The sequence below is a fragment of the Liquorilactobacillus sp. genome, from assembly GCF_047719775.1.
Lineage (GTDB): Bacteria > Bacillota > Bacilli > Lactobacillales > Lactobacillaceae > Liquorilactobacillus.
Map to the genome: position 1 here is coordinate 117942 of NZ_JBDNTS010000002.1, position 57671 is coordinate 175612.

The following is a 57671-nucleotide window of genomic DNA, read 5'->3' on the forward strand; positions in this document are numbered from 1 at the left end:
TTCATCATCTACTTACACCGTTAAGTCAGGTGATTCCTTGTCCAAGATTGCAAAAACTTATGGTACAACTGTTAGCAAGCTCGCTTCTTTAAACAGTATCTCTAACACAAGTCTGATTTACATTGGACAAGTCTTGAAGCTCAGTAGCAGTTCGTCATCATCGACGACATCATCTAGCTCATCAACTAGTTCGAGTTCGTCGTCTTCTAGTTCAAGTTCATCATCTACTTACACCGTTAAGTCAGGTGATTCCTTGTCCAAGATTGCAAAAGCTTATGGTACAACTGTTAGCAAGCTTGCTTCTTTAAACAGTATTTCTAACACAAGTCTGATTTACGTTGGACAAGTCTTGAAGCTCAGTAGCAGTTCGACGACATCGTCAAGCTCAAGTTCGTCTACTAGTTCAAGTTCATCGTCCACCTATACTGTCAAATCAGGGGACACTTTATCTGCACTCGCAAAAGCTTACGGTACAACTGTTAGCAAGCTTGCTTCTTTAAATAGTATCTCTAACACAAGTCTGATTTACGTTGGACAGACATTAAAGGTCTAAGTATTGCCTGTTTGAATTTCTAAAGAGTCCCAATATTCTAAACAAACTAAAACTAGTTCTGACATTAATTGATGAAAATCAGCCAATGTCAGAACTTTTTGTTTAATATGTTAAATTTATTTCATCCTATCTGTTCTAAAAGAAGGAAAGGGTAGATGAAATACAAGATATAAAAAACGCTTATTTTACATGAAAATCAACAAGTTTACGTATCATTCAAACACCAGATACCAACTATGAATAATGTTTACTTCCGTATATATCTACTATTTTTTAAAAAACACAGTCATAAAATTAATTTTTATTCATCTTTATGCTATAATAACAACATCATATGAATATAAAGGATAATTTGGTAATTAAAAATGGATAAAAAAACAAAAATCGAAATTTTAAAAAATATTTTGGCAATTGAATCAGTTAATGATAATGAAGCGGCGGTCGCTGACTATATCGCTTCCTTATTCACTGATTACCCAGACATAAAAATCGAAAAAGTTCCTTATGCTCCCAACCGTGATAACTTAGTGATTACTGTCGGTAATTCGGGACCCATCTTGGGATATTCTGGTCACATGGATGTTGTTGCTCCTGGCAATCTAGCTGACTGGTCAACTCCACCTTTTGAACCAACTATTATAGATAACCGAATTTTCGGTCGTGGTGCAACTGACATGAAAGGCGGTTTGTCAGCCTTAGTTATTGCACTGCTAGAGCTACTCGAAAAAAAAGCCGAGCTTCCGGGTCGAGTTCGACTTCTAGCAACAGTCGGTGAAGAAACAGGTGAATATGGGGCCGCTCAGCTAACCAAGCTAGGTTATGCAGACAACTTGGCTGGCTTGTTAATTGCAGAACCAACAGACAACATGCAACGAATTGTTTATACGGCTCGGGGCGTGATTGACTACAAAGTAACCTCTAAAGGAAAATCTGCTCATAGTGCTCGTCCGCAATATGGCATCAATGCGATTGATAATTTAATTGAATTCTACAAACTTGCAAAGACTCGGCTAGCAAAATTCACTGCAACTGATGAAGTTCTTGGCGGTGTTACGCATAATATTACAGTTATCAACGGTGGCGAACAAGTCAATAATATTCCTTCATATGCAGAACTTTTAGGAAACATACGGACAATTCCGCAATACCCAAATAAATTGTTTTACGCAGAACTTGAAAAAATTATTGCTGAATTAAATGAACAAACAAATTTCAATCTAGCAATCACATATAGTTTCCCAGAAGAAGCTATTCCCGGTAGCCCAGATTCCCCAATAATTAAAATAGCAACGCAGGTTCATTCCAAATATTGGAGTCAACCAGCAGCCATTACCGGAAGTCTGGGTGCTAATGACGGTGCCGAATTCTTGCAAGCAAAGGGATCCTTCAACAGTATCGTTATCGGACCAGGTTCCAATACTTCGCACCAAAGTAACGAGTACGTTGATGTTGATTCTTACTTAAAAGCAATTGATTTTTACCAAGATTTTGCACTAACTTTTTTAAGTAAACAAACAGCAAATAACTAGGCATTTATTTTGTTTAAGATCTCGCACTGCGATATGGTTATATTAACTGGTAATCATTCGTTTAAAATGAGGAGGTCTTTTTATGTCCACAAATTCTTATGACTATGATGTCTTATATCTTGGCAGTGGTCATGGTACATTCGACGGTGCAATTCCACTTGCTGCACAAGGTGTCAAAGTTGCCGTTGTTGAAAGCGGACTCGTTGGTGGCACCTGTCCTAATAGGGGATGCAATGCAAAAATTACACTTGAAGCTCCTGTTGCCCTTGCCAATCAAGTAAGTGATATGCAGGGACTTGTTAGTCCGATTCTAGATTTGAATTGGCAAAACACGATTGCACACAAACATGAAGTAATTGATGCTCTACCTGAATTTATCGCTAATTTAATGCAAGATAATGGGATTACCTTGATTAAAGGTCGGGGACATTTTATCGATTCGCACACTATTATAGTAAATGGGAAGAAAATCTCAGCAGAAAAATTCGTTATTGCAACGGGAATGCATCCTCACCAATTAGACTTACCTGGACGCCAAATTGTAAATGACAGTAGTGCTTTTATGAATTTAAAAAAATTGCCTAAGCGAATCGCGATCATTGGTGCGGGATACATCGGAATGGAGTTTGCCTCAATCGCATCTGCGTTTGGCTCTCAAGTCACAGTCATTTTGCGTGCAGATAAAGCATTAAGAAAATTCCATCAGCCTTTTGTAGAAAAAATAATTGCTAAGCTTAGTCAAGCTGGTGTAATTTTTATCAAAAACGCAACTGTTAACTCATTTTCAGATGATTTTGACAGTAAGACTATCCATTACAATGATACTGAAAAAGTTAAAGCTGATTGGATTTTGGACGCAACTGGACGAACTCCCAACACAACAAGTCTTGGGCTAGAAGGCATCGGAGTAGATTATGACAAGGATGGAGTTATTGTAAATGACTACTTGCAGACGACTGTCCCCCATATTTATGCAAGTGGGGATGTTTTAAAGAAAACCCAGCCCAAGCTCACTCCCACTGCCATTTTTGAATCAATTTATCTGATGAAAACCTTCACTGGTGCAACGAGTCAACCAATTGATTATCCAGCAATTCCTTCAACTGTCTTCACTATTCCTCGAATTGCAAAAGTCGGTGTGACACCGGAAGAAGCAGCAAAAAATGACAGTCTAACCGTTTCCACAAATAATATTTTGGATAATTGGTACCGCCATGTTGAAAAAGAAACATTCGGAGAAAACAAATTAGTCTACACTAAATCACATCAACTCGTGGGTGCAACAGAGATAAGTAATCATGCGGAAGATGTTATTAATACATTATTACCAGCAATCGAACTCAAATTGACACCCGAACAGATTAGTAGAATTGTACACATTTTCCCGACAATCGGTTCGGCGGCTTGGGAGAATCTGTAATATATCTGCTAAGTTTTTCTGATTCGTAAAACTAGAATATACAAAGAAATAAGGGAGTATAAAGTTGAGAAAATTTGAATACTAATTCGAAATTAGGCGAAGAATTAGTACTTATAAAACACTTTTATACACAACAAATAGAGAGGTTAAACCAAACTTTTGGCCCAACCTCTTATTTTATTATCTAGAAAAAAATTGATCCTCAAATTATGTCTTTACTAACTTTTAAATTAAAGGTATAATAATGAAATAAATCACATAGGAGGAGTATATATGGACAACAGCCAAAAACTAACATTCGATTGGAAATATGCACTCCATGCCAATCTAATCCTTGCATTTTTTGTTTTTGTACTGAATTTTTCAACAAATAATACAGCACTCTTATTATCATTGATTCCGATAGTTTTCCTACTCTTCCTACGTCACTTATTCGAGAAAAAACATGATACCTATAAATTAAAAAATCGGATTTTCTATAAGCCTATCTCCATTACTTGCCTCTTTTTCTTCATCATTGGTGAATTAATACTCGCCTTTAACTATCAGACTTCCCAGAATTTGGTGTTGTTATTTTCGTATGCCTTTTCCTGCTCTTTTATTAGGGATGGATTCTCCTCTGAAAAATTATAAGCCATTATTAGAAACCATACTTATTTGAATTTAACTGAATTATATGTTTTAGTTGATTAAAATCATCCTTGATGTTGTATTCATGAATCTCAACTTGTTTAAGCTCATTGATTTGCCGTTGAAGCAGCTCAACATCATCTTCATCCGTATAACTGACCCAGTTAATATGCTCTAACCAATCAAAATAGGCGTGCTTTCCTTTACCATAGCTATTTCCAAATAGCAGACATGGAGTTCCTGTCAGTACAGAAAACACCATCGCATGCCATCTATCAGTCACGATAATCTCTTGTTTTGCAAAAAGCTCCAATTCTTCTCTGAATAATTTTTCGCGGTTAACTGGAGTAATACGATTGACAGTATCGAGAACCGTATCTGTTTCATCAACACTGCTATTCTTACTAAGAAGAGCTCTTAGAGCATCAACAGTTGTTTGCTTAACAACTTTCTCACTATCATGTCGTAGCACAATCAGTGCGCTTGATCTCTTTACCTCATGTTTTACAGATTTCATGTACAGAACCATATCGGGAGTAAACAAGACCTTATTTTCAAAAGTTGTCTGCATTCGATGATAGCTTTGTGCATCCCTTGCAATTAAAAAAAGATGCGGATTCTTTGCATATGCCTCTTGGCTTAGCTTTTCTTCAGCCTTACCATGTTCATTATCTTCAAAATGTATTGATTGCGGAAACGAAATCGTCAGATTATCAACAAATGTGGCAAACACTTTGCGCCGAGCTTCCTCATGATCAGTGTACAAGCTGCCCATATTGCCTCCACCAACAAACGAAACAATATCTCCTGGTCTAATAGCCTTTTTAACTACTTCAATCCCCTCATCATTATCATCTTCTAAAATTTCAATAAATTGATATTCTGGAAATTCACGTTCGATATACTTTTTCTGTGCTAAAGATACCGCTTGGTCGCCTAAATTAGTGTAGGTAGGTACACCAAAAGAATAGAATTTTGGTAACCTATTAACGGGTAATTCATTAATTACTTCAGTTCCAATGTAGAATTCAACCATATTATCTCCTACTTTCTTTAACTGACAGTTATTTTATTTCTTTACCTGCATCGTATGCTTTTTGTAATTTATTATGCTTTAACACAAGTGTTGAAAACATAATGCTTACGCCATTTGAGACTGCAAATATAAAGAAGACGACTGCAATCCCGACTACAGATATAAGAACTGGAAAAATTAGGCTAATCACAAAGTTAGAAAGCCAGACTGTTGCAGTTGAAACAGACATTAATCGTGACTTAATCCTGTTTGGAAAAATCTCAGTCAGGATTAACCAAGTAACCGGACTAACTATTCCTTGATGACATGCAAGAAAGAGCGCTAAAAATAATAGAATCAAAATATTAGTAATTAATTGTGAAAATAACGCAGTTTTCATCGTTATCCCAAGTAAAAGCAAGAACAAAACATTGCCTGCTAAGCCAACTACAAGCATCTTTTTGTGGTTATACTTGTCAATCATTCTTGTACCTATGATACTTGCGATAAGCGAAACAAAACCAATCAAAATATTTGCATACAATGAATCACCTTGCCCCATTCCTACTTTCTCCATCAATATAGTGCCATAATACATCACTGCATTAACACCCGAGATTTGCTGAATCAACGCAACCAACATTCCACAAATCAATAAATAGCACAAACTCTTGTTCTTAAAAATATCCTTCCAAGAAACCCTAGGTTCATCTTCTTCTGCGGAATCCTCCTTCAATTTATTATAAGCTAATTTGTTGAAACCCAATTTTTTAAAAATACCTTTGGCTTTCTTATATTGTTTCTCAGCCATAATCCAGATTGGACTATTAGCAATCTTGAATGATCCAATCCAGAGAATTACCGCAGGAATGCTTGCAGAAAAGACCATCACTCGCCAGATTGGCGACCAGTCACCCCAAACATTGCCTAAAATTGCGTTAACGATAAAAGCTGTCAACTGACCTAAAACAATTGCAATTGCATTTTTATTAACATTTACCGTTCTGACAGCCTTAGGGGAAATCTCTGCCAAGTACATCGGAGAAATTCCTGATGCTGCACCAACAGCAACACCCAAAACAAATCTAAAAGAAGTCATCAGCCAAAAATTTGGTGCAAACGCACATAAAATTGTAGAAATCGTGAATATAACAGCAATAAGTCTTAATGTCCGCCGTCGCCCAATATGGTCCGCAACCTGTCCACATCCCAGTGCCCCAATGCAGGCTCCCAGAATTAGCGAACTTGAAACTATTCCTTGTAACGTTGGACTTAAATCAAGTTCAGCCTTTTTACTCATAAATGCTAGTGCTCCATTGATAACTCCTGTATCATACCCAAATAAAAAACCACCTAGTGAAATAATATAAACACAGTATCTTAAAAAACTAGTCTGACTTTTATCCTGACTACCACTATCCATCAATACTCGCCTCTCTATTATAAAAGCCCTACTTAATACAACACTAAAATATAAAGCTTACTATCTTAATTCTAGAGCAAATAATTTTCGTTGTACATAATTATGGAATTTCTCAAATTTATATATAAAATAAAAAGACCTATGCTTTCCACTCGCACAGACCTCTTTCTTCGTTATTGTTCTATATTATTAATCAATAATACATTCTACAGATCAGCGGCTAAGTATCCCACTCATTCAACTTGAATCTGAATCTTTATTTCATTTGAATCCATCAACCATAGATTACCTGTGCTATCCTTATCAAAGGCATATTCAATCACATTCAGATGTTCCTCAATTCGTGAAACTTCCTCTTTATCGGGTGCAAAAAAAGTATAGTAATCAAGTCCTAAATCATTTTCTGCCATTCCAGGGATATTATGACCATTCCAAATATTTGACCCAATATGATGATGATAATCACCTGTTGCAAAGAACTTCGCTTGTTGACCGAAATCCGTCTTCAATGATAATCCCAAAACATCGATATAGAAGTCTTGCGTTTTGTCTAGGTCAGCAACCTTCAAGTGTACATGGCCTACGGTCGTTCCGCTTGGAAAGCCTTGCCAGTTCCGATCAGCTGCACCGACTACACCTTCAGCATCCATTTCGATAGTGATTGCTGGAATTTCACCATCTGGCTGAACATCCCAAACATCACGTGGCTTATCATGATAGACTTCAATTCCATTGCCTTCTGGATCAGTAAGATAGATTGCTTCGCTATAGCCATGATCACTAGCCCCAATAACGGGTGCTTTGCTAGTCATATACTTGATAAGTGCATTGCCTAAATCTTTACGTGTTGGTAAATGAAATGCAACGTGATACAATCCGGTTTTACGTGTCAAAGGTAATGGATTCTCAATCTCTCTCAGTATCAACAATGGTTTTTTATCATTGTTTGCACCTAAAACACTTTTCATATGACCTTGAGACAACACATTTAACCCAACGACCCGAGAATAAAATTCTGTTTGTTTCACAAGGTTTGCGACCTTCAATGCAACGGTTCCAGTATGCGTCTTCTCCGATAACTGAAATTGCGGAATAATAGCTGCCATAATTACTTCCTCCTAATTCTTACTCTAGATAACAAATATCATTAAATCAATAAGTTATCTTCATTATACGTACTTATTAAAAGTAAGCAACATTTTATTCTTTTCTGCCACACAGCTTTCATTATCAAATCAGCAAATTTTACTTCGTTATCTAGTCAAACAATGGCAATTCTTCTAAATATAAAATATCCTTGCGTTCACTAGCCTTGCCTTCTGCCAAAATAGCAGCTTGTAATATTACCTGTCCACCTGCATTCTCAACTAGCTTCTTCGCAGTAATCATTGAGCCCCCACTGCTAATCACATCATCTAGGAGCAATATTCTCTTGCCAGCAATTATTTGCGCATCTGTACCATCTAATACCAGAACCTGTTCCTGACTAGATGTAATCGCATTGACCGCTAAAACACGCGGATTTTTCATATAATCCTTAACTTTTTTCCTAAGTACAATATACCGCTTTTTCCCCATACACTGGCTTAATTCTTGTGCTAATGGGACTCCCTTACTCTCCATCGTTACTACGTAATCAAACGGTTCGTTAATCCTTTTGCTCAGCTCTTGAGCAGCATAATGAGTTAATTCTGCATCCCCCAGTAATACAAAAGAAGCAATTGTAAGAGTTGGATTTAACCTAATCAACGGCAATTTGCGTGTGAGTTTTCCTAACTCTAGTTCGTAATATTTTGGCATCTGCTAGACCCCCAATCCAATCAGTGGCAATAAGAATTTCAAAAAGGCTCCGGTCGTTATTCCAACAAATGGATCAAAAATTGCAGTTACAACTAACGTAATTCCAGCTACAAGACTATTCGCACCATTCAACGCAGCTGCAGCATTCTCCGGGAAAATAACAACTGCGCCTAAAATAAATAAGAAACCTGCAATTGATGAACTTGGAACAAACTTCCCAATTTTTGGCAACCATCCAGCAAATAAAATAATCGCCATGATGAGCATCATCATTATTCCTGCAATTACGGGTTCAGGCGCACTCGCTGTCGCTGAAATAATTGTTTCTACTGGTGCTCCTCCTAAAAGACTAGTTCCCATATCTGCAAGTGACTGTGTAATTGTCAGTAGATTCAAGTCTACCGGGTTCGGTTTAATGCCAGTCATCTGTCCTGTGATCAATCCATAAGAAAGATTTGCTCCAATATTAAGGCATGCTAAGCCAAGCGCCCCACGAACAATCCTTACATTGAAGATTGGTTTCAAAAATCTAAATCTGCGTTCCGTCACACTAGTTGGTAGTTCCTTGCGATAATGTTCTACAAAAACTGCAAAAACACTTGAGACAATTACTGATAAAACAATTGTCCATACTAAGTCCTTTGAAATTATGTATGTGATGGCTGCAATCATAATCGAAATCCAGCCCGTCTTGCTCTTACTTCCTTTATTCATATCGACAGCTATCTTAGCAAGCATTAGCCCTACACCTGCCATCATTCCATCAATGATATTATTACCTAGCACTGACACAATTTTAGGCAACAATCCCGTGAAACCAATAACAGCCATAATTATTGAACCGCCAAAAATAATAGATGTCCGTTCGCGCAAGTCCTTCCCCAGATTTCCAGTTAAAGCTAGCGACTCAGCCTGAAATGAGATTGGTGCAACTGAACCAAAGACCCCATTAACTGCTGAAGCAAAAACAAATGAAAAAGTTGTGGGAAAAACAGCAAATCCAAGACCCATTGCCATAATACCTTGTGGAATACCATTCAATACTACTCCGATTGCCGCTATTAAATCTGATAACAAGTGCATAAGCATCCTCCAATAAACATATATTATTCATCTTACACCTAAATATAATTCGTATACCATGAAAATATTATAATAAAAAACAATGTTTTTCAATATATTTTTCAAAAAAAGAAACTTTAAGACTAAAATCAAAATAAAGCTTCCTTTTAATTAGTCAACACGATATCATTATGATTGTGTCATTATATTCTTAGAAGAGGAGCGCTACCATGAGGAGTTTTAAATTCAGGGCAACTGTCCTTATTTTGATTGCCTTTGTTTTAGGATGCAGTGAATTCATTGTTGTTGGAATCTTGAATGACCTTGCACATCAATTTGATAAATCAGTAACCACCGTTGGTTATTTAGTAACAATCTTTGCTTTTGTTTATGCCTTCTCAACTCCTATATTAACTGCACTAATTGCAAAGTTCCGTTATTTTTGGTCATTATTTTGGTTTATGATTATTTTTATTTTAAGCAATCTGATGAGCTTTATTGCACCTAATTATAATTTCCTAATAGTTTCGCGGATTATGACTGCGCTTGTTTCAGGCATCATTATTTCGCTTGCCTTAATATTCGCTAATCTGATTGCTCCACTTGAAAAACGTGCATGGCTGGTTTCGTGGGTCTTCTCTGGATTTAGTATTGCGTCAGTTTTTGGTGTACCGTTAAGTACGTGGATCAGCACCACTTTTAATTGGCGGATTGCCTTTGCTGTGATTACGATTGCCAGCATTATGACACTGATACTCTTTACTTTTAGTATGCCTAAAACACCTGTTGCAAAGAGCAGCAAGTTGCTTGAACAGCTCACTCTTGTACGTGATTCTCGCATCTGGTTGGGTTCTTTACTGGTAATGCTCAGTGCCAGCGGTATTTATGTATTCTATACTTACTTGCGCCCAATCCTAACAACCGAGCTGGGTTTCTCAACCGACAGTCTAAGTATCCTATTGTTTGTCTTTGGTTTAATGTCCATCATCAGTAATCAAGCAAGTGGATATCTTGCAGAAAATGATGGACTTTTGCGGATGCCGCTTGTATATTCTTGTCAGGTAATCCTATTTATTTTGATGATATTCCTACCTTATGTAAAGTGGTTAGGGCTCTTGTTAATTCTTCTTTTGGGAATCACGATGTATCTATTGAATGCACCCGTTCAAGTGCACTTCTTTAGTGTTGCAGAAAAGGAGTATCCGCAGTCATTAGTTCTTTCGTCTTCTTTAAATTCTATCTTCTTTAACTTTGGAATTTCTCTTGGCTCTGCAACCGGTGGAATACTAGTTACAAATCATGGATTAGCCGTAATTGGGCCTGGAGCAAGTGGCTTTGCACTTCTAGCAATCATAACTGCAATTCTTTTAAATAGGGAAATTAAACGGCATAATAGGATAAAGCCCGGCATAACAGTGGAAGTTGATGAAGGGTATGACATAAATCAGGGAAATATGAGTGATTCGAAGTTAAATGGCAAAGTTTGACTTACGAAACACGTTTATTTACAAAGAGTGGGGTTGGGTCAAAAGATATCATTTGACCCAATCCTTTTTGGTATCCCACTAAAGATGTTTCAAAAGTCAGATTATTTTAAATTTCTTGAAACTTTTCATATCATTAAAACGTCTAATATATTAAGAACCACGAAAGTCGGTGAACGTTATCTTTAATAGACTGCAAAGAAGAAAAAAGCTAAAGACCAGTGTCAATGAGCTTGAACAACTTGTTTCCCATGAATACGAAAAAATGTATCGTATTGCATTCAGCTACACACATCATCATGATGATGCACTTGATCTTATTCAAACGAGCTTCAACAAAGTCTTATTGTCATTACAAAAAAACAATAACATTCAAAATATCCAAGGATGGTATTATCGAATATTAATTAATACTTGTAAAGATGCCTGGCGAAAGAAACAACATGAACCAACTAGTGTTGATATTTCGGTAGAAAAAGTTACTCAAAGTAACTCTATAATGACTAGAATGGAGCTTAATGAAATTATTTCGAAATTAGATTCTCCTGAAAAAGAAATTATTGTATTAAAATTTTTTGAAGGATTTACATTAGAAGAAACTGCAATTATTTTAGATATGAATGTAAATACCGTTAAAACAAAAATGTATCGCGCGTTAAATCACCTACGTGAAATTCTCGAAAATAAGGAGGGAACTCTTTGAAAACAACAAAAGATATACTTAGTTCATTTAGAAAGACATATGTTTCAATCTCTGTCTCTGAAGATACTAAGAAACAAATTATTAATACTTTTGCTTCCGAGGAAAAAAAGTTTTTCCATAAATTACGTTTAATATTTTGGGAACGTTTTGCAGCTGGGACAATTAGTTTTTTTGCAATTTGTTTACTCCTGACAATCGTAGTTCCACCTGTTCGAAGCTTTGCAGCTGAATTACCAATCATTGGCAAGTTTGTCAAAATTTTAACTGGCTCTAGCTATCATGATAATACAAACAATCATAACGTTAATATCAAAACTCCCTATATTGATTCAAAGAATAAGGCAATCGCATCCTTAAATAAAAAATATCTTGCAAATTCGAAGAAAAAATATCAGGCAATTGAAAAAGACTTTAGGATTAATAAAAATAAAAGAATTAGTGTCACAAGTAACTATAAAAAACTCGTGGATGATCGTCGCTTTTTAGTACTTGAGCGCCAGTCGACCAAAACAATGGCAGACTCAGAAACAACATTACTGTACGATACAGTTGATAAACAGGCAGGAACAGTTGTAACTCTGCCGTTGCTCTTCAAATCCAAGCATTATATCACAGCAATTAGCAATCAAATTGAAAAACAAATTAAGGAGCAGGTCAAATCATCAGACAGTAAATACTATTGGACAAAAAAGGACTTAGCTGAAGGAATAGGTTCAAAAGGTGCTATCCTAAATGCTGAGCACAGCTTTTATATCAATAAAAATCATCAATTAGTTATTGTCTTCCAACAATTCGAAATTGCTCCTGGTTATATGGGAACACCAAAGTTCACGATACCTACTAGTTCTATCAAGAATTTGCTAGTAAATCCTAATTATTTGAATAAATAAAAAGCTTTCACTAAATCAAGAATTGGTAATTAACCAAATAATTGATAAGTGGAAGCTTTTTAGTGTGTAACCGAGACAAACTAATAATCCTTTTAAAATGGTGTACTCTTAATGTCATACTTCTTCTTTAAGAAATAACGTAAACCAAACACTAAGGCTGCCAAAACGACATAAACAACAGGTTCAAGCGTCTGATTAATTATACCGGGAACATTCACAACAAGTGTGTAGGCTGATACCCAAATGACAACCAATGCAAGTGATAATAACATTGTTTTCCAAAAGGGCAATTTCTTGCCACTAGTTCTGCGGTCGCCTGCAACACGGTAGAAATATGCCATCGCGACACCAGCAATAACGGATGTGACAATCAATGTCAGAAAACCGCCATTAATCTGGGACGAATTTGGCGAGAATTGTTGCAAAATCGCATACATGATACAGAACATCATAAACATCATCAATCCATTATCCAGAGCAATCTTCCAAAATGGCGTTGCTGTAGGAGCTTTCTTTGGTCCCTTGACAATCTCATCAACTTTTTCATTCACAGTTCCGTAAAGCTTTGTTGCAGTAATACCTTGACGCTGTTTTTCTTTAAGTTCTTCAGTCATTGACTGCAGAGCGTCTTCAATCTTTTGGCTTGCAACATCCTTTTCTTCAAGAACTTTTTTAATTTTGAACAAATACTCTGCATTGCGCTTCGTTAGTTCAGCAGTATCCTTCTTCTCAACTTTTCCTGTTACCTTCTCTGTCTCGGGAAGAGTTTGTTTGCTTCCAGTTTCTTTATTATTTTCTGCCAAGATAATCCCCATCCTTTTACATAATTACTATACGTTAAATCTAAATTCAATAATATCGCCATCTTGGACCACATATTCTTTTCCTTCAGAGCGGAGACGCCCGGCTTCACGTACAGCGGCAACACTGCCTTGTTGGTCTAAATCTGTAAATGAAAATGTTTCGGCGCGAATAAAGCCGCGTTCAAAGTCCGAATGAATTATTCCTGCAACTTGAGGTGCCTTCATTCCCTGCCTAAATGTCCAAGCACGTGTTTCTTTGCCGCCAGCAGTGAAGAATGTAGCTAGACCCAACAGTTTATACGCTGCCTTAATCAACCGATCTAGGCCGGATTCCTCAACCCCTTCTGCTTCCAGAAAGTCTTTCTTATCTGCATCATCTAATTGAGCAATCTCTTCTTCTGTTTTTGCACTAACTGCCAGCATCTGTGAACCTTCTGCTTCGGCAAATTGCTGAATCTGCTGCACATAACCGTTAGAGCTAGGGTCTGCCATATCTTCTTCAGCAATATTAGCAACATACAGAACTGGTTTAGACGTTAAGAGGAACAAGCCCTTAACAATTTTTTTCTCTTCTTCGTCAAATTCAAGTGAACGAACAGACTTTCCTGCTTCTAGAACCGGTTTGATTTTTTGTAACACACTGAATTCAGCAACTGCCTCTTTATCCTTCGTCCGTGCGACCTTCTCGACCCTGGCATAACGCTTGTTAACACTTTCTAAATCTGCCAAAATCAATTCTAGGTTAATCGTGTCAATATCATCTAAGGGATCAATCTTATTGCTGACATGCGTAATGTTGTCATCGTCAAAAGCACGAACAACATGTACAATTGCATCAACTTGACGAATGTTCTCTAGGAATTTATTACCCAGACCTTCACCTTTACTTGCCCCTTTAACAATTCCTGCAATATCAGTAAATTCAAAGGTTGTTCGAATAATTTTCTTTGCTGGGATAAGTTCATCAATTCTTGCTAAACGCTGATCGGGCACTTCAACCATCCCTACATTAGGATCGATTGTAGCAAAAGGGTAATTAGCCATCTCCGCTCCTGCGTTAGTAATCGCATTGAATAATGTTGATTTCCCAACATTAGGTAATCCCACAATTCCAGCTGTTAATGCCATAATTTATTTCACTCTTTCTTATTCTTCAATATTTGCTTTTTTCAGTATCTTCTTTAACTTACGATTGAATTCTCGGCGAGGCAGCATTACCAAATGGCCGCAGCCCGTACATTTAATCTTAATATCCATTCCTAACCTAATGATTTCCCAACTATTAGTACCACAAGGATGCGGCTTTTTCATCTCAACAATATCACGCAATTCATATTCAGCTTGCATTCTCATACCTCCATCTATTCTAATAGTTAATCGAGACTTATTCCAAGTATATCCATAATTCGATTGAAATCAGATGTCGATAAGTAATCAATCTCAATCTTGCCTTTACCTTGCCTAGAACTCGTTTTAACTGCAACTTTTGTGCCAAACTTCTCACGCAATGCATTCTCACTTTGTTCATAATAAACTGCATTTGGGTCTTTTTTTACTTTTTTAGTAGTTTTTTTCTCGTTACCGTTCATCTTAGCAACCAATTGTTCAAGCTGGCGCACGGTTAGATTCTCTTCAACCGTCTGCTTCGCAACAGGTATCACCTGCTTTTTGTCTTTTAAGGCTAGTAAGGTTCGGGCTTGCCCCATTGATAACTCTTCGCGTTGCAGCATATCCTTAACTTCCTTTGGTAATCCAAGCAATCTTAGATAATTAGCAATATAAGGTCTGCTCTTTCCAAGACGCTCAGAAACTTGTTCCTGTGTAAGCTGCAGCTTGTTCATCAAGGTATTGTAGGCCTGTGCTTCTTCAAGCGGTGTCAAATCTTCGCGCTGCAGATTTTCAAGAATTGCAATCTCCATCATACTTGCCTCATCAATCTCACGAATAATTGCAGGAATATTCTTCTTTTCTGCCAACTTAGAAGCTCGGAAGCGCCGTTCACCAGAGATGATCTCATACCCCTTGACACTTGACTTACGCACAATGATTGGCTGAAAAACACCAGATTTTTTAATTGAGACAGAGAGTTCAGATAACGCATCCTCATCAAATATCTTGCGAGGCTGATAGGGATTTGGACGAATATCGCCCAAGGCTAATTCTGTAACAACTTCTTTGCCATCATCGACTTGTTCTAAATCTTGGAAGAGCGCTTCGATTCCTCTACCAAGTCCCTTATTATTTTTATTCACCATGATTAGCTAATACCTCCTTCGCTAATGCCATATATTCCTTGGCACCTCGTGATGCGGGGTCATAATCAACAATTGCAAGCCCATAACTTGGTGCTTCCGACAAGCGGACATTTCTTGGGATCACGGTTTGGTAGACCTTGTCTTTGAAGAACTTCTGCACTTCCTCAACAACCTGCGAGCCAAGATTGGTTCGTGCATCCAGCATTGTCATCAAAACACCCTCGATAGCAAGTTGTGGATTAAAATGTTTCTGCACAAGCTTGATAGTGTTCATCAGTTGACTCAAGCCTTCCAGCGCATAGTACTCACTTTGGACTGGAATCAAGATTGAATCACTAGCACTAAATGCGTTAATTGTTAGCAGGCCAAGAGAAGGGGGACAGTCAATCAAAATATAATCATAGTCCGCTCGAATCTGCTTAATAGCATCTAGGAGTCGCGATTCACGTGCCATCTGTGATGTTAATTCAATCTCCGCACCCGATAATTGAATCGTTGCAGGAACAATATCAAGTCCCGCATGACTTGTAGCAATAATCGTATCAGCAATTGGATACTCGTTGACTAACACATCATAAATATCTTTTTCAATCTCTGCCTTTTTAATTCCAACACCGCTTGTTGCATTTCCCTGTGCATCTGAATCGATCAATAAAACTTTCTTGCCGAGATCTGCGAGGCAAGCCCCCAAGTTGACACTTGTTGTTGTCTTGCCTACACCGCCCTTTTGGTTGGCAAGTGCTATTACAATCCCCATGTTTTCTGACCCTCCTATGATTTTATTTATCATACTGTTATTTTTTATCAACTGGAATGTCAATTACAATCCGATGAAAACCGGGAACATCTTCTTCGTGTGTCTTAACCCTCATTCCGTTTTCTTTAATCAGCTTAACTGACTTTTTAATCGTGTTTACTGCAATTCGCGTATCATGAAGTGCCTGATTGCGCTGCGGCTTCTTCTTAGTTGACTTAACCGGCTCCTTCTTCTCCAATTCCTTAAGAACAAGTGCTTCCGTCTCCTTGACTGTTAACTGCTTGTCAATAACCTGCTTGATTACCTCAATCTGCTGCTCATCTTCCAAGCTTAACACGCTGCGTCCATGACGCTCCAAAATCTTGCGTTGCATAATTACACGCTGCACATAAGGCGCCAGCTTAAGTAATCTCAGCTTATTAGCAACAAACGATTGGCTCTTACCAAGTGCCTTTGCCAATTCTGTTTGCGTCAACTTATTTAACTCCATCAGTTCGTGATATGCTTTGGCCTCTTCAATCGCAGTCAGGCTTTCACGCTGCAGGTTCTCAATCACAGCGAGGGATGCAGCTTCAGTATCTGTCATTTCCTTAACGATTGCAGAGATTTTTTCCCATTGTAATAACGATACCGCTCTGAAGCGCCGTTCGCCAGCAATGATCTCAAACTTATTTTCCTGATACTCTCTTACGATAATTGGTTGCAGCAAACCGTGATCACGAATCGTATTGGCCAATTCAACAATCTTTTCTTCTTCAAAAACCTTCCGTGGTTGAAATCTATTGGGTACAATCCGTGAAAGTTCGATTTCTCTTACCATTTGTGTTTGGACTTCTGGTTTTTTATCTTTATTCCAAAATGAAAATGCCACTCTCAATCCCTCCTCGAATCTCCATCTATTCTACCCTACTAGAGGCTTCTTTCCAGGTGTTCCTGCTTTTCTTGGATATTTTGCTGGTGTTTTTTTGATTTTATCAATCTTAATAAGATGTCGTTCATCACCTGTGATGGGCAGTGTCAATTTATCGTCTTTGATGAACTTACCGCCTAATGTCTTAATTGCAAATTGTGCTTCATCAAGTTCCGTCCCTGCTTTTTGAGCTTTGAGTGCAACAAAGCTTCCACCCACTTTCACTAGAGGCAGACATAACTCGGTCAAAACATTGAGACGTGCAACGGCTCGGGCAGTCACAATGTCGAAACTTTCGCGGAATTGACTCTTCTTACCGGCAAACTCTTCAGCCCGAGCATGGAAGAAAGACACGCCGGTCAATCCAAGATTATCGGCTAACTTCTCCAAGAACAAGATTCGTTTGTTCAACGAATCCACAATTGTGATCTCAAGATTCGGAAAAGCTATTCTCAAGGGAATCGATGGAAAACCAGCCCCAGCGCCGACATCACATAGAGTTAATGATTCTACTTGTAACTGTGGAATCGCTACACCCGTCAAGAGTGAATCGAAGAAGTGTTTTAGATACACTTCATTTTTTTCAGTGATTGCTGTTAGATTCGTATGTGCATTAAAATCTACCAGTAACTGGAAGTATTGTTCATACTGTTCCATTTGATGGTCATCTAATTTTATTCCTAGGTCCAAAAGAGCCTGTTTAAATTCTGTTGGATTCATATTGCTCCTCTTGATATCTGCTTGTATTTTGTGAAACACAATTGTTTCACGAACTACTATTAGTTTATGATACTTTTACGCTTATTTCAAGGTCTCCTGCACAACAATCTTGGTGATTTTTTGTTTGCAAAATAAAAAACCTGCCAAAATTGGCAAGTTGATTTACCTTTACTTCACAAATTGTTTTTTCTTATAATAATCTCTCATACAACTCATTAAGACGGTCAACATCCCTGTCCTCTGGCAGTAACTCTTTCAACTGATTAATCATCGACAATACACCTTGTGTTTTTCCTTGGCGAATCATATCCAAGATTTGTGCCTTAACTTGATTGCCCAGTCGCTGCATCTCGGCAGCAATCTGCTTTTGTTTTATTTCAAGTCCTTGATACTTCTTGACAAGATGATCGACAATTGTTTTTGCTTCTTCATAGCAATTCAAGCCCCATCTAAGGTTAGCAAAATATAATGAATAATTACCATCATTTTGTTCTTCCAAAGCTCGTGCAAGAAAGACCGCAAATCTTGTTTCTGCAGGTAATAAATTAGAAGGTTCACCCGCCAAAAGCTCCGCATGATAGAGATACTGTGCACAACTCACAACACTTCGAGCATAAAATGGTAATTGCTCTTCAATACTTTCTGGCAGAACTTCTGCACTGAAGACAAACTCATGGTACAACAACTGCAATAACGATTCTCTGCGCTGTGATTTTGGCCAAACACTCATAATCTTTCGTGCAAATTCAGGAATCTCATCTTTTTTCGAACTCATTTGATGAACTACTGCAAGTGAAGCCTGATACCAGTCCTCTTGACTTATCTTATCAATTGCAAAAACTGGATCAATTCTCTTATTAATCAATTCAGCGAATAATTCTTCCTTAGGCAATGCACATGTTACTTTCTTTTTTCTGAGCGTTCTTAAAAGCACTTCAAATTCTCCGTTATTGCGTGCAATCAATAGTCGCTGCAGCAAAACAAAGTCATCATCTGAGTTCAACTTGGCAACAAAAGCCGCAAGCTGCTGTGCTTCAATACTGTCTTTTTGTTTTAAGATTACAATATCGCGTCCAAAAATATCTGGCAGTCGCCCATCATCGTTCAGCAACATATCATGCAATTGCTGTAATCCCTTTGAATCATTCTCCAAAAACAATGCTTCTAGTACGGTTCCAAGCAAGCGCGCAGTACTATCAAAATCGTCCTTCCACGGAATATATCTAGCAAAATGAATAATTGTCCGATAGTTCTTCTCAACCATTGATTTGATAAAGATCTTTACCATCATCTTTATTCCCATCTCAACACTGACGAGTGTTCTAAAATAAGCAGACGATTGATTGACAAATATACTTGGATGCGCAACAAGCCAGCGCACATTTCCCATGTAGTCTTCTAAGCGGCTACTTGCTTGTACAAATTTTTCCAAGCTCAATAAGGTAACAAAGATTAATTGATCAAGGACACATTTTTGATATTGATTCAGCTTAAACCTGTCGGCATACTCATCTTTGATATCAAGCGCTTCTTGCCAACAATCATTAAGCAAGCGTGCTTGAATCATATAACACATGAGTGAGAATGCATCATTTTTGTTTGTCGGATTCTTATTATCCACTGCAAAGAAATTCATTAACCCCTCCTCAGCAGTCTCAAAAACAACATCCCGTTCTTCTTTCGTATCCTTCTTCATGCCTGCAACCAACTGCGCCCACAGATGCATATCGTAAGGATTGCTTTCAAGCCCCTTGTGCATGATACTCTCATTACGCTCAAGCTTACCCGTAAGGCTCTTGCCCACATATCCAAAATGATGCATGAATACCTTTGTAGCCTTGGTTGGAATGTAGGTGGGGGACAAATATTCATGAATTGGACTCTTGAATTCCGTTTTTTCAGTCAAACGAACGCAACGTGTTTCAATATTCTTAGAATAATTTGTACCTTCTAAGTCTAAATAATTTCTGCGGATATACGAAAGTGAACCATACTTCGAATATTCCTTTTCATTATTGAAAAATGCGATTAACTCTGAAACATCATCGAACCATTCATCATCATCTAGAAACAAAAACCATTTGCCCCGTCCACGCTTCAAACCAGCATTGCGTGCCGCAGCAAAGTCGTTATTCCATTCATAGGGGACTACCAAATCAGCATACTCTGTTGCAACTTGTAGTGACCCGTCACTTTCTTCAGCCCCAACAGTATCGACAACAATCAGTTCACTAGGGACTTGATTCAATATTGGCAACAATGAATCCATGCACTTCTGGACACTCTCCAAGTGATTGGAAACAAGCAAAGAGATTGTTAAGACCGGCTGACTCCATTTAATTCGCTCCATCGGTTCATTCCTCTTATCAAATATTATTTTGCTGTGCCAGCACTTCTTGCCATGACTCAAGCAATTCACTCAGCATCTCAATAATCGGTCCAATTGGTTCCTTTGTCTTACCTAAATTTGCCTTAATAAGTTCACTATTCATAAAGTCGTATAAGTTAACCAAACTCTTTGGTAGTTCTCCAGCAACTTCTTGGTTAACACTTTGCTTTAATTCACTGATGATATCCTGCGCCTTAATCAGTTCATGATGAGCACCATTATTGTCAGATTTATCCAGTGCGAATTCCGCACGCTTTAGGCTCTTAATTGCACCTTCATACAAGAAAATAACCAGTTTTTCAGGTGAGGCTCCTAAAATCTGACTGCTTAGATAAACATCTTTGGCCTTACGTTTGTCTGTGTACATATTTTTTATACTCCTTTAGTACTTTATAAGTCCATATCAATTAACGCTGGACCTTCTTCTTGTTGCAAATAGGTCATTACAGTACTTTTTCGTGATTGATTTAACTTCTGAATATGATTCAATGTCGCTTGCTTTTTATCCTTAATCTGTGAGATAAGCTGTTCATAATTATGCTGCAGTTGCTTATACTCAGGCATACCAGCTAATCCATTCGGCCTAGCAGCACTCTGCAGTGTATCTAACAAGGTATTGGCTTTAGTAAGTGCTTCTTCATACACATCGGTCTCTTGCTGTAACAAACTATCTGCAAGCAACGAATTTATCTGCATTATTGTCTTCTTATAATTATTCACTTGCTTTCTCCTTAACTGCTACTGCTGCTTGACGATGTTAGACTCGTTACATAACTAAGCTGTGTCTCAGCTTTCATCATTGCAGTATCAAGCCGAGTATAGATGTCAACATAATGGTCCTTTTTAGCCTCAAGTGTTGTTGTGAGCGTTTTAATTTGGTCATTTAATTCAGAAGTTGAAGTTGTATATCCAGCCAGCTTAACTGCAATAGTACCCTTGTTCGTCGAAGTGTCTGACAAATAATTGTTTGCTAAGCTCCCGAGACTCGCAGCGTATCCTGATTCTGACTTTGTTGTACCAGTAATGCTCTTAGTTGACTGATAAAAGAAATTCTTGACTGCATCAGGATCGCTAGCTAATTGCGCATTGAACTTGTCTGTGTCAAAGCCAACTGTCCCATCATTATCAGTAATTGAAATCCCCAACTTGCTGGCATTCAAAGCTGTGCCATTCGTGGCTGAAGAAGTCATCAAGCTGCTCAATTGATTCTGAAGTCGCGTTAACTCGCTATCGCCAACAAGTGTTCCCTGGGTGTTATCCGAACTGCTTGGATCACCAACATCCAAGTCATCACTTATGAGGCTCATTAAACTATTATATTGACTGACCAATGTGCTAACAGCCGAAGTAGCTTTGGAGGTATCGTTCGTTAGAGACAGTGTCACTGCATCACTGCTGACTTTGGAGAGATTGATTGTGACTCCCTTGACTGCATCAGAGACTGAATTAGTATTACGTTCAATAGAAACACCGTCCAATTCGAATTTAGCTGTCTTTCCGGTTGTCGTTGTTGTCGCATCACTGCTCATCCCTAGTGAACTCAGAACACTATCACTGTCGGCCGAAACCGCGAGTGTCTTTGCTCCTGCAGTCTGTGCCGTTAGCACCAAGTGATTATCTACCAAGCTGGCCTTGACACCTGATTTATTGGTTTGTGCATTTATCTTATCAACTACATTACTTAATGAATCAGTAGCACTGATAGCTACATCAACCGAAGTTGCCGTTGTCGTACTGCTATCACTGCTGTTCAGGGTCAGCGTACCGCTAATACCAAGTGCTGTATCCTTATCTGTAGAGACTTGACTACCAATGACTTTAGTATTCGTTGCCAGCTGGCTGACGCTAAGCGAATATGTTCCTTCATCGGCCGCAGAGGTTCCTGAGATTGAAGCCACACTAGAATCAGAGGTTGTTGCAACTTTTGTATTGAAAGCATCGTCAGATTCTAGTGCTTGAACATCAGTCAAAAAATTGGTTAGCCGGCTTTTAATATCTCCCCATGCTGTCTGTTGTGAACTATTTGTCGTGATTTGAGTCTGTGCTTTTGTCCTGGCTACATAAGAAGAATCAGCCTGCAATAAAGACTCAATGGTACTTGCAGTGATACCTGAATATTGTCCCAATGTAGTACTAATTCCATCAGTAGTCGTCACACTAGTCATAATATCAATCCTTTCACTTTATAATATTTAAGTTAGCAAATTATGTGTTTATAAGCAATCCTTATGTATACGACAAAAGTCGAACCTGCATTCGACTTTTGAGCGCTATTGTATAACGATAAATCAGCGTGCTTAAGCTTAAGCTTAACCTTGAAGTAATGTAAGTACCGTATTAGGCATTGAGTTAGCTTGTGAAAGCATTGATGTCGCTGCCTGTGTCAAGATATTTTGCTTTGTAAATGTTGTCATTTCTGAAGCCATATCAACATCACGAATTTGTGAATTAGCATCTGATAAGTTCTCAGAAGTTGTTCCCAAGTTGTTGATTGTATGTGTCAAACGGTTTTGTGCGGCACCAAGGTCGGCACGTTGACCAGAAACAGTACTTACAGCCTTTTTAAGTGCTGTAATTGCTTGAGATGCTTTGCTAATATCAGCTGTTTCTTGTGCTGCGGTTGCATCAGTTGCTAAAGTTGTAGCACTAGCAACTATATCTGACAAACCAGAAACAGCACTTCCTGAAGCACCTACAGTTAATCCTGTAGTATCAATACCAAGTAGTCCTAAGTTTGTAATATCAGCAGCGGCCAATGTCGATGCTGAAGTTAAAGTTGTAACTGCTGCTGCTGCTGCCTGTACAGATGCAACTTCAGTAGAAGATGCAACTAATGACAATGAATCAATACTTAATGCACTTGCACTCATGTCACTAATTGAAACTGAAAGTGTTTGCCCAGCATTTGCACCAATCTGGAAACTAAATGTGTTATTACCACTCAAGAGATTCTTGTTATTGAATTCTGTATCCTTGCTGACACGTGTGATCTCACTTTGAAGAGCACCGAATTCCTTTTGGATATCCGTACGGTCACTATCTGATAGAGTACTGTTGGCACTTTGAACAGACAGATCACGCATACGTTCAATCATTGTTTGGCTTTCGCTAAGTGCACCTTCAGCTGTTTGAATCAACGAAACACCATCTTGGGCATTACGTGTTGCTTGAGTCATTCCACTGATTTGTGACTTCATGTTTTCTGAAATAGCTAATCCAGCAGCATCGTCACCGGCTTTATTGATACGTGACCCAGATGAAAGCTTTGACAAAGAATCACTTTTAGCTGCAGTTGCAGCATTCAAATTACGAAGTGTATCCATAGCAGAAATATTAGTATTTATACGCATATTTAATTCCTCCATTTTTTACGAGTTTATTTTGAGGCTTCCCCCTCATGTTTATAGATATCGGTCGAGTAATAAATTATTTAATACTCTTGTTAAGAAATATTCATAAAATTTGCTTTGAAGTGTAAATCAAAGTTATCCGGTGACTCCCTTTAATGAAGTTTTATTAAAATTTTTACTCTACCATGGTTTAATTCTTTCATTGATTACATACTATGAGACTTGATTTACATCACATCTACCAAAAATCACACAAACAAAGAAACTATCGTGACCAAGAAAAAAATAGCGATTGCGAGAAAGAGAAGTGCAAAAATCAACTTGCCGATTTTGTGATATGGGTTAATTGCAATCCCATAGCCAAAAACTTTTGGTACGAACAGTGGTGTATTAGGCTCGTCCGCATACTTTTGATAGACTTGCTTCAGGAAATTATAAGAAACGTAAAGCGATGCAAGAATTAACAGTGACATAACCAATGTCAACGATTTGACCACACCTGTTTGATTTTCAAAGAATGACATTGCAAAAGCCGCTATAATGACCAATGTTAGCAATATCAAGAGTGACCAAGAATATTTCTTATTAGCCTTTTTGATATTAATTAATTCGTAATCCGTTTCAACTTTCTTCATCAGTTGCTTATCTCCCTTCATAATATCAAGTGAAAAATTGTAATAATTGCTGAGCTTAATTAATGTTGGCACATCAGGAAAGTTCTTCCCATTTTCCCAATTAGAAAGCGTCTGTCGCGAAATAAATAAATCATCCGCAACTTCTTGCTGTGTTTTCCCCAAGTGTTTTCTTTCTTGAATCAGAATCTTGGCTAATTCCATAATTATCACCCCTCTCTTACAACAACTACGCTATTAAATAATGAAGAAAATGTCTAGCAAATCTTTTTTGCAACCGCATGATTACTAGAAAAAAAATTATGCGGATTGGAACTTTGCACACCTAAAATACATTTTGACCAAAGTGTAATCATTAGCCGTAAAATAATCAAAAATGCTAGAATATAACTGATAATTATATTAAAGAGGTGCGGAAATGAAAATATTTATTGTTGGAGCCACAGGACGTGTCGCTACTAAATTAATTGAACAATTAGCGTTGGAAGACCATGAGATTTTGGCTGGTGCCAGATCTCCAGAAAGAGTCTTGCAGAATCCACATGTTACACCATTAAAGTTGGACCTGCACGATGAACTTGAAACCTTGTCAAAAATTATCAAGGACGCAGATGCAATTTATTTCGTCGCTGGATCACGCGGCAAAGACTTACTACAGACCGATGCCTTCGGTGCTGTTAAAATAATGCAAGTTGCAAAGAAAAATCATATTAATCGGTTTATTATGCTTAGTTCCGCCTTTTCTTTAGAACCAGAACAATGGAAGAAGAGAGGTATGGAAGATCTTTTGAATTATAATATTGCTAAGTTCTTCGCCGATAATTACCTTGTCCATCAGAGCAAGTTGAACTACACCATCTTACAAGCTGCCGCATTGATTGAAGAAAAGGGTTCTCACAGAATTGCTCTTAATGAGAATAGTGGAACAAAGAATACAATTCAAAATGTTGCTGAGACACTGGCTGCCATTATCAAGTTCGACAATACCAGCAAAAAGATTATTAAAATGAGCGATGGAAAAACACCTATTGATGAAGCTTTAACGCAAATATAGATTCAGGTTGCTTGATTTTAACCGTAAGCACCCAATAACCGACCGTCATAAAGCTTAACATTCAATGATTCTATGAGTGAACTGTAGGGTTTATAACTATCAAATGAACCCCAAAAAATTAGACAAAAAATCTAACTTTTGGGGTTCATTTTATTATTAGTCAACTCTTTTTACCTAGTGGATGTATATCGTAACCACTGTGAATAATCCAAAAAAAATGCCCGGAACATTGGCGATTATTACAGGCCAATCTTTATATGTTTTGTTCCAGCCATAGCCAGTCCATAACGAAGCATTCACCATTGCTACAAACGGTTGTAGAAACCCGACTGGATGCCCTGAAAAATTACTAATAATTTGAGGAATATATGAAATATACATCGCAATGCACATAACGGTTGCCAGTTTGCTTAATAATTTGAGACGCCTAATCCTATCAGCGGATACAGCAGTTTCTCCTTCTGGGTATTTTGATGTGTCAATTCTCATATGTTTTTCTCCTTATTGGTTAAAGTATACATTACAGCTTAACATTGTTTTTTGGAAACGTAAAAATTAATGGGGAGAAAAGACAATTGAGTAACATCCATACATTATATCTTACTGTAAATTATAATCCATTTTTTCGTTGCTCCGATGGCAATTCTTTATAAAATTCAAAGTATTTTTTGTAAAAAAAACTATAGTTTGAAATTCCGACAGCCTGCGCAATTTGGTTAATCGGGAGTGTTGTTGAGGTAATTAGGACGTTTGCCTGTGTTAACCTTTTTTTTAATACCGTTTCTGAAAATGACCTTCCAACTTCCTTCTTAAAGAGGTTGCTGAAATAGTTTTTATTGTAATTATATTTTTCAGCTACTTGTTTTAGGTTAATATCAGTGTAGTTTTTGTCGATTTCGTCTAGTACCTCAATCATTATTTTCCTTGTTTTACTTTGCGGTTCATTTTCTAAAATACGATAATTTCTGACCAGATTTGTGATTAAAATTTGTAAACACGCCTTGATAACTGTATCTGAAAATTCCCTCTTCAAAAAATATTCTTCAATAATTTCATCCATTATCTGTGAAATCTTGTAATTTTTTGCCGTTCTAAAAATCAAAAAATCTTTTTTTTGATTTGACTTCATTGAGCTTTTCAATAAAAAATCATATAAAACGCTGCGACTTCGCCTTAGGTCTTTCAATAAATCAATGTTGATATTGCTATTTCTAAATAAAATATTAATCAACAAGTCACTCTCACTAAGTGCCCCAATCGAATGTGTTGCTCCAACATCTAATAATAATAAATCTCCTTTATTCAACACAATCTTTTCTCCATCTACTGATTGAGCAGATTTCCCCTCGAGCATGTAATTGATTTCTAAAAAGGAATGTGAATGAGTTGGATAAGGTGCAAATCTGTTGTGCTTACTTATATAAATATCCTTGTTCTTAAAAAAATAGTTATTTAGAACCTTGAAACTGTTCGTTTGACCTATTCGTTCAATTGTATTTGCTGGTATTTCTTTTAGATAACACTCATCTTGCTTTTGTTTAGTTTCAATTGGATTTAAAGTTCTTAACATGGTCATAACTCTTCGATTTAACATTTTTTCATCCCCCTAGAATTACTCAAAAGGTCAATAGAAGTATATAATTTTAACGACTCTTTGAACATTACTTTTAAAGAATGGGTACCAAAAAAGCGCATTCATTTATAGCTTAACAAATCTTAAAAGAAAGTCAAAGTCTCATTGCGATACTCCTTATCTTAAATCTTGTCTCATGTTAAAGTCGTTTTATCGCTTATAAGACACTCTCTAAATCATCCAATTTAAAATCATTGTAATTGTCACAACAGAGAAGATGGTACTGACTAAAGTACAGATAGAAACATATTGTGGTTTTTTGTCAAACTCAATTGCATATAGTGTAGTGTTTGCCGCACTAGGCATCGCTGACATTAGTACAAGTACAACCATCATACTGTAACTAAGCATTAGCATAGTTGCTATAAAGTAAGCTATCAGTGGAGATATTACCAATCTAAATAAGCATGCCCACCCTGCTGTACGCCAATCTACTTTTTGAAAGTGAATCTCTGCCAATTGCATCCCTAAGACTAACATGATGATTGGTATTGTTGCATTCCCTATTAAGTTGACACTTTTCATAAGAAAATTGGGTACCACAACATTACACTTATTTAATAAAATTGCTGGTAATATAACATAGTTCATCGGTTGCTTAAAAATATTTGTCAAGGGCTTCCTTATCCCTGAACTCTTATCAGATGCCACATATATTCCTACTGTTCCCATCAATATATTATGAAAAATCATAATTGCCATTCCATATTGTAATTCCTTGCTACCAAAGGCAAACATTATTATAGGTATCCCGAAATTCCCACTATTCGGAAAACAAATTGATAACAAAAATGCATCCCTCTCATCCTGATCTAACCCCCAAAAACGGCTAAACACTACTCCTATGATAATTAACAGTATCAATATTATACTTGTCACAATGATAATGGTTACGAATTTACTATTGATGGAGTATTTATAAAATGTTTGAAATACCAAAAAAGGAAGAAGCAAATATATAGCTATATTTGAGAGTGGCTTAATAGCCATCTGTGTTTTTATTTTGAAAATAAATCCACTAGCAAAAATTAATATCACCGGCAGCATCACATTCTCAAAAATATTCATCATTTCATCCCCACCATATAATCTACATTAAAAAAATAAAGCCACTGTAACTTTTCTTAGTTACTTGACTTTATTCTTATTATTTTCCTTAAATAAATGCTGGATTTGCAACAACATTAAATGCCGCAGCTAATTCCTTCAATTGTTCATCAGAGATAGACTGTCTAATCTCTCCGCCTTGTGCCCCAATTTGTGAATAGATCGTTGCAGCTTTTTCAACCGTTTCGATCAAGCCAAATGTCTCATCTAAGTCTGAACCTACTCCAAACAACCCATGATGTGGCCACATTACTACACGAAAATCTTGCATTTTACTTGCCGTTGCCTTGCCAATAGCTGTCGTGCCCGGTGTCATATATGGGATCAAACCTACACCTTCTGGAAAGACTACCAAAGATTCTGCTTGCATCTTCCACAAAAGTCGTGAGATATGTCCCTCGTTTAAATCTTGTGTGAATGACAATGCAATCACATTTGTTGGATGACAATGCATTACAACTCTATGAGTCTTATCAAATTTTAATCTTTCAATATGTGTCATCAAATGACTTGGAAATTCTGATGTTGGCTTACCGCCATCTTCAAAGCCCCACAATAAATCTGCCTTTTGACCATCAGATGTAATCTGAACCAAGCCTAAGTCAAGTGTTGGTTGATTAACTACATTTCGGAAATACCGTCCTGTTCCAGTAACCAAGAAATATTCCTTTGCTAATGGAGATGCATCAAAGCCAAGCACAAAAGTTTTTTTAACTTCTTTAACATCAGCAAAATCAGCTAAATCGGTGCTATCGATTCTCAATGAAACATTGCCACCATTGCGTTCGTCCCAGCCATGTACGTAGGACTCATGGGTAACTTCGCATATTTTCTTTACAAATTTTGAATTTACAAATTTAGTCATTATACTTTTCTCCCTAGTTTATGTCTGTTGTTTGCATTTAATTGCGTTTAAATAAAACATCTTTTTCATACTGATGGATATCTTCCAACCAATCAGTCCCAACTGGTGTCTCGTTTTCTAAACAGAATTCATCCCAAACTGCACCAAATGGATACGCCTTGAGCTCTTCTGTAACAGCTAAACGTGTTGTAAAGTCATAACTTAACTCAGCTTTTTTCAGTTGATCAATTGGTGCCAACATTGCCTGCAATAAGGCCTTTTGCGTTGCACGTGCTCCAATTACCCAAGCAGCCACGCGGTCAATCGTCGCATCAAAGAAATCAAGCCCAATATTTGTTCGTTCTAATTGGTTGTCTCGTACCAATGAACGTGCAATTCGTATCAATGCATCGTCCATAATCACAACATGATCACTATCCCACCGAACCGGTCGTGACACATGCAACATCAACCCCTTACCAAATGGTAAGAATGCTGAAAACTTATCTGAAACATCTTCTGTTGGGTGCCAGTGACCTGCATCAATCGTCCATAACTTATCACGGCTAATTGCGTAATTGTTATAGAAGAGATGTGAACCAACTGTATATGATTCAATTCCAGTCCCAAAGAGTTTCCCTTCAACTGCCTCAATAGTATTTTTCTCTTCGTACTTTTTCGCAAAAACTTCATCGAGTGATGCAATTAAACGTTCTCTTGGGCCTTGCTTGTCGATTGGATTATCTTTGAAACCATCTGGAATCCAAAAATTATTAACTGATTGTTGCCCTAATTCTTTACCAAAATAATTTGCAATTTCTCGCGACTTCTTACCAACTTCAATCCAGTAATCACGAATTTGTTTTTCAGGACTAGCAAGTGTGAAATTATGCTTTACTTTTGGATGAGAGAAGAAGGTTGGGTTCATATCAAGACCAACACCTTCTTTTTTAGCCCAGTCTACCCAATACTTAAAATCCGCTGGCCCAATTTCATTGAAATCCTTCTTCTGATCAGTTACTGCATATAATGTATGCAACTGGACTTTATGTTTACCAGGAATCAAGGTAAGTGCCTTATGCAAATCGGCTGTCAATTCATCTGGTGTCCGTGCAATTCCTGGGAAATCTCCACTGACTCCAATTCCACCTGTTAATTCTTGATCAGGGTTTAAGAATCCGTGAATATCATCGCCTTGCCAGCAATGCATTGAGAGCTTAACCTTCTTTAGTTGTGCAATCACTTTATCTGTATCAACGCCAATTTCTGCATATCTTTCTTTAGCTGTTTTGTATGCCCTTTCAATATTCTCTGCTTTAACCATTTAAAACTCCTCCTTTAATCTAAGTGAAATACTTCGTGTAAGTCTAAAGTTACCGGACTTTTGTCTTCATTAGTATCCATGATTGGTTCCATATATGCCCACCATTTTTTACAATCATCAGACTGTGCGATAGCGTTATATTTCTCGACATCGTCAACTTCTAGATAAGCAAATAAATTTCCAGTTTCTTTATCAAGGAATATTGAATAATTATGTGCCCCAGCATCTTTCAAAGCTTCTCGCATTTTTGGAAAAAGATTATTATGTCGTTTTTCATACTCTTCATACATATCACGATAAACATGCATTAACTGTCCCATTCTAACTGTCAACCAAATTACCCCCTTTATATTTTTCATTCTTCAAAAACTTTTTGTAATCATCTAGGATATTAGAATATTTTTCTCTCTCAGGAACAAACTTGTCTATCTTAAATGAATCACTAATTATTTGACGAGCAAGATAAATATTCAAAATATCACCTTTCGTAATCATTTGAACCATAATGTTTCCAATCGCTGTCGCTTCACTCGGACCTGCATATACGTCAACGCCACTCACCGTTGCTGTCAGTTGATTCATTAAATCTACATTTGAACCACCACCAACGATGTTCAAACTATCAATGTGATAGCCCAAAATATCATCAAGAATAGATAATTCATTTGCATAATATAGTGACAGATTTGAATAGACAGCCATTGCGAGTTCTCCCGGTGATTCAGGAACCTTCTGTTTAGTTTCACGACAATATGCTTGAAGTTCTGCTATCATATTCTCTGGATTCTGAAAACGAGCAGCATTTATATCTATGAATTGTTGGAATGGTGGCTCTCTTTTTGCTAAAGCTGCTAAAGCTGCAAAGCTGTACTGATTATTCAACTCTTTTTTTATATTTTGAATGACCCACAATCCCATAATGTTTTTCAAAAAACGGTAAGTTCCGTACGCTCCCCATTCATTTGTATAGTTTTGTTCAAAAGCCTTTTCTCCATTTTCTGGAGTATTAAGTTCTGCACCAATCAGCGACCATGTCCCAGAACTTAAATACGCCCACCGCTGGCCCAGAGCAGGTGTACCAATAACAGCCGAAGCAGTATCATGTGTTGCTACTGTAACTACCTCGGTTTGAGGCAAACTATACTTTTTGACTAATTGCTGACTAATATCACCTAGAATCGTTCCAGCTTCTACTAATTTTGGAAATTGAGATTGTTTTACATTAACACTTTTCAATAAGTTATTATCAAATAGGCCTTCGCGCAGACTTAGCATCTGTGTTGTTGACGCATTTGTAACTTCAGTAACTGCTTTCCCAGTTAAAATAAAGCCAATGTAGTCTGGAATCATCATTATCTTATCTGTTTTGGCTAACAATTCTTTGTCCTCTTCAAATAATTGATAAAGTGTATTAAAGTCAAGAAACTGAATTCCTGTTTTTTGATAAATATACTTTTTTGATAATGATGTCGTTAACCTTTCTATGCTTCCATGAGTTCTATTATCACGATAAGAAATCGAATCCTGTAATTTGTTTCCCTTTTGGTCAACCAAAACATAATCAACCGCCCAAGTATCAATCCCTAGAACAACTGAATCATATCCAGCTTTTTTAATTTTTTCTAAGCCAATTAGAATTTCTTCTATTAATTTGTCAATATCCCAACAATCATGTCCTTTATTGTGAACAAAACCGTTTTTAAACCGATGAATTTCTCTCAAGCTTAATTTGTTGTCGACTAGTTTTGAAAGCATTAATCGACCACTTGAAGCCCCTATATCAACAGCAACATAAGTTTTACTCATAAGTCATGTCACCCTTATCCCTTCAATTGAAAATTTTATTCTTGTTTGTCACCATAACGTTCTTTTGTAATTTGTGATAAAGTTTTACCACGTGTTTTAGGTGTCCATAAGATTCCAACAATTAACGATACCAGAAGCAAAATAATCATTGCAGTTCCTGCAATTTTAAAACCTAAAGAAGATAAAATAATTGGAAATACAATTGACCATATCCCTGCTGTCCCACGAACAATGAAGAACATAAATCCTTGCGAACCAGCCCGATACTTAGTAGGGAACAATTCAACAGCCCATAGTGCATACCATGCTTGAGCTCCAATTCCAGCTGAAATTCCCCAAATGATAACAAACGCCAACAATGCTAACCAACCAAAACCAATATATGTTAGAATTACCCATGAAATCACTGCCATGCTTGCACCTATGAAGAAGAATGAGCGATGATTAACTTTATCTCCTAAAAGGGCAAAGCCGAAGTATCCAGCAAGGGCTGTGAAAATCCATAATACTGCTTGTAACATATTTGCTTGCGTATTATTCAATCCACCCACTGTTTCATATACGAATGGCATGAAGAATCCCATCGCACCTGCAACTAAGTTCCAGAATACGTAAACCCCACATAAGAATAGAATACTTTTAACTGATATCATATTGGCAAAAAGATCACGGTAGGGATGATTCTCAACTGGCGATCCCAATTCTTTTTTCTTTTGATTGATCCAATCCTGTGATTCTGGTAACTTTTTTTGTAAATTCCATGCAATAAAAGCTACTACTGTCAAGAAAGCAAAAAGTAATCTACTCCCCAATAGGCCTAGTGGAGCCAATAAGGTACCTGATATAAAAATAATTACTGGTCCCATTGACCATGCAAATTGTGAGATACCAATATTATGAGCCCGATTAGTGTCACCTGAGGTTTCCCCAATGTATGTCCACGAAGCAGGAACTCCCGCACCAACTGCGATACCTGTTACTAAAAAGCCTAGTAAAAGCATTGGGAAATTAACTGAAAAAACGACTATTAATGTTCCTAACATATAAATCAACATGTCATAGGTATAAATCATCTTTCGTCCATACTTATCTGAAAGTCTTCCACCAATAATTGCACCTAACGCTGACCCAAATGCATTTGCACTTAGAGCCCCCAACAATCCAACATCAAAATCAGATAATCCAAAAGATTTTTGCCATAGTGTTAAACCCGATGCACCCGCTACAATTGATCCAGAATCCAGAAAATTGGTTAACGATACAGCCCAAGTTGACCCATTTGAACTTTCTTTTGCCATGCTGCCACCCCTTGTCATTTTTCGGATATCCATTTTGTATACAAATAGATTACACCATTGAATGTATCCGTTTACAATATCAAAAAGACAGTCTTTTTATGTCATATATACATAATTAAAGACTGGAAAAATAATCTAAGATAATCACTCTTAGCAAGGTAAATTTTCCCGTAGCTATATTCCATCAGAATTTTCCCCTCAAAAAAACTGGATCAAAATTTAAATTTTGATTCAGTTCCTCTATTTATTCCGTATAAATATGTTCTTATTGTATAGGTTTTCTTAAATCATGAGTAACTTAACCTCATTAATTATTCTGGTTGATACTCCTCATCAATAACCAAAACGGGTTTAATTGTCTTTCCCATAACTGAGTCATTGTTTGCTTGATTAATATCAGTAAATTTGTAGAACTTTTCGGTCTTGTCAAAGTCAAACATCCCTAATTTATAAAATTCAATCAACCGTGGAACATCAATTTGCGGAATCGAATCACCCATATTGACACCGACAACTTTACGATCAGAAGTACACAAGTCATTCCAAGAACTCATTGTAATGTTATTTGCAGTTACTGCAATCAAAGCAGTTGTTCCACCTTGTGCTAGCGCATTAATTGCTTGTAACATAACAGATTCAATTCCTGTTGTATCAACAGTAAAGTCCACCCCGTAACCATTCGTTAACTTTTGAATGGCTGCGACTGGGTCTTCCTCCTTACTATTGATTGCCTGAGTTGCACCAAGTTCTTTGGCTAACTTAAGCCTTTCTGGTACAACATCTACCGCAATCACTTTTGTGCACCCAGAAATTTTTCCTGCCATCATCGCTGCCAACCCAACTGCGCCAGTGCCAAAAACGGCAATTGTTTGCCCTGGTCTTGGCTTCAAAGTATTAAAAACAGTACCACTACCAGTTACATAACCACAACCTAAAGGTCCAAGTTTACGCAAATCAAGCTTTTTATCAACCTTAACTGCATTGCGTTGATTCACAACCGTATGTGTTGTAAAAGATGACTGGTTAAACATATCACTAATATGCTTGCCATCTTTAAGGAAGTGATCAGTCCCATTTGCGCGTACTCCACTCAAATTATACTTGGCATAGCTGCGACATTGCGTGGGTATTCCTTTCAAACAATTGTCACATGTACCATCAGAATAAAATGATAACACTACATGGTCACCAATTGTAAAATCTTGTACTTGTGAACCAATCTTTTCAACAATTCCGGCACCTTCATGCCCTAAAATTACAGGATAGCCTAAGGAAGCATCCCCCTTACGTATTGCCTCATCTGAATGACAAATTCCACTTGCTATCACCTTGATTTGTAAATCTGTCGGCCCCATATCTGCTAGTTCAATATTATTCTTGATTACAAACGGGTCACCAACCTTATTAACTACTGCTGCACTGATTTTCATGATACTTATCCCTCCTTGAATTAGTGAATTATTTAACTATCCAGCTTTATTATATCCATAGAACAAGCGCTTTCAATGACAAATCTACATCTGTTAAATAACAAATTTACATATTGTAAATCACTAAACTTCAAATTAATGCTGAAAATACAATGCATAATCTAGCTACTAACTTAATATAAATAATTATTAAAAATTAGTTATTTGTATCACAAATAATCTAACACACTTTATCTTTTTCTCTTAACAAATATCAAGATAACTAACTGTATTATTGCTACAACTATAAAAAAGACTGCTAAAACAATCAAAGAAACTACTCTTGTCTTTGGCGTTTGAACTGCGCCCGAACCATCAATCCTTCTCGTCATCAAAATAAAACTCAGCACGCCAAAAATTAGTAACCAAATTAAGTTACTCAACCACCACATTTTTAATTTCATATCGCTAACTACTCCTTTTTTGGTAGTAGTATGTACTAAACAATTGCCATAATAGAATTAGGCTGTTTATAAAAGTTGTAGTTTGAAAACTAAAATTATTTAAAATATCATTAATAAATGTACAACTTAAAAATACGGTTAGACTAAATATCCGCATTAAAATTTGTATTTTACTATCTGCGAACTTAGTTAAAAAAACTAGCATGATGCTTAACAAGATCAATCCGTCCATTACTAACAATGCCCGTGAATTTGAAGCTATAGTCAATCTGCTGGTGATTAATGTTACTAACAACAGCAACGGATAAAGCAAAGTTGCAGTAGAATTACTTTTTTCAACCTTTTCTTTATCTCCTCCACTAATTAGTTCATCCGTTGTAATTCCGTAAATATTCGCCAATTTTTTTATCAGTATAACATCTGGTAAGTGTCTCCCAGTTTCCCAATTAGAGACTGCTTGACGTGAAACATGCAATTTTTTGGCAACAGCAGCTTGAGTGAGTCCATTTTCTTGTCGCTTATACTTTAAGAGTTCTGATATCTTGGCTACAACCATACATACTCCTCCTCAAAATTAACGTGTCTCTATTCTAATAGCAAGACAGACATCCTGTCATCGCTGTTATACTCTTATTTCTTGTCTATAATTAAAACTTCCTTTTTATCAACAATCTTACTACTCTCATCGAAGCTTATTTTCAACACATACGGAGTAAAACACTGTAGTCTGATAAAATCTGAATATCCAAATCCATTATCAAAATGATTAAGCATAGCACTTAAGGCAGCTCCATGAGTTGAAAATAATATAGTTTCTCCTTGATGCTGTTCAAGAATCTTACTAAGTACCTTCATATTTCTTTGCTGTAAACTATTCATTGATTCGCCGTTTTTTTCATGGAAATCAAAGTTTTCCCATCTTTTTTTAAGTAGCATATCCCCATTTTCGCCAATATCACCGCGAACCCTTTCTTTTAAGCATTCGTCTGTGTGTACTTTAAGCTTTTTTTCAGAAACTAGTGGTTCAATTGTCTGTAAAGTTCTCTTGTAGGGGCTTGAGATACAAAAGTCAAAAGAGATATTCTTAAGCGAATCAAGTACCGCTAAAGAATCATCTCTTCCTACTTGAGTTAATGACATCGTTGCATCATCTGCCCAAGAATAATCTGGCAATGCATGACGAACAAAATATATATTTGTTAGCATATAATTCTCCTTTGTAAAAACTAATATTTAAAAAATTATATTCTGAATACCAGATATACACAACAATCAACAAGAAAATGTACCATAAGTAGATAAATTTTGACTTATAGAACACGTTTATCTGGAATAAAAAAACCAGATCAAAATTTAACTTTTGATCCAGCTCTATAATTTACTATCCAGGATATCTAATCTAAAATTATCTTGCAAATCTTGTTCTACCAAACGCCAGACAGCCTTTAATTCCTGCATCATTACCGAGTTTTGCCGGAATTATATATTTGTCTACATCTATAATATCGACATAATTATTCATGTCTCTTAAAAAATATTTCCTAACTTTAGGATACAGTTGTTGCTGACTAGAGACACTTCCACCAAAAATCAAAATATCGGGTGATAATGTTAACGTATAGTTCACACAGGCTTTAGCAATATATCTTGCTAATAAATCCCAAACTGGATTATCCTTCTTAATTTCAAAGCCTTCCTTACCAAGGCGTGCTTCAATTGATGGCCCTGAAGCAAGCCCTTCAAAGCAGCCATCATGATATGGACAAACACCCTTAAAATCAAGATCCTCGCTTTCTTTAGGCAAAAGGATATGCCCTGATTCTAAGTGCGAATCTCCTGAAAAAATATTTCCATTCTGAATGAACCCTCCGCCGATCCCAGTTCCAATTGTGGAATAGAAAATATTTTTATACCCTTTACCATTACCAAACACATATTCTCTGTAGGCCGCAATGTTAACATCCGTTGTCAAAATGATTTCAACCTTCAGATATTTTTTGATATACAATACAAGATTGAAATTCTTCCATAATAATTTAGGAGTGTCTTTAATGCAACCATAGTCATTCTTAAATTTATTAATGACTACTGGTCCAAAAGAACCGATTACTAATCCATCAATTTCTTTATTTTTGAAGAAGTCTATTACATCATTGAGTGTCTCTTGGGGTCCTCTAGTTGAAAATTTGACACTCTCACGAATTTCTCCTACCGTGTTACCTACAGCGCAAACAAATTTTGTTCCCCCTGCCTCAATTGCTCCTATCATAATTTTCCTTTCTCTAGATAGAATTTATCTAAGTTGGTCACACAGACTATAGATACTCTGCTCGCCACGGATCGAGGTCTTTATATAGTTCTGCTTTCCCAATTGCATTAAACAACGCATTTTTATGGTGAACAACCTTTTTAGCTTCAACAATACATACTGGGAATAAATTATTTGGATCCCAGCCTTCATCACTACTCAATACTTCACGTGCCTTCTTAAAGAATGCATATTTATAATCCGAAGAAATATTGACTTTAGAAATACCAGTCTTAACAGCTTCAGCAATTTGCTCATCTGGATTTGACGAACCACCATGCAATACTAACGGATTATTAACAACTGCCATTATATCTTTTAAGATATCAATCCGAATTTTCGGAGTCACATCTGAAGGATAAATTCCATGCGCTGTCCCAATTCCAATTGCTAATGTATCCACACCTGTTTCTTCAACAAATTTTTTAGCATCTTCAGGTTGCGTATAAATACCATTTTGTAAATGATTTTCTATATGATTACCTGTTTGGCCAATCGTTCCTAACTCTCCTTCAACTGATACTCCAACCAAATGACACATATCAACCGTTTTTCTAGTAATAGCTACATTTTCTTCCCAAGTGGCTAGTGAACCGTCAATCATTACTGAACTAAAGCCATTATGAATCGCACGAGCAACATTATTGATAGTATCACCATGGTCTAGGTGTAAAACAAACGGAACCTTGCTGTTCTTGATTCGTTGTAATACATAAGCGAAAAAGTCATCCTTTGCATATGCCATTTCAGTGGGGTGAACGGCAATAATTGCAGGAGCATTATCAGCTTCACATTGTTCAACTGCTGATTTTAATAATTCAGCGTTTGAGACATTATAAGCACCGACTGCAAAGTGATTTTTTTTAGCAACAGCGAGCATCTGATTCATATTTAATAGCATAGTTTATATCTCCTTAGTTTTTATAGTTTATTATTTTATTGCGGCTTGGTTAGTTGATCCAGAAATTTCGATATAGCTTTGCACCATCTCCTTAGCTGCAAAAATTGTATTTGTCATTAAATCAACATATTCGCGGTTGCGTTCATTTTCTTGTTGTTCAAAAATCGAATCAGCTTGGACTTTCATGACATCAGAACCAACATTCACTTTATTGATGCCAAGCGAGATCGCCTTTTTGATATTTTTAGTGCCACAACCTGATCCTCCATGTAGCACTAAAGGAATATGGGTTGCTTTCTTTATTTTTTCAATAATACTGAAATCAAATTTTGGAACAAAATTTTCAGGCATAATTCCATGGCTTGATCCAAACGAGATAGCTAAAGCGGTTACATTTGTTTCTTGAATAAACTTGATAGCTTTTTCAGGATCTGTATACATATTAGCTTGTGTAAGCTTTTCCCCAGATACCGTCCCCATATTGCCCATTTCTGCTTCTACACTCACCTTGCACATACTTGCAGCTTTCACTATTTCTTTAGTTATTTGTACATTTTTACTATAGCCATATTCTGCAGCATCAATCATTACACTTGAAAAGCCTGCAGCGATACTCTTTAGTACATATTCCTTAGACTTGCCATGGTCCAAATTTATGGCAACATCAACTTTGGCTGTTTCGGCCATTTTAATGACACTTGGTAAAACATATTCTGCCCTAATATGTTTTTGTAGATGCTCCATTAACAAATCAATTATAATCGGGGCATTTTTTTCTTCCGCAGCAAGAATCGTTGCATACGCACTTTCTAAGTTAAAGCAATTAATTGCCAGCACCGCATAATCATTCCTATTAGCCTTATCTAACATGCTCTTCATTGATACATACATTTTCAGGCTCCCTTCCGTTAACTAATTTTGATATCATCTAAATTAATTTCCTCCTCTTCGTCACTTCTCACAGTACCCCCTTGCTCCTCTGGAACCCTTCTTTTCCAAAGAAATAAAATGACTCCCGTAGCTAAAGAACCAATTAGTAGTGCTACCAAGAACAGCACTGGTTTATTCATTGCAGGTACAATGAATAGACCACCCGAAGGTACTGGGCTTTCAACTCCCCAGGACATTGACAAGCCGCCACCAATTGCAGCACCTATTGAACATGAGGCCACCATGCGAATCAAATCAACTGCTGCCAATGGAATAACACCCTCAGTAATCATGACAATTCCCATTGGAAATGCAATCTTTATATTGTCTTCTTCTTCTAAGGTATAAATTTTACGCTTGAAGACCCTAGAAAATACCCAAGAAAGTGAAACCCCAAAAGGAGGAACCATTGAAGCCAAAATTTTGACTGCTTCAGGTTGTTTAACCCCCTGCAATAACAACCCATCTGCAAATAGAGATGCAACTTTATTAACTGGTCCTCCAAAGTCAAATGCTGCCATCCCTCCTAAAATAGCACCAAATGCGAAACGTGCTGAACCTTGCATACTATTCAAAAACGAAGTTAATGCGTTAGTTGCCCAGACTATCGGTTGCCCCACAATGAAGAACATTACTATCCCCATAACTATTGATGCAAGTAATGGAATAATCATCATTGGAACCAAGCCCTCAGCCCATTTTGGAACTTTTATATACTTAACTAGAAGTAAAACTACCCAACCTGTTAAGAACCCTCCTAACATTCCACCCAGAAACCCAGCACCAATGTTATAAGAAATAATACCGCTTAATAAACCTGGTGCAATCCCCGGTCGATCTGCAATGGAGTATGCAATGGCCGCTGAAATGACAGGTGCTAACAGTCCCATTCCCCAAACACCTAAAGTCGTAAATGTTGAAGCAACAGAATAATTACCTGTAAATTTCGTAATCACTGAACCACCCATTAAGTTACCAATAGCAATCAATAACCCGGAAGCAACCACCAGTGGTAACATATACGAGATAGCCGTCATAGCGTGTTTCCTAAGTTGCATTTTTTTTAACATTTTTACCCGCCTCCTATTTGCAATATTTACAACTTGTCTATAATAGTTTGGAGCAATTTTTTAGGTGCCTTAATTGCAGTGTTCGTCGGCACTTCTACGACTCTTTTACCGGCAAAACGTTCACTCCCTCCAATTTTTATATCAATCACCAAGAGAACAAAATCAGCTTCTTTGATTTGTTCCGCTGTCAATTTGTTTTCTGTACCAATCGTACCTTGAGTCTCCATATGAATTTCATAGCCTAATTCTTGTGCTGCTTTCATAATTTTTTCGCGCGCAATATACGTATGTGCAATCCCAGATGTGCATGCTGCAATCCCAACAATTTTCATAACTTATACCTCCTTGGTTTTTCTATTTAGTAACTTAATTAATTCTTCCTTATCTTTAATTTCATGAAGTTTTGTAATAAAATTATCATCTGCTAATAAAATTGCTACTTTTTGTAATAAGCGGATATGCAGTGTATTAGCATCAGTATCTTTCACCGCAAATAAAATAATTACACTTACCAGTTCATCATCCAAAGACTCCCACTCTATACCATGCTGGCTAATGCCGATTGCTAAAGAAGTGTTCTTAACGGCTTGGGATTTCCCATGCGGAATTGCAATTCCTTGCCCCAAACCAGTAATACCTTCTGACTCCCGAAGCACCACATCATCAATAAAGGCTTGACGATCCGTAACATCTCCTTTAATAACTAATAATTCAGTTAATTCTTCAATGGCCTCTTTCTTTGTATCCGCTCTCAGATCAACTGAAATTAATTCTGTTGTAATAACATCAGAGATATTAAAATCCACATTTTCATTTTTCATTTATTTTTCAGCTCCCTAATTAATCTCTCTACATTTTTTTGATCATTTTTATTAAACATAGCACTTACCAATATTGACGGCTTACCCACAACTTCGTTAAGAACAATGGAAGAAATTATTAAGTCAATTTGCTTATCATAATTTTCGGAGTTTTTCCGATATTGTCTCAATGAAACCACATCTTCTATTTTTAAATCTGGAAAAGCACGATGAACTTTTACCTTTAAAAGTTCTGAAGTTCCAACTCCACTTGCACACATGATTAAAACACATAATGATTTAATCTCTTGTTCAACGGCTTTAGCAAAGTAAAGAGTAATAAATCCAATCTCATCGTCAGATAAAGTTTCTCCAAAATATTGAATGAAAATCTTATTGACCGCGATTTTAACAATCTCAAAAATTTCAGAATATTCATTTTTGATATCCGGCAATAATCTATTACTAACAAAAATTTTATTTTTTATACGATTTAACAATGGTTTTATATGATTAATTAATTCTATTTTTAACTTAGTAGTGCTGATACTGCCCTTATAATTATCCAAAACTGTCTCAATAATTTGATAAGTTATCTTTTCGACCTCATCCGAATAATTAGGTTCATTCTCGGAGTTGGAAAAAAGGCGGGATGAAATTAAATACTGCAGTAAATAATATTTTTCTTGATTTGGTAATTCATGGCCTAAATAACTTGAAAAATTATTTATTAATTTACTAGAAATTTGGTACAAATAACCATTCGCTTCAATCGTATTTTTTTGACCATTGATATCAAAATCACTATCATCAGAAGAAACCTCAATTCCACTGCGATATCGATTTATTAAAATACATAAGTGGGAAAAAATATTAATATTGTACGGATAGGGAATTATAGAATTTAACTGTTCTTCAATTGAATGGAATTGTTCAACCACAAATCTCATGTCATATTTGTTTAATAGTGAAAAATCTTTGTTCAGCAACTCCTCATCAATATCATTTATTCGAGGCACATATCGTAAGAGTGCTCTTCGAATTGCCAATTCATTACCCATTACTCCCACAAAACGATTTTGTCGAATTATGCTGATTTTATATTTACTCAACTGTGACTTAATAAAAGTTAAATCACCATTCATAACCGCTTCACTCACATAAAATTTTTCAAAAAGATAATCCACACTTATTTTTCTTGGTGATTTCATTAACAGCTTCAACAAAATTTCATTGCGTCGTTCAACTGGAGAAAAATCACTAATTTGTTTCGTATTAGATTTTTCTTCAAGATACTTATCATAATCTAGACGATATCCCTTTCCTTTTTCGGAAATAATCAATTTGTTATTATCACAATCTCTGTTAATTTTATCTACGTACCGTATTATGGTTCTTTTAGAAATTTTAAGCTTTTTAGCAATGGTTCCAGAAGACAAGTAATTATCTTGTTGACTTAGAAATTCAAGCAGGGATTGTTTCCTTTCCTCAAAAGTCATATATTCACCTACTTCCTTACAATTATTAGTTTATCTCATTCTAATGTAAGCGTTATCATAACAATGTCACTAGTACCTGTCACTTTTTACTAATAGCATTTTTATTGCTCACTAAGATTGCCACAGTAAAACTATAGCATGCCCTTTACTATGCGCAATTCTAAACTTATGAAACATATTTATTCGCAATTTATAATTAAGACTAGCTCAAGATTTAACTCGACCCAACCTAATTTTTATAAGAGTAAAAAAATAGAACTCGAAGCAGTATAACTTCTAAGCTCTGTATAAAATTATTTATCCAGCAACAAAAAATTGGCAAATAATCAAAGATTAATGTACTAAAGTTATTACTCACTAATCCAGAAAACCAAGTATATCTTTAACTGCTGTCCTTGCTTGAAACACTTAACTTGGGTCAGTTCCATAGTGTTTTATTCCAATAATCACACATAAGAAGTGTGCTATAGATCAGAAAAATTTGAATACTTTGCTATGAGTAATTCAAAGTTAGATGATGAACTTTAACTTATAGAACACGTTTACCTGGGATAAAAAAGAAACCAGATCAAAATTTAACTTTTGACCCAATCCCCGTTTCACTATAAATATGACAAATACGATTATTATTTTTAACCATCAAAAAACTACTTCATATAGTCCATAACAGATGTCTGCATTACTTTTGTACCCATTGCCAAAGTCGCTTGGTATGTTGCCATTTGGCTAGTATACTCAACATATTTCGAAGCAACATCTACATCTTGCTTGTCTGATAAGCTATCTGTCAAATTAGTATTTTCTGTCTCATTACGTGATTGTACAGAGGTTAGCCGGTTTTCAAGTGCTCCTAACTTAGATCTGACGTTAACGAAATTTTGGCGATAATCTTCGAATTTAGTCATTATGTCATTTGACAAAGAGGTAGTATCACCATTATTTAATGCTGTGACTAGATCATTGAAAAATGTTCCCAAATTCTTTGGCTCCGCCGTTGTTCCTGATTCATCTAAAAACTGACTCCCATCAGTTACCAAGCTAACAGTTGTTCCTTTAGACACCTCACGACTCAAATTATCCGTTGTTCCACTATACTTGATTCCCGTAATATCACCATTGTCATCTTTTTCAACTGAAAATGGTTGGGTCGTTGTATTTTGCCCTGCAAAAATATATTTACCACCATAATTTGTATTCAGTGAATCAACAATACTTTCAATATTTTGCTGAATTTCATCTTTATTTGCTTTAAATTCATCACTATCAGCTGTGCTATTGGCGGAGGACTGAATCAATGTTTTAATTCGCAACATCGCTGTATTAACATCACCTAAGGCCGAGTCTTGCGTTTTAGTCCATGTCAGTGAATCCGAAATAGTCGATGAATCACTCTCGTTTTGTGAAATCAAGTCCTTCAAATTCATTATTTGCGAAGCAGCAAGCGGATCATCCGAAGACTTGTTAACCAATTTAGAACTTGATAATTGGCTCATTGTATTCTGCACCTTATTAGAATTAATAGAAAGATTGGATAAAAAATCGCTATAGACCATACTGCTAGAAATTCTCATATTGCTCACGCTCCAGTATTATTAATTAAAGTATCCAACATTTCCGAGACAACTGATAACAAACGTGCATTTGCCTGAAAACCTTGTTGATACTTAATAATATTCGACATTTCTTCATTTAATGATACCCCCGAGACAGATGCGTCCTTTTCTTCAAGCTGTGTTAAGACACTCTGTTGTGCAGTTGCAGTGTTATCGGCTGATTGTTTAGAAATACCATTCTTAGTAACAGTATTATTGAACTCATTTGCAAAAGTCGACCCTGTTTGACTGCTGGTAAAGCTCATCGAAGTGCTGTCATATGTTGCAAGTTCTGTGTCAGAAACAGGGAAATCGAGTTTTGTGCCTGCTAATGCTGCAATTGCAGCAGCCTTAGTTCCATCCCCTGATGCAGTCGTCTTACCAGCACTGATACCTGTAACATTATTACTAACATCCGAGCTGAGTGTGATATTTGCTGCATAGTTATCTCCTGTTCCAAGATTAAAGAACCCTGTAGTACTTGAGGATCCGTTCGTATATACCATATTTGTTGTCTTAGCAATCGTTTCTGCAAAATCATTCAAATCTTGTAAACGATCCTGAGTTTCCCCGATTGCTGCTTGCAGACCGCCAATGGTTCCTGAAGAAACATTTAGTTTCTGATAATCTGTAGATTCGGCGGAGTTAGATAGTACGACCGTTCCCACTGCGTATTGGGTATCCGTCGTACCTACATCACTACTATCGCCCCCAACTGCTAACGTTGACCCGCTTGCAGTACTTGTAGTAACCACACTCAATGTTGACATATTTGTACTGGTCAATACATCTTGCCCATCAAGCTGAACAAACGCACGCCCATAATTATCAGTCGTAGTGGTTATATTGGCTAAGCCAGACAAATCCTTTAAGACCGAATCTCTTGTATCCAATAAATCATTAGGAGATTCACCTCTGCTAGACATATTGTAAATTTGCTCGTTCAAATTCTGCAGCTGTTCGACCTTATTATTGAAATCAAGCACATTCTTATTCACACTTTGGACTGTACTGCTGTTAAGACTACTAATATCATTTGCCATACTATTCAATGTATCTGCAAAAGTGCTAGCATTTTCCGCGACTAACGTTTTAGCAGTATCAGATTCTGGGTTATTGGAAAGCCCTGTCCAGCTGCTTGTCAGTGTTGATAATTGCGTCAGCAATCCATTATCAGAAGGTTCGTTGAAGACATTCTCCAAATCACCTAAGACATCTGACTTTTCTGTTGCAAATTGGTAATTAGAGTTGGCATTGCGAATCTGTCCACGAACAAAATCATCGACAATTCTTTCAACACCTGCTGATTTCACACCTGTACCAAGCGTTCCAACACCTGGAACCGTATATGCACTGTTTGTCTCTAGGTCGACTCGTTGACGAGAATATCCATCAGTACTGGTATTCGCGATATTGTGACTGCTCGTCTGCAGTGCAACCTGATTTGCACTTAATCCGCTCGTTGCATTATTTAATGTTCCAAACAACCCTGCCATTTTTATTACCTCTCAAATTTCTTCATCAACAAAGTTAGTACGCGGCTGCGCATATACTTGCGCGCCTTTCGAATACGTACCAGCCGGACTGCTAAGATTTTTTTTAACGGCCGTCATCAGCATCTCTTGATAACCAATTGCCTGTCTTGTAAGCAGCATGTTCTCCTCCTGCTGCGTCTTAATTACAGTAATCAATTCGCGTACCTTTTCAGAAATATTTCCTTGATAGCCTTCTAAGACCTTCACAAAGACTTCTTTTTCTGGCAGCAGATTTGTGAGACTCTCTCCGTCATCTTTAATTAGATAGTCCTTTTCTTTTTTTAACAGCTTAACAAAGTTTCCTAAATGCCGCTCAAATTCTTTTGTTTGCATACTAATCTTCCTTTTGCATGTCCACTTGCGCCATCATCCGTTTAGCAATATCATCTGCCGAAATCTTGTAATTCCCACTATTGATTGCACTCTTGAGACTTGCAACCTTCTTCAAGTCAATCTCAGGTTCAACCTGACCTTGCATTATCTGCTGTGCCCGCTCTGATAATTCAATACTTGTTGATTCTTCAGTTGAGTTCTTATTAGTTTGATTTTTACTTGCGGCTAACTGTGTATTTTTCGTGAACTTAGCAGCTTGATCGCCATATATATTATTGGTTCCTTGATAGCCTTCTATCTTCAAAATACCCAACTCCTTCCATAAAAAAGTATCATATATTTAATATCGGCACAACAAAAAAAAGTTAAACCACTTTCGTTTAACTTTTTTCAATCTATTTAAGACGATTTATTCTTTGCGTAGGTGATAAAATATTCGTAATTCTAATACCGAAGTTCTCATTGATTACGACAACCTCACCAGTTGCAATCGGCTTCCCATTAAGTAATATCTCAAGTGGCTCATCGGTTAAGCGGTCTAATTCAATAACAGATCCTGTCCCAAAAGATAATATATCACGCACTTTCTTCTCACTTCTGCCCAACACAACACTCAGGTTTAACGGCACATCCAATAATAAATCCAGGTTGTCACCTTCGGCCTTTCGTTCATCATTTAGTACCTGAAATTCTGGTTTGCTTACCTCAACAGTTTTCCCTACGGCAGGTTCTTCTTGCTGCGGAACTGCCTTTGTTGCTGATTTCTTGCTCACTTCAGCAACCGGCTCAACAGCAGTTTGCTCATCATTCCTAACTGTCGTTGCCTTATCGGAAAGCATTGCCTTTGAGATATCTTCCACCATATCCGCAGTGAAAATCTGCATAATTTCACTTTCAATTAAACCCTCAACGGATAATGAAAATGAAATGCGATATACATCAGCATTACTATCAAGATTATCATAGTGAACGGCTTCTGGATCTTCCCATAACTTGACATTTGGTGGTAAAATATCAACCTTACGGTTTATCATGGTTGCCATAGATGTCGATGCCGAACCAATCATTTGGTTCATTGCTTCCGCGACTGCGCTTAATTCCAAATCAGTAAACTGTTTATTTTCAGGCTTTCCGTCTCCTCCCATCATTAAATCTGCAATTACAATTGCATCTTTAACCTCAAGAAGTAATAGATTTGAACCAACTAATCCTTCCTTAAAACCTACGACAGTTGAAACCTTGGGTGTACTTATAGCATCTAAAATAGCACCAAACTTTGTCGCTTCTACTCTTGGAGTAGTTATGCTCACACGTTTATTTAAAATAGATGACAGGGTCGTTGCTGCCTGAGACATTGATATATTGCCTACTTCTCCAATAATATCTTGTTTTGTTTTCTCATCAATATCGCTTTTCACTTCAGTAGTATCATTTGTCGCTGCTCCTGCCATCATTGCATCAATTTCTTCTTGTGATAGACTGTCACTCATTGAGTCTCCCCCTCTAACTTGTCGATTAATTCTACAGCAATCTGATTATTTTTCTTACCTAATTTGACACTATAATACGGACTGCCTTCAACATATGAATCAAGCGGCTCGTTAATCTTACTACCTAGCTTCAAAATATCTCCTGGCTCTAAGTGCAGAAAGTTGGATAATTCCAGCTCCGACTCTCCAAGAACTACTTGTAAATCAAGACCAATATTGTTCATGCTCTCTTTTAACTTGCGTTCATCATTTGCACTATATTCCTGATTTGAGTCAAACCAGTTGTGAAAACTCAATTTATCTGTGAGTCCTTCAAAGAATACATATGGGACACAAATATTAATAAAGCTGTCAACCTCACCTATTCTAACAGTAAATGTTATCATCACAACTGGCTCATTTGGCGACATATTTTGAAGTAACTGTGGGTTACTATCCAACTCATCAAATTCAGTCTGTAATTCAATAATATCTTTCCAAACATTTTCATAAATTTTTGTCATCTCAACAACAATTTCCTTTAGAAGTGTCAATTCAATATCTGTAAAAGTATCCTTACCCTTTACAAAAACATTCTCTTGCTTGCCAATATCCACTCCTCCACAAAGCAGTTCCACTATCATCATACATAACTGTGGATTCATCTCTAGAATCTGAATTTCCTTTAACGGTTCAGAATGGAATAGACCTAACAAAGTAAATCGTGGAACCGAATGAATAAATTCATCATAACTGACCTGCTCAATAGATGCCAAATTAAGATTAATATTTGCCCGCAAGAGTGTTGAGAGAACATTACTACTGACCTTAGAAAAGTCTTCGAAAATCATGTGCAACGTATTGACATACTCTTTAGACAGCTTTGTCGGTCTTCTGAAATCATAGCTCTTTACTTTGAGTTCTTCTTCTTTTTCAATTTTTTCTTCTACGATTTCACCGTTGTTCATTGCGTTCAACAGAGAATCAATTTCTTGTTGTGTCAATACTTGATCCACTTTGATCCCTCACTTATCAAAAAATCAGTTGATTTATCTCTATAACACTTGCTACATTTTCCTCAACAGTTGTCGCACCAATATAATATTTCTTATCCGAAGTGCTTTCAAGTTGAATTTGTCCCTGTTCAATATCAATGACCTTCAACACTTCATCTATCAATAATCCTTTACGATTATCCTCGTTCTTCATTATCAAGATATTCATTTTCTTCTTAATTGGCGGTAAATCAATCAGTTCTGCCAACCCTATCACTGTCAAGACGCTGCCTCTCAAGTTTATCAATCCCTGTACCCACTTGGGTGCTAATGGTATTCCTGTTATCTCCACAGTATCTATTACTTCTTCAACGGACTCCGCTGAAACCATAAAATTCTGCTGGTTCATTTTGAAGAGAATCATTTGCACAGCCCAACATCTCCTAACGTTTAAGATAGTGCCTTGTCTAAAGCCTTGATAACTCGATCTGTATCAAAAGGCTTAACAATAAAGTCAACTGCTCCTGCTCGAATTGCTTCCATAACCATTCCCTGTTGCCCCATTGCACTGCACATTACAACTTTTGCATTACCATCAAAATTCTTAATTAATTTTAGAGATTCAATTCCATCAACTTCGGGCATAGTAATATCCATTGTAACTAAATCTGGTTTTGCAGCTTGATACTTGTCAAACGCATCTTGTCCATTTTCAGCTTCTTCTGCAACTTCATAACCATTTTTTTCTAGGATATCCCTCAATTTCATTCTCATAAAAACCGCATCATCAACGATTAAGACTCTTTTTGCCATTTTATTGCTCCTTTCAAACTCGTAAAGACTCTACCATTTTATTCAAAACACCCTGCTCTGGAATTAAAAATAACGATGAATCAATTTTTTCATCTGCATATATAAATTCGTTTCTCATAATCATTATTTGATCATCATAGTGTTCCAATGCTAAGTAAGAGCTACTGATAATAGCACCAAAATAATCTTCCTGTGTTCGTGGCACTGATGATTGTATTTCTGCATTCAATAATCCTTCAATCGCACTTAGAAAGGAGTTGGTTACTATGTTGGTTAATTCACTAATCGCTGATATTTCCAATTCATTTGATGTCGAGTTTCCACCCAACAATAACTTAACCAATTTTTTAATCGATTTATCCGGGATTATTAGAAGAAAGACCCCTTTGTAATCGCCCTTAAAATTACTAATAGTAGCATGGACCTCTTCGTCTTCAGCATACATTTCTTTGTATAGTTCATGATAACTTAAAAAACTGATTTCGGGAACATGCATATTGATTTTTTGGTTAATAAGTTTTGAAATACTTGTTGCTGCATTGCCGCCACCAATATTTATGATTTCTCTTATTGCATCTAATTCAATGTCAGTATATTCCATTAGCTTTCAACCGGCTTGCCTTGGCAAATAGCATTGACATCCAGAATAAGAGCAATTGAACCATTTCCAAAGATTGTTGCACCTTGAAACTTATTAAGTTTTTGAATAATGGTATCGATTTTCTTAATTACAATTTCTTGTTGCCCAATCAATTCATTCACCAATACTGCAAAATATTGCTTATCGCTTTTAACAACAATCGCAAATTGCTTGGCATTTTCTTCATTATTCAAACCTAAGACTTGGTCTACTCTAATGACCGGAATCAACCCCTCTTGGTACTCTACTACTTCCTTATCCATACTAGTAATTATTTCTTTTTCTTGGATTACAACAACTCGTTCAACAACGTCCAACGGAATTGCAAAACTTTCGTTAGCAACTCTTACCATCAATGCTTGAATAATTGACAACGTTAACGGCAACTTGATTAAGAATCTGGTACCAACATGGAGTTCGGTCTTCATCTCCAACGATCCACCCAAATCACTGATCTTGGCCATTACCGCATCTAAGCCTACACCGCGCCCAGAAATATTAGTAATTTTCTTAGCAGTTGAAAAACCTGGGTGAAAAATCAAATTAATTAATTCATCATCTGTCATCCCTGTTGTATCAATTCCCTTGCTCTCTGCACTTTCCTTCATGACCTGTGGATCAAGTCCCTTACCATCATCCTCGAGTGTAATATTGACCTGATTTCCCTCTTGATATGCAGATAGTTTGATTATGCCCTTTACTGGTTTACCATATTTCTGCCGAACTTCTGCACTCTCGATCCCATGGTCTGCCGAATTACGCAATAGATGAATTAGAGGTTCACTCAATTCTGAAACCACAGTCTTATCTAACTCGGTTTCTTCACCCTCAACTACCAGTTCCATATCCTTATCAAGCTCTCTCGCTAAATCCCTAACCATGCGGGGAAAGCGGCTGAAAACAACACTGACTTGCTGCATCCTAATTTTTAAGACCAAATCCTGCAATTCAGAAGTCAAACGTGAGACTTGTTCTAATGAATCTTTGACCTCAGTTGCATCATTTCTTTTGTTTGCATCATCCAGTTGGTTACGGTAAACAACCAATTCGGAGACTAAATTCAAGAATAGATCCAAACGTGATAAATCAACCCTGATTGACTGATTTCTTGCAGCACTTGGATGTTTGTTTGGTGTACTATTTTTCTTTTCTTTTGCTTTCATAGGTTTCTTTGGTGTATTTTCAGCTGGTTTAGCGATTGGCGCTTCTTCCGTAGTTTGTACCTGTTCTTTACCGTTCAAAACCTTTGTACTATCAAATTCTTCTACGATAAAGGTATCAATTTCGCTATTGCTATCAATATTTGCTTCAACTTGTTCCTTTGTACTCTTCGTCAAATAAATCAACTTGAAGTCAGTATCAAATTCACCATTTTCAAGTAAGTCAGCAGTAGGTTCCGTATAGATCACGTCGCCTTCTTGCTCCAGATGTTCGATTATCAAGAATGCACGTGGACCTTTAAGCATTGATTCTTTATCTATTCGAATTGCCACCGCAAATGCATTATATCCTTGTGACCTTGCTTTTTTTACAACATCAATATCTGCATCTTCACTGTTATTTAATCCTGTAGTGAGTTCTTCAGACTTACTGGTCGTATTGTGTACTTCCTCAGTCGTTGTGCCATTAACACTCTTTTCAACACCAATTAATTTCTTTAGTAACTCGCTAATCTGGTCTTCTGATAACTCCTGATCATTGCGCAAATCCTCTACCAATTGTGACAATTTATCCAAGCATTCAAATATCAACGATATGTATTCGCTTGTGACTTTTAATTTGCCAGATTTGAAAAAGTCAAAAAGGTTTTCCATCTTATGAGTTAACTTGGTCATTACATCGTAGCCCATTGTTGCAGACATTCCCTTTAAAGTGTGTGCTGCTCTAAAAATCTCATTGACTAAATCTATATTTTGGGGCTCGCTTTCCAATTCCAGAACATCATCATTTAATTTTTGAAGATTATCATCGCTTTCTTCAAAAAATAGATTACGGTATACACTATTGTCGTCCATTAATCAAATCTCCTTCCGCATTAGACTTTTCTATATATAAAAGTATCAACTTTTTCAAGATTGAACTTACTGGGCTCATTTATTGTTTCGGTTGCTCCTGTGAACAACAGTCCGCCTTTACTAAGTGCTTCGCTAAACTTTCGATAAACTTCGTCACGTGCCTCTAGCTTAAAATAAATAGTGACATTGCGACAAACTATTACTTGAACATTTTTAGGATATTTTGTTCCCAATAAATCCTGCTTTTCAAAAGAAACATATTTCTTAATCTCTTTGTTTACAGCATATCTATCGGGTCCAATTTCACTAAAGTACTTCAGCAAGTCACCGGGTTCGACCTTCGTTAACTCCGCTTTTGCATACTCACCTTGTCTCGCCCTTGCTAGAATATTATCATCAATATCAGTTGCAAGGATGCTAGTGTTTCTGACTTTGTTCTTATTCAAAATCATTGCTAACGAGTATGGCTCTGCACCCGTTGAACAAGCAGCACTCCAAAGCTTTATATGCTCGAATCGTGGAACCACTTCTTGCATAAAACAACGTTCGAATGTCTCAAATATCTCTTTATTTCTAAAAAAATCTGTGACATTGATTGTTATATGCTTTACGAATGCATTATATGCATCTCGGTCTTTCTCAAGAATGCGTGCATAGTCCTCAATCGTTTTTGCACCCGTAGAATTCATAATATTTGTTATTCTGCGTTGCATTTGTCTTTCTTTGTAATTATCTAAATCAATTCCTACATTTTCTTGTACCCATTTGTTGAAGAAAATAAAATTCTGTGTCATCTTCTCACCCAATCATCTGTTGCAGTCTCTGACATACTCCCTCTAAGCTTAAAACCTCATCGACAACCCCTGCCTCAATCGCACTACGTGGCATTCCAAAAATGACACTGCTCTGCTCATCTTGCGCAATTGTATGGCCTCCAAAATCTTTTATTCTGCTCATACCAATCGTTCCGTCTTTTCCCATTCCAGTTAAAACAATTCCTGCAAGCCGCTCTTTATAGGTATCTGCAGCTGAAATAAATAAATTATCAACAGCTGGTCTTGTCCCATTTTGTTTGGGTCCTTGATTCAAAGATATCTTGCCATTTCTGACTATCATATGAAAATCCCCTGGTGCAACATATATCTTAGGCTCAATCTTAAGTCCATCTTTTGCTTCAACAACTTCACTTTTACTTTCCTGATTCAGTCTTTCAGCAAATGATGTGGTAAAACCCTTAGGCATATGCTGGACTATTAATACCGGTATCTTTGTAGCAATATTTAGTGAACGGATTATTTTAAGCAGTGTCTTGGGTCCGCCAGTTGATGCACCAATTACCACAGCTCTGAGAGTACTAAAATCATTTTCAATTGTTTTTGCACCTACAAAAAGATTCACTTTACTAACAAAATCACTTCTTGTTTCACTATCAATTCCCCTAACCTTTGTTAAAAATTCCTCCAACCATTCATTTTCTAGACTCATTAAGTTGTTTGGCTTCTCAATAAAATCAGTGGCTCCTGTAGCTAAAGCTTCAATCGTATTCTCTTTTTTACTCAATGCACTCAAGATAATTACTGGAACATCATTAGTACGCCGAATGATTTTAAGTGCTTCTAATCCATTCATTGTTGGCATCTCAATGTCCATTAGCACCAAGTCATAATTATTCTGCTCAATCAATTCAATCGCTTGCTTACCGTTTCTTGCAGTATCCGTCACACGCAAGTCATTTTGCTTTTCGACAATGTCCGTAATTACTTTTCGCATGAATGCTGAATCATCAACAACTAAAATATTCATAAAATCCGTCTTTCTATATATACACGATTTCGTGGTTAACAATTCTCACCATTGTATTAAAATCCTTCAAGTCGACTATCATTGTTCTTCCACTATTTCCGCCAACATGTTCTGCAATAATTGGGATTTTTAAACTAGCTAAAGAACTCTTGACAGCTAACACATTGCGTTGCCCAATGCTCAAACCAGAACCATTATTGAAATTAAACATGTTAGCTCCACCAACAATTTTGGCAGTCAAATCTGCATTAGGTGATTTTTTCTTAATTTGTGAAACCATTTCTGGAATTGCTAAATTTGCAAATTTTGCATTATTAAGTATGCCTTTATTTTCAAATGGCACACTATCTGGAAGCATTATATGACTTAATCCACCGATTTTTGTCTTTTTATCATAGATAAGTGTCCCCACACAAGAACCTAAACCGACAGTTATCAATTTTTCTGTTTCCGTTCCTAACTTATATTCCGCAATCCCAACTTTTATTTCATTCCCTAGTACTGTCATCAAAAGTACCTTCTGACGCAGTCTCTTCAAGTGCATCCATTATTTGATCTTCTTGCCTGTTATTGAAAAGATATGCTAAATTAATTGAAATCACAATATCATCCTTGAGCTTCAAAAACTTGTCCACATAACCTCTTTTTAAATTTGCTTTTTCAATCTCGGTCTCATACTCTGTCTCAGTCAGTTCTGTAATCCCAACTATTTCCTCAATCAATAATCCTAGCGAATTATCTTGCCAATTGCACAAAATAACCTTAGAGCTTGGGCTGTCCTCAACTTTTTCACCAAAAAGCTTATTTTTAAAATCAATAATTGGCGCCATCGTATCATTATATTCGACTGCACCTAGCACATAGTCGGGTACCTCCGGAAGCACAATAAACTTTGGAGATTCTACTACTCTTTTCACTATGCTTACTGGCAATGCGAACATCTGCTCATGACTTTTAAATACAATATACTGATCCACCATCTAAAGCCATCTCCCTTAAATTAACCTTTTTAAAGTTTAAAACTATCCACTTGGAATTTCAGAACATCTGCAATATCTTCAATCTCTCTGACATTCTTTTCAAATTCCTTAACATTCAACTGAAGCTCCTCAATATTTGCAGTTACTTCTTGTGTTCCTGCCGATGTATCAGAAATGGCTGAAGAAATATTCTCCACTGAATGACCAACCATGTTTTTCTCTTCAATTACTGCTGATACATTTTTTTCGATTTTCTGAATACTATCAACAAATTTCTTGACTATGACTGAGATCTGTTCAGTTGAATTAATTGCTTGACCAATATAATTTGTTTGCTGTTCTCCACTCTCATATGAAATATTTAAAGAAGAGGCCATATGCTCTGATTTATTTCTGATCAGTGTGATTATCTCTCTAATATTCTTTGTTGACTCGCTACTTTGTTCTGCAAGACTTCTGACCTCTTCAGCTACAATCGCAAAGCCCCGTCCTGCTTCCCCTGCTCTTGCTGCTTCAATTGAGGCATTGAGTGCTAGGAGGTTTGTCTGTTCAGAAATATCCGTGATCAATGCAACAATATTGCCAATACTCTGAATATCCTTATTCATTTCATCCATTTCTGTAACTAATTGTGCTTGTGCCTTGCGCTCTTCTTCCCAGTTACTTGATACTTGAACCATCATGGTTGAGTTGCTCGAATTCGTCTCCTTTGATTCTTCAACATACCCATTCATTAATTCAATCTCACTGTATATTTTCTCTATTTTGTTAGAGAGTTCTTGCATGTCATTCGATGTCTGTTCGGCTTCTGCAGCCTGTGAACCTGAAGCTTCCGAAATGTTTCCCATTGTTGTTTTGACACCAGCAACTGAACTATTTGCATCCTCAAGAACCTTAACAAGATTTTGTGCCATTCCACTCATTTTTGTACTTTCACTTTTCATTCCAATGATTACGGCCATAAAAGTGTTCGCAAAGCTGTGCACATCATCTTTTATTTTAGAAATCGCTGGATCGTCTTTTTTTGATGGTGTCAGATCATCTAGGCTGGAGAAATCTCCTGAAACAACCTGATTGATTTTCTGATGGACATATTCAAGCTCTCTCTTATAAGGGTTTGCTGCAATATAATTCAAGGCAACACACAGAATCAGGTGCAACACCAATACAACTACTGCAAAAATAAAAAATTTAGTTCTGATCGCAGTATCGGTACTCCCGCTAACCAGCATTAAATAGGCAATAATTAATACAAGCAAGGTGAAAATAATTGGCTTAAATGCACCTATTTTCAACTTTACGGTTCTCTTAGGGACTTTCTTTAAACTTTTCTTGGTCATTACTTAATACCCCTTCCGACATGAACAACATATATTTAGATTCGAGCAAGATTAGTTAAAAACTTACGCAACTCTATACTTTTCATATCGGAAATTTATTGAAATTATTAAGACTTCATTACCAGATATACACGTCTTTATTATCAGGATATTTAGTGTATCCACCGCCTTGTTCGTCTCTAATCAATTCCCCACTGCTTAATTCGAGTACCCTTTCGCGCACCGTATTTACCATAGTACTATCATGCGTTGCCATAATGACTGTTGTCCCCATACTATTGATCTTAAAAAAAAGCTTCATTATTTCTAATGCAGCTTTTGAATCCAAGTTTGCTGTTGGTTCATCAGCCAGAACAATCGCTGGGTAATTGACAATTGCTCTAGCGATTGCTACTCTCTTTTGCTGACCAATTGATAATTCGTTAATTTTTCTATCACTCTTGTTGAGCATACCCACAACATCCAGGACATCATTTGTTCTCACCATTACCTCATTGTCATTAGCATCGCTCACAGCTGCAACACACACTGCAACATTCTCAAAGACTGTGCGTTTGGATAAGAACAAGTCATTTTGCATTACAATCCCCAGCTGTCTTCTTAAAAGATAGAGCTGCTTATGATTGATTCGGTTAACAAAAGTATTTCCTATCTTAATACTTCCAGAAGTTTGCTCTTCTTCACGATACAAAAGCTTCAGCAAGGTTGATTTTCCTGCTCCACTAGCACCAATTACATAGACAAATTCACCCTGCTTAATTGAAAAGTTAATATTTTGTAAAGCATGAATCTTCCCCTTATATATCTTTGAAACTTTTCTCGCTTCTATCAATTGATGTCTCACCTCTTACAATATTAATCGGCTAAGCGGTTAATTACCTCAAACATATCATCCGTTGACTGAAGTGCTTTGGCATTCATCTGATATGCTCTTTGGGTTGCAATCATGTCCGTCATCGAGCTTGCTAAATCAACAGTTGAAGTTTCCAAATACCCTTGCTTGACACTTGCATTTGTCATCACCTGCAATTGATTCTCATTCGTAACAGTATAATTATTATTGCCAACACTCACTAAATCTTCATTATTTTGCGGTAAATACATTCTTAGTTTTCCCACCGAAGTGCTGTTTCCATTGTTCACAATACTTATACTGCCATCGCTAGCAACACTCAAATCACCCTTGGGCCAATTCGTTTCAGGCACAGTTGCATCAACAGCCACTTTATTCCCACTTGCGTTCACCAACTGTCCAGTGCTATCGCGTTTAAAGCTACCATCACGTGTCAGCAATAATTCACCATTTTGCCCGTATACCCCAAAGAAACCTTGCCCTTGTATCGCAAAATCAGTTGCACTCCCAGTCTGTTGCAAGCTCCCTTGC

The 57671-nt window shown here is 36.8% G+C and carries 61 protein-coding genes (1 of these 61 only partly in view); 7 read left to right on the plus strand and 54 right to left on the minus strand.

Features of this window, described 5'->3' with window-relative positions:
• The 3 genes from ABF682_RS01695 to ABF682_RS01705 all read left to right on the plus strand — a co-directional run.
• Positions 1–553, plus strand: a 553-nt coding sequence (locus tag ABF682_RS01695) for a LysM peptidoglycan-binding domain-containing protein (RefSeq protein WP_415618809.1), incomplete at its 5' end; no start/stop codon positions are given.
• 365 nt (positions 554–918) lie between these two features.
• Positions 919–2082: an ArgE/DapE family deacylase gene (locus ABF682_RS01700; protein WP_415618810.1), complete on the plus strand. Its 1164-nt coding sequence runs from the start codon at positions 919–921 to the stop codon at positions 2080–2082.
• A gap of 82 nt (positions 2083–2164) precedes the next feature.
• Complete coding sequence (locus ABF682_RS01705) at positions 2165–3502, plus strand: dihydrolipoyl dehydrogenase family protein (protein ID WP_415618811.1); 1338 nt, start codon at positions 2165–2167, stop codon at positions 3500–3502.
• 640 nt (positions 3503–4142) lie between these two features.
• Here ABF682_RS01705 and ABF682_RS01710 read toward each other — a convergent pair.
• From ABF682_RS01710 to ABF682_RS01730, 5 genes are all read right to left on the minus strand, one after another.
• Positions 4143–5168 carry a polysaccharide pyruvyl transferase family protein gene (locus ABF682_RS01710; protein WP_415618812.1) on the minus strand — a complete coding sequence of 342 codons (1026 nt, stop codon included), beginning with the start codon at positions 5166–5168 and terminating at the stop codon, positions 4143–4145.
• Positions 5169–5196: 28 nt separating this feature from the next.
• Positions 5197–6570, minus strand: a complete 1374-nt coding sequence (locus tag ABF682_RS01715) for a sugar porter family MFS transporter (RefSeq protein ID WP_289979926.1) — start codon at positions 6568–6570, stop codon at positions 5197–5199.
• Positions 6571–6803: 233 nt separating this feature from the next.
• A complete protein-coding gene (locus ABF682_RS01720) occupies positions 6804–7676 on the minus strand; it encodes a VOC family protein (protein ID WP_415618813.1) in 873 nt (290 codons plus the stop codon).
• Between the two features lie 151 nt (positions 7677–7827).
• Positions 7828–8370 (minus strand): phosphoribosyltransferase family protein, encoded by a 543-nt coding sequence (locus ABF682_RS01725; protein ID WP_289979930.1) that lies wholly within the window; start codon positions 8368–8370, stop codon positions 7828–7830.
• Between the two features lie 3 nt (positions 8371–8373).
• Complete coding sequence (locus ABF682_RS01730; protein WP_289979932.1) at positions 8374–9453, minus strand: NCS2 family permease; 1080 nt, start codon at positions 9451–9453, stop codon at positions 8374–8376.
• A gap of 209 nt (positions 9454–9662) precedes the next feature.
• Here ABF682_RS01730 and ABF682_RS01735 point away from each other — a divergent pair, with 209 nt between their 5' ends.
• The 3 genes from ABF682_RS01735 (at position 9663) to ABF682_RS01745 (ending at position 12509) form a co-directional block, all read left to right on the plus strand.
• Positions 9663–10919, plus strand: coding sequence for an MFS transporter (locus ABF682_RS01735; RefSeq protein ID WP_415618814.1), 1257 nt, complete (start codon positions 9663–9665; stop codon positions 10917–10919).
• 169 nt (positions 10920–11088) lie between these two features.
• Positions 11089–11619, plus strand: coding sequence for an RNA polymerase sigma factor (locus tag ABF682_RS01740; protein ID WP_415618815.1), 531 nt, complete (start codon positions 11089–11091; stop codon positions 11617–11619).
• The gene (locus ABF682_RS01745; RefSeq protein ID WP_415618816.1) at positions 11616–12509 is read left to right on the plus strand and encodes an RsiV family protein; all 894 of its coding nucleotides are present in this window, start codon (positions 11616–11618) and stop codon (positions 12507–12509) included. The genes ABF682_RS01740 and ABF682_RS01745 overlap by 4 nt, the downstream gene beginning before the upstream one ends.
• A 92-nt stretch (positions 12510–12601) precedes the next feature.
• Here the strand turns inward: ABF682_RS01745 and ABF682_RS01750 are convergent, their stop codons facing one another.
• The 13 genes from ABF682_RS01750 to ABF682_RS01810 form a co-directional block, all read right to left on the minus strand.
• Positions 12602–13312 (minus strand): DUF1129 family protein, encoded by a 711-nt coding sequence (locus ABF682_RS01750; protein ID WP_289979939.1) that lies wholly within the window; start codon positions 13310–13312, stop codon positions 12602–12604.
• A gap of 27 nt (positions 13313–13339) precedes the next feature.
• Complete coding sequence (ychF, locus tag ABF682_RS01755) at positions 13340–14440, minus strand: redox-regulated ATPase YchF (protein ID WP_415618817.1); 1101 nt, start codon at positions 14438–14440, stop codon at positions 13340–13342.
• 18 nt (positions 14441–14458) lie between these two features.
• Positions 14459–14659 carry a DUF951 domain-containing protein gene (locus ABF682_RS01760; RefSeq protein ID WP_289979941.1) on the minus strand — a complete coding sequence of 67 codons (201 nt, stop codon included), beginning with the start codon at positions 14657–14659 and terminating at the stop codon, positions 14459–14461.
• Positions 14660–14685: 26 nt separating this feature from the next.
• Positions 14686–15567, minus strand: a complete 882-nt coding sequence (locus ABF682_RS01765) for a ParB/RepB/Spo0J family partition protein (protein WP_415618818.1) — start codon at positions 15565–15567, stop codon at positions 14686–14688.
• The gene (locus ABF682_RS01770; RefSeq protein WP_289979943.1) at positions 15557–16324 is read right to left on the minus strand and encodes a ParA family protein; all 768 of its coding nucleotides are present in this window, start codon (positions 16322–16324) and stop codon (positions 15557–15559) included. The genes ABF682_RS01765 and ABF682_RS01770 overlap by 11 nt, the downstream gene beginning before the upstream one ends.
• A 37-nt stretch (positions 16325–16361) precedes the next feature.
• Positions 16362–17195 carry a nucleoid occlusion protein gene (noc, locus tag ABF682_RS01775; RefSeq protein ID WP_415618819.1) on the minus strand — a complete coding sequence of 278 codons (834 nt, stop codon included), beginning with the start codon at positions 17193–17195 and terminating at the stop codon, positions 16362–16364.
• 30 nt (positions 17196–17225) lie between these two features.
• Complete coding sequence (rsmG, locus tag ABF682_RS01780) at positions 17226–17954, minus strand: 16S rRNA (guanine(527)-N(7))-methyltransferase RsmG (protein WP_289979945.1); 729 nt, start codon at positions 17952–17954, stop codon at positions 17226–17228.
• 190 nt (positions 17955–18144) lie between these two features.
• Positions 18145–20304 carry a glycosyltransferase gene (locus ABF682_RS01785; protein WP_415618820.1) on the minus strand — a complete coding sequence of 720 codons (2160 nt, stop codon included), beginning with the start codon at positions 20302–20304 and terminating at the stop codon, positions 18145–18147.
• Positions 20305–20320: 16 nt separating this feature from the next.
• Positions 20321–20710, minus strand: a complete 390-nt coding sequence (gene fliS / locus ABF682_RS01790; RefSeq protein WP_415618821.1) for a flagellar export chaperone FliS — start codon at positions 20708–20710, stop codon at positions 20321–20323.
• Positions 20711–20733: 23 nt separating this feature from the next.
• A complete protein-coding gene (locus ABF682_RS01795) occupies positions 20734–21063 on the minus strand; it encodes a hypothetical protein (RefSeq protein ID WP_415618822.1) in 330 nt (109 codons plus the stop codon).
• Positions 21064–21074: 11 nt separating this feature from the next.
• Positions 21075–22508: a flagellar filament capping protein FliD gene (fliD, locus tag ABF682_RS01800; protein ID WP_415618823.1), complete on the minus strand. Its 1434-nt coding sequence runs from the start codon at positions 22506–22508 to the stop codon at positions 21075–21077.
• 144 nt (positions 22509–22652) lie between these two features.
• A complete protein-coding gene (locus ABF682_RS01805) occupies positions 22653–23693 on the minus strand; it encodes a flagellin (RefSeq protein ID WP_415618824.1) in 1041 nt (346 codons plus the stop codon).
• A gap of 248 nt (positions 23694–23941) precedes the next feature.
• On the minus strand, positions 23942–24529 hold the full coding sequence (locus ABF682_RS01810; protein WP_415618825.1) for a helix-turn-helix transcriptional regulator: 588 nt from the start codon (positions 24527–24529) through the stop codon (positions 23942–23944).
• 214 nt (positions 24530–24743) lie between these two features.
• On the opposite strand from ABF682_RS01810, the gene ABF682_RS01815 reads away from it, so the two are divergent.
• Positions 24744–25379 (plus strand): NAD(P)H-binding protein, encoded by a 636-nt coding sequence (locus ABF682_RS01815; protein ID WP_415618826.1) that lies wholly within the window; start codon positions 24744–24746, stop codon positions 25377–25379.
• Positions 25380–25553: 174 nt separating this feature from the next.
• On the opposite strand, the gene ABF682_RS01820 is transcribed toward ABF682_RS01815, so the two are convergent.
• The 36 genes from ABF682_RS01820 to ABF682_RS01995 all read right to left on the minus strand — a co-directional run.
• Complete coding sequence (locus ABF682_RS01820) at positions 25554–25868, minus strand: SemiSWEET family transporter (protein WP_289979965.1); 315 nt, start codon at positions 25866–25868, stop codon at positions 25554–25556.
• A gap of 121 nt (positions 25869–25989) precedes the next feature.
• The gene (locus tag ABF682_RS01825) at positions 25990–26973 is read right to left on the minus strand and encodes an AraC family transcriptional regulator (RefSeq protein ID WP_415618827.1); all 984 of its coding nucleotides are present in this window, start codon (positions 26971–26973) and stop codon (positions 25990–25992) included.
• Between the two features lie 210 nt (positions 26974–27183).
• Positions 27184–28083 carry an AEC family transporter gene (locus ABF682_RS01830; protein WP_415618828.1) on the minus strand — a complete coding sequence of 300 codons (900 nt, stop codon included), beginning with the start codon at positions 28081–28083 and terminating at the stop codon, positions 27184–27186.
• 85 nt (positions 28084–28168) lie between these two features.
• Positions 28169–28984, minus strand: coding sequence for a rhamnulose-1-phosphate aldolase (gene rhaD, locus ABF682_RS01835; RefSeq protein WP_415618829.1), 816 nt, complete (start codon positions 28982–28984; stop codon positions 28169–28171).
• Positions 28985–29021: 37 nt separating this feature from the next.
• The gene (locus ABF682_RS01840; protein ID WP_289979971.1) at positions 29022–30287 is read right to left on the minus strand and encodes an L-rhamnose isomerase; all 1266 of its coding nucleotides are present in this window, start codon (positions 30285–30287) and stop codon (positions 29022–29024) included.
• A 14-nt stretch (positions 30288–30301) separates the two neighbouring features.
• A complete protein-coding gene (rhaM, locus tag ABF682_RS01845; RefSeq protein ID WP_289979973.1) occupies positions 30302–30619 on the minus strand; it encodes an L-rhamnose mutarotase in 318 nt (105 codons plus the stop codon).
• Complete coding sequence (rhaB, locus tag ABF682_RS01850) at positions 30609–32093, minus strand: rhamnulokinase (RefSeq protein ID WP_415618830.1); 1485 nt, start codon at positions 32091–32093, stop codon at positions 30609–30611. Before rhaB ends, rhaM begins: the two co-directional genes overlap by 11 nt.
• A 35-nt stretch (positions 32094–32128) precedes the next feature.
• Positions 32129–33391 (minus strand): MFS transporter, encoded by a 1263-nt coding sequence (locus ABF682_RS01855; protein WP_289979976.1) that lies wholly within the window; start codon positions 33389–33391, stop codon positions 32129–32131.
• A 311-nt stretch (positions 33392–33702) separates the two neighbouring features.
• On the minus strand, positions 33703–34821 hold the full coding sequence (locus tag ABF682_RS01860) for an NAD(P)-dependent alcohol dehydrogenase (protein WP_289979977.1): 1119 nt from the start codon (positions 34819–34821) through the stop codon (positions 33703–33705).
• Positions 34822–35051: 230 nt separating this feature from the next.
• Positions 35052–35264, minus strand: coding sequence for a DUF3923 family protein (locus ABF682_RS01865; RefSeq protein WP_289979978.1), 213 nt, complete (start codon positions 35262–35264; stop codon positions 35052–35054).
• A 4-nt stretch (positions 35265–35268) separates the two neighbouring features.
• Positions 35269–35820 carry a helix-turn-helix transcriptional regulator gene (locus ABF682_RS01870; RefSeq protein ID WP_415618831.1) on the minus strand — a complete coding sequence of 184 codons (552 nt, stop codon included), beginning with the start codon at positions 35818–35820 and terminating at the stop codon, positions 35269–35271.
• A gap of 74 nt (positions 35821–35894) precedes the next feature.
• On the minus strand, positions 35895–36470 hold the full coding sequence (locus ABF682_RS01875; RefSeq protein WP_415618832.1) for a histidine phosphatase family protein: 576 nt from the start codon (positions 36468–36470) through the stop codon (positions 35895–35897).
• 199 nt (positions 36471–36669) lie between these two features.
• A complete protein-coding gene (locus ABF682_RS01880) occupies positions 36670–37533 on the minus strand; it encodes an ROK family protein (RefSeq protein ID WP_415618833.1) in 864 nt (287 codons plus the stop codon).
• A gap of 46 nt (positions 37534–37579) precedes the next feature.
• Positions 37580–38473, minus strand: a complete 894-nt coding sequence (locus ABF682_RS01885; protein ID WP_415618834.1) for a ketose-bisphosphate aldolase — start codon at positions 38471–38473, stop codon at positions 37580–37582.
• Between the two features lie 30 nt (positions 38474–38503).
• Positions 38504–39364 carry a class II fructose-bisphosphate aldolase gene (locus ABF682_RS01890; protein ID WP_415618835.1) on the minus strand — a complete coding sequence of 287 codons (861 nt, stop codon included), beginning with the start codon at positions 39362–39364 and terminating at the stop codon, positions 38504–38506.
• A gap of 17 nt (positions 39365–39381) precedes the next feature.
• Entirely contained in the window at positions 39382–40473 is a 1092-nt protein-coding gene (locus tag ABF682_RS01895; protein WP_289979988.1) for a PTS fructose transporter subunit IIC, read from the minus strand.
• A gap of 26 nt (positions 40474–40499) precedes the next feature.
• Positions 40500–40805 carry a PTS fructose transporter subunit IIB gene (locus ABF682_RS01900; RefSeq protein ID WP_289979989.1) on the minus strand — a complete coding sequence of 102 codons (306 nt, stop codon included), beginning with the start codon at positions 40803–40805 and terminating at the stop codon, positions 40500–40502.
• Positions 40806–40808: 3 nt separating this feature from the next.
• The gene (locus ABF682_RS01905) at positions 40809–41294 is read right to left on the minus strand and encodes a PTS sugar transporter subunit IIA (RefSeq protein WP_289979990.1); all 486 of its coding nucleotides are present in this window, start codon (positions 41292–41294) and stop codon (positions 40809–40811) included.
• Positions 41291–42772, minus strand: a complete 1482-nt coding sequence (locus ABF682_RS01910) for a BglG family transcription antiterminator (RefSeq protein ID WP_415618836.1) — start codon at positions 42770–42772, stop codon at positions 41291–41293. Before ABF682_RS01910 ends, ABF682_RS01905 begins: the two co-directional genes overlap by 4 nt.
• 647 nt (positions 42773–43419) lie before the next feature.
• Positions 43420–44343, minus strand: a complete 924-nt coding sequence (flgL, locus tag ABF682_RS01915) for a flagellar hook-associated protein FlgL (protein ID WP_415618837.1) — start codon at positions 44341–44343, stop codon at positions 43420–43422.
• A 5-nt stretch (positions 44344–44348) separates the two neighbouring features.
• Positions 44349–45860, minus strand: coding sequence for a flagellar hook-associated protein FlgK (gene flgK / locus ABF682_RS01920; RefSeq protein WP_289979994.1), 1512 nt, complete (start codon positions 45858–45860; stop codon positions 44349–44351).
• Between the two features lie 12 nt (positions 45861–45872).
• Positions 45873–46232 carry a flagella synthesis protein gene (locus ABF682_RS01925; RefSeq protein ID WP_289979995.1) on the minus strand — a complete coding sequence of 120 codons (360 nt, stop codon included), beginning with the start codon at positions 46230–46232 and terminating at the stop codon, positions 45873–45875.
• A gap of 1 nt (position 46233) precedes the next feature.
• The gene (gene flgM / locus ABF682_RS01930) at positions 46234–46536 is read right to left on the minus strand and encodes a flagellar biosynthesis anti-sigma factor FlgM (RefSeq protein ID WP_415618838.1); all 303 of its coding nucleotides are present in this window, start codon (positions 46534–46536) and stop codon (positions 46234–46236) included.
• Between the two features lie 91 nt (positions 46537–46627).
• On the minus strand, positions 46628–47722 hold the full coding sequence (gene fliY / locus ABF682_RS01935) for a flagellar motor switch phosphatase FliY (protein ID WP_415618839.1): 1095 nt from the start codon (positions 47720–47722) through the stop codon (positions 46628–46630).
• The gene (gene fliM, locus ABF682_RS01940) at positions 47719–48717 is read right to left on the minus strand and encodes a flagellar motor switch protein FliM (protein ID WP_415618840.1); all 999 of its coding nucleotides are present in this window, start codon (positions 48715–48717) and stop codon (positions 47719–47721) included. Before fliM ends, fliY begins: the two co-directional genes overlap by 4 nt.
• A gap of 16 nt (positions 48718–48733) precedes the next feature.
• Entirely contained in the window at positions 48734–49126 is a 393-nt protein-coding gene (locus ABF682_RS01945; protein WP_289980000.1) for a chemotaxis protein CheW, read from the minus strand.
• Between the two features lie 20 nt (positions 49127–49146).
• Complete coding sequence (locus ABF682_RS01950; RefSeq protein WP_289980001.1) at positions 49147–49509, minus strand: response regulator; 363 nt, start codon at positions 49507–49509, stop codon at positions 49147–49149.
• A 13-nt stretch (positions 49510–49522) separates the two neighbouring features.
• Positions 49523–50110, minus strand: coding sequence for a chemotaxis protein CheC (locus ABF682_RS01955; RefSeq protein ID WP_289980003.1), 588 nt, complete (start codon positions 50108–50110; stop codon positions 49523–49525).
• Positions 50110–52164, minus strand: coding sequence for a chemotaxis protein CheW (locus tag ABF682_RS01960; protein WP_415618841.1), 2055 nt, complete (start codon positions 52162–52164; stop codon positions 50110–50112). The genes ABF682_RS01955 and ABF682_RS01960 overlap by 1 nt, the downstream gene beginning before the upstream one ends.
• Positions 52165–52184: 20 nt before the next feature.
• Positions 52185–52958: a CheR family methyltransferase gene (locus ABF682_RS01965; RefSeq protein ID WP_289980006.1), complete on the minus strand. Its 774-nt coding sequence runs from the start codon at positions 52956–52958 to the stop codon at positions 52185–52187.
• Positions 52959–52962: 4 nt separating this feature from the next.
• On the minus strand, positions 52963–53967 hold the full coding sequence (cheB, locus tag ABF682_RS01970) for a chemotaxis-specific protein-glutamate methyltransferase CheB (protein WP_289980010.1): 1005 nt from the start codon (positions 53965–53967) through the stop codon (positions 52963–52965).
• 13 nt (positions 53968–53980) lie between these two features.
• On the minus strand, positions 53981–54475 hold the full coding sequence (locus ABF682_RS01975; RefSeq protein WP_289980012.1) for a chemotaxis protein CheD: 495 nt from the start codon (positions 54473–54475) through the stop codon (positions 53981–53983).
• A complete protein-coding gene (locus ABF682_RS01980) occupies positions 54456–54884 on the minus strand; it encodes a chemotaxis protein CheW (RefSeq protein WP_415618868.1) in 429 nt (142 codons plus the stop codon). Before ABF682_RS01980 ends, ABF682_RS01975 begins: the two co-directional genes overlap by 20 nt.
• 92 nt (positions 54885–54976) lie before the next feature.
• Positions 54977–56287: a methyl-accepting chemotaxis protein gene (locus ABF682_RS01985; protein ID WP_415618842.1), complete on the minus strand. Its 1311-nt coding sequence runs from the start codon at positions 56285–56287 to the stop codon at positions 54977–54979.
• A 118-nt stretch (positions 56288–56405) separates the two neighbouring features.
• A complete protein-coding gene (locus tag ABF682_RS01990; protein WP_415618843.1) occupies positions 56406–57119 on the minus strand; it encodes a cell division ATP-binding protein FtsE in 714 nt (237 codons plus the stop codon).
• Positions 57120–57142: 23 nt separating this feature from the next.
• Positions 57143–57671: the 3' portion of a flagellar hook-basal body protein gene (locus ABF682_RS01995; RefSeq protein WP_415618844.1), read on the minus strand. Its footprint extends 239 nt past the window's final position; the window shows 529 of its 768 coding nt (coding positions 240–768); its start codon lies off the right edge, out of view; it ends in the stop codon at positions 57143–57145.

Excerpts from the sequence above, each read along its gene's own strand:
- ABF682_RS01700 (WP_415618810.1), top strand. The coding sequence starts at position 919 with ATGGATAAAAAAACAAAAATCGAAATTTTAAAAAATATTTTGGCAATT.
- ABF682_RS01705 (WP_415618811.1), top strand. The coding sequence starts at position 2,165 with ATGTCCACAAATTCTTATGACTATGATGTCTTATATCTTGGCAGTGGT.
- ABF682_RS01710 (WP_415618812.1), bottom strand. The coding sequence starts at position 5,168 with ATGGTTGAATTCTACATTGGAACTGAAGTAATTAATGAATTACCCGTT.
- ABF682_RS01715 (WP_289979926.1), bottom strand. The coding sequence starts at position 6,570 with ATGGATAGTGGTAGTCAGGATAAAAGTCAGACTAGTTTTTTAAGATAC.
- ABF682_RS01720 (WP_415618813.1), bottom strand. The coding sequence starts at position 7,676 with ATGGCAGCTATTATTCCGCAATTTCAGTTATCGGAGAAGACGCATACT.
- ABF682_RS01725 (WP_289979930.1), bottom strand. The coding sequence starts at position 8,370 with ATGCCAAAATATTACGAACTAGAGTTAGGAAAACTCACACGCAAATTG.
- ABF682_RS01730 (WP_289979932.1), bottom strand. The coding sequence starts at position 9,453 with ATGCACTTGTTATCAGATTTAATAGCGGCAATCGGAGTAGTATTGAAT.
- ABF682_RS01735 (WP_415618814.1), top strand. The coding sequence starts at position 9,663 with ATGAGGAGTTTTAAATTCAGGGCAACTGTCCTTATTTTGATTGCCTTT.
- ychF (WP_415618817.1), bottom strand. The coding sequence starts at position 14,440 with ATGGCATTAACAGCTGGAATTGTGGGATTACCTAATGTTGGGAAATCA.
- ABF682_RS01760 (WP_289979941.1), bottom strand. The coding sequence starts at position 14,659 with ATGCAAGCTGAATATGAATTGCGTGATATTGTTGAGATGAAAAAGCCG.
- ABF682_RS01765 (WP_415618818.1), bottom strand. The coding sequence starts at position 15,567 with ATGGTGAATAAAAATAATAAGGGACTTGGTAGAGGAATCGAAGCGCTC.
- ABF682_RS01770 (WP_289979943.1), bottom strand. The coding sequence starts at position 16,324 with ATGGGGATTGTAATAGCACTTGCCAACCAAAAGGGCGGTGTAGGCAAG.
- rsmG (WP_289979945.1), bottom strand. The coding sequence starts at position 17,954 with ATGAATCCAACAGAATTTAAACAGGCTCTTTTGGACCTAGGAATAAAA.
- ABF682_RS01785 (WP_415618820.1), bottom strand. The coding sequence starts at position 20,304 with ATGGAGCGAATTAAATGGAGTCAGCCGGTCTTAACAATCTCTTTGCTT.
- fliS (WP_415618821.1), bottom strand. The coding sequence starts at position 20,710 with ATGTACACAGACAAACGTAAGGCCAAAGATGTTTATCTAAGCAGTCAG.
- fliD (WP_415618823.1), bottom strand. The coding sequence starts at position 22,508 with ATGACTAGTGTGACGACTACTGATGGAATTAGTACTACATTGGGACAA.
- ABF682_RS01805 (WP_415618824.1), bottom strand. The coding sequence starts at position 23,693 with ATGCGTATAAATACTAATATTTCTGCTATGGATACACTTCGTAATTTG.
- ABF682_RS01810 (WP_415618825.1), bottom strand. The coding sequence starts at position 24,529 with ATGGAATTAGCCAAGATTCTGATTCAAGAAAGAAAACACTTGGGGAAA.
- ABF682_RS01815 (WP_415618826.1), top strand. The coding sequence starts at position 24,744 with ATGAAAATATTTATTGTTGGAGCCACAGGACGTGTCGCTACTAAATTA.
- ABF682_RS01820 (WP_289979965.1), bottom strand. The coding sequence starts at position 25,868 with ATGAGAATTGACACATCAAAATACCCAGAAGGAGAAACTGCTGTATCC.
- ABF682_RS01825 (WP_415618827.1), bottom strand. The coding sequence starts at position 26,973 with ATGTTAAATCGAAGAGTTATGACCATGTTAAGAACTTTAAATCCAATT.
- ABF682_RS01830 (WP_415618828.1), bottom strand. The coding sequence starts at position 28,083 with ATGATGAATATTTTTGAGAATGTGATGCTGCCGGTGATATTAATTTTT.
- rhaD (WP_415618829.1), bottom strand. The coding sequence starts at position 28,984 with ATGACTAAATTTGTAAATTCAAAATTTGTAAAGAAAATATGCGAAGTT.
- ABF682_RS01840 (WP_289979971.1), bottom strand. The coding sequence starts at position 30,287 with ATGGTTAAAGCAGAGAATATTGAAAGGGCATACAAAACAGCTAAAGAA.
- rhaB (WP_415618830.1), bottom strand. The coding sequence starts at position 32,093 with ATGAGTAAAACTTATGTTGCTGTTGATATAGGGGCTTCAAGTGGTCGA.
- ABF682_RS01855 (WP_289979976.1), bottom strand. The coding sequence starts at position 33,391 with ATGGCAAAAGAAAGTTCAAATGGGTCAACTTGGGCTGTATCGTTAACC.
- ABF682_RS01860 (WP_289979977.1), bottom strand. The coding sequence starts at position 34,821 with ATGAAAATCAGTGCAGCAGTAGTTAATAAGGTTGGTGACCCGTTTGTA.
- ABF682_RS01865 (WP_289979978.1), bottom strand. The coding sequence starts at position 35,264 with ATGAAATTAAAAATGTGGTGGTTGAGTAACTTAATTTGGTTACTAATT.
- ABF682_RS01870 (WP_415618831.1), bottom strand. The coding sequence starts at position 35,820 with ATGGTTGTAGCCAAGATATCAGAACTCTTAAAGTATAAGCGACAAGAA.
- ABF682_RS01875 (WP_415618832.1), bottom strand. The coding sequence starts at position 36,470 with ATGCTAACAAATATATATTTTGTTCGTCATGCATTGCCAGATTATTCT.
- ABF682_RS01880 (WP_415618833.1), bottom strand. The coding sequence starts at position 37,533 with ATGATAGGAGCAATTGAGGCAGGGGGAACAAAATTTGTTTGCGCTGTA.
- ABF682_RS01885 (WP_415618834.1), bottom strand. The coding sequence starts at position 38,473 with ATGCTATTAAATATGAATCAGATGCTCGCTGTTGCTAAAAAAAATCAC.
- ABF682_RS01890 (WP_415618835.1), bottom strand. The coding sequence starts at position 39,364 with ATGTATGTATCAATGAAGAGCATGTTAGATAAGGCTAATAGGAATGAT.
- ABF682_RS01895 (WP_289979988.1), bottom strand. The coding sequence starts at position 40,473 with ATGTTAAAAAAAATGCAACTTAGGAAACACGCTATGACGGCTATCTCG.
- ABF682_RS01900 (WP_289979989.1), bottom strand. The coding sequence starts at position 40,805 with ATGAAAATTGTTGGGATTGCAGCATGCACATCTGGGATTGCACATACG.
- ABF682_RS01905 (WP_289979990.1), bottom strand. The coding sequence starts at position 41,294 with ATGAAAAATGAAAATGTGGATTTTAATATCTCTGATGTTATTACAACA.
- ABF682_RS01910 (WP_415618836.1), bottom strand. The coding sequence starts at position 42,772 with ATGACTTTTGAGGAAAGGAAACAATCCCTGCTTGAATTTCTAAGTCAA.
- flgL (WP_415618837.1), bottom strand. The coding sequence starts at position 44,343 with ATGAGAATTTCTAGCAGTATGGTCTATAGCGATTTTTTATCCAATCTT.
- flgK (WP_289979994.1), bottom strand. The coding sequence starts at position 45,860 with ATGGCAGGGTTGTTTGGAACATTAAATAATGCAACGAGCGGATTAAGT.
- ABF682_RS01925 (WP_289979995.1), bottom strand. The coding sequence starts at position 46,232 with ATGCAAACAAAAGAATTTGAGCGGCATTTAGGAAACTTTGTTAAGCTG.
- fliY (WP_415618839.1), bottom strand. The coding sequence starts at position 47,722 with ATGAGTGACAGTCTATCACAAGAAGAAATTGATGCAATGATGGCAGGA.
- ABF682_RS01950 (WP_289980001.1), bottom strand. The coding sequence starts at position 49,509 with ATGGCAAAAAGAGTCTTAATCGTTGATGATGCGGTTTTTATGAGAATG.
- ABF682_RS01955 (WP_289980003.1), bottom strand. The coding sequence starts at position 50,110 with ATGGAATATACTGACATTGAATTAGATGCAATAAGAGAAATCATAAAT.
- ABF682_RS01960 (WP_415618841.1), bottom strand. The coding sequence starts at position 52,164 with ATGGACGACAATAGTGTATACCGTAATCTATTTTTTGAAGAAAGCGAT.
- ABF682_RS01965 (WP_289980006.1), bottom strand. The coding sequence starts at position 52,958 with ATGACACAGAATTTTATTTTCTTCAACAAATGGGTACAAGAAAATGTA.
- cheB (WP_289980010.1), bottom strand. The coding sequence starts at position 53,967 with ATGAATATTTTAGTTGTTGATGATTCAGCATTCATGCGAAAAGTAATT.
- ABF682_RS01975 (WP_289980012.1), bottom strand. The coding sequence starts at position 54,475 with ATGACAGTACTAGGGAATGAAATAAAAGTTGGGATTGCGGAATATAAG.
- ABF682_RS01985 (WP_415618842.1), bottom strand. The coding sequence starts at position 56,287 with ATGACCAAGAAAAGTTTAAAGAAAGTCCCTAAGAGAACCGTAAAGTTG.